Consider the following 53,270-nt stretch of genomic DNA (forward strand, 5'->3'; position numbering starts at 1 on the left):
TCTCGCTGCTCAAGGATTTGTGCCAGCATGAGGTCGGCCGTCGCCCCGGTGTTTTCATCCGCGCAGCGGCGTAAGAACGCTTCCCACTCGTCGATTTTCCCCAGCTGCTGGTAACAGGTTTGCAGCATCTCCAGGGTTTCACCGACCAGTTCTTTGTCTTGCTCAATTACCCGCTCCAGGCTCTCGACGGCTTTGACGTAGTCGCCCTTCTCCATCCACACCCGGCCCATCATGATGGAGACGCGAGCGCTGTTCTTGTCCGCAGCGGCGCCTTTTTTCAGTAGCGCCATGGCCTTATCCAGGTCATTGCCCGCCATTTGCTGCAGCGCCAGCTCGCACCAGAAGTTGGCGATTTCGCCGCGGTGCTTCTCTTTACCGAGCTTAACCAGGCGTTCCGCCACTTCAATCGCCGACTGCCAGTCGCTGGTTGACTGATAAATCTGCAGCAGCTGCTGTAATGCACCAAGGCGAAAATCCGTTTCATCCACCAGCTGTTTAAACATCCCCTCCGCCCGGTCATACAGCCCGGCTGCCATATAATCGCGCCCCAGCTGCTGAACCGCCAGCAGGCGCTGATCGTAAGTTAACGAGGCGCTTTCCATTAAGCTCTGGTGAATGCGGATAGCGCGGTCAACTTCGCCGCGCGAGCGAAACAGATTGCCCAGCGTAAGGTGGGCTTCGACGGTGCCGGTATCCTCTTTCAGCATATCGAGGAACAGATCGACGGCTTTATCCTGCTGATTGCTCAGCAGGAAGTTAACCCCTGTAACGTAGTCACGCGACAGACGGCTCGCATCGTCCTGTTTGGACTGTTGTGCACTTCTGCGCCCCATATACCAGCCATATGCTGCGGCAACGGGCAAAAGCAGAAACAACAACTCCAGCATAAATGATTATTCCTTCACCGCAGGAACACCGGCTTCAGCGGGCGCAGCGCCGGCTGGCGCAATCTGATGCTCCAGACGCTTAATTTTGCGCTCGGCGCGCGCCAGAGAGACGCGGACGCGCAGCCAGAAAAGGCCGCAAATCAGCCAACCGATGGCAAAACCGGCAGCAAAAAGCACGGCCAGCAGCGTTGAGATACGGAATTCACCCTGCGCGAGCAAATAGTTGAACGTGACCACCTGGTCATTCTGCGCTCCCAGCGTCACTGAAATGACGAAGATTGCTAACACCAATAAGAAAATTAGAAAATATTTCACATGACTTCCCGTTATGTGGGTTGCGCGTAAGAATCCCGCGTTCAGCCCTATAAAGTATCATTTTCGCCGCAGCGGTGAAATGGAAATGCATGACGCCAGTACAGGATATGCGGCCTGAAGCTGGCAATATCAACACTATTCCGGCGCTGCCGCCCTTTTTTTAATATCCTGCGCCTCTTCACCCGGCGGCGATAGCGGACCGCAGAACCGCTGAGCAAGCCAGGTCGCCAGGGTCACCAGCAGCCAGGAAATGAGCGTCGCGACGATCAGGTCCTGCGGCCAGTGCATGCCCAGCGCCAGGCGGCTCCCCATCACCGCTACGGCCCACGTCAGCAGCAGCGCCATGGTTACCCAACGACGCCGGGGCCACAGCAGACCTACGCCAAGCAGCGCCCAGCTGGCAGCAAACATGGTGTGACCAGAAGGGAAAGCGAAGCCGGTCTCTTTTTGCCAGTGCTTACGCAAAAAGTGCGGAATTTGCTGCTCCTGGGCCAGCTGCTCATGCACCAGTTTAGCGCGTTCTTTGCGTTTCAAGGTGTAGAATTGGGTGACCGGCACCTGCCGGGCCTGTTCCAGCCAGATGACAAAGGGGCGAGGCTCCTGAACGCGGTCTTTAATCCACGACTTCATACCCTGGCCCAGCAGGATCGCGGCGCCCAGAATCAGGAACAGGACTACCGCGGCGCGCAGACGAAATCGCAGGCACCACAGGAACCAGGCGCATAAAATAACGTGCGTGATGATGCCCCAGGGTTGCGTCACCGTCTCGGTCACCCAGTACAGCAGCTTCATCATGCCTGCCGACAGTTCCGGATGCCATTTCCAGCCGGAAATCCACACCACAGCAGGCATAATCAATAGCAGGGCCGCGCCAACGGCGGTTCGTCTGGCAATCAACAGCATTTCATCTCCTTATTCTTTGACCTCAATATCATAACGGAAAGTAGTTCGTTTGTGCGCTTTGCGCGCAGGTAACCGTACGCAATTAGGAGAACGTCGCGCCGTTGTGGCAAAATAGCGGCAAACAGAAGCACAGTCAGGTGCTGATAGAATCTGGAGAATCACATGCAGCTTAAACGTGTGGCAGAAGCCAAACTGCCAACCCCATGGGGCGATTTTCTCATGGTGGGTTTTGAAGAACTGGCAACCGGGCAGGATCACGTCGCGCTGGTTTTCGGCGATATTTCGGGGCAATCCCCGGTGCTGGCCCGCGTACACTCTGAGTGTCTCACGGGCGATGCCCTTTTTAGCCTGCGCTGTGATTGCGGATTTCAGCTGGAAGCGGCGCTGTCGCATATTGCCGAAGAGGGGCGCGGTATCCTGCTGTATCACCGACAGGAAGGGCGCAATATCGGCCTGCTGAATAAAATTCGCGCTTACGCTTTACAGGATCAAGGCTATGACACCGTCGAGGCTAATCATCAGCTGGGCTTTGCCGCCGATGAGCGTGATTTTACCCTGTGCGCGGATATGTTTAAGCTGCTCAACGTTGAACAGGTGCGTCTGTTGACCAACAATCCGAAGAAGGTTGAGATCCTTACCGAAGCCGGAATCAACATTGTCGAACGCGTGCCGCTGATCGTGGGCCGCAACCCGAAAAATGCCCACTATCTCGATACCAAGGCGGCGAAAATGGGCCACCTGCTGAGTAAATAATCCGCCGCATTAATAAGAAAAGGGCCAGAGCATATGCTGGCCCTTTTTATATCAGACGCAGGTTTAGAGCATATTGCGGATCACATAGTGCAAAATACCGTCGTTCTGATAGTAGGTCAGCTCAGTCGCGGTATCGATACGGCAGCGGCACTCAATGACCTCCTGACTACCGTCCGCGCGGGTGAGCTTGACCGGTACCGTCATACCTGGCTGTAGAGCCTGCAGGTTGCTGATATCAATCCGCTCCTCGCCGTTCAGCCCCAGCGTTTTGCGCGTTACCCCTTGCGGAAACTCCAGCGGCAGAATCCCCATACCAATCAGGTTGGAGCGGTGGATACGCTCGAATGACTCGGCAATCACCACCCTGACGCCCAGCAAACGCGGGCCTTTAGCCGCCCAGTCGCGGCTGGAGCCGGAACCGTACTCTTTGCCGGCAATGACCGCCAGCGGCGTGCCCTCCGCTTTATAGAGCATTGCAGCATCGTAGATAGCAATAGGCTGGCTATCCGGAAGATGGCGGGTCATTCCCCCTTCCACGCCGGGCACCATTTCGTTACGTATACGGATGTTGGCAAAGGTGCCGCGCATCATCACCTCATGGTTGCCGCGACGTGAGCCGTAGGAGTTAAAGTCGATGCGTTCGACGCCGTGATTCTGCAGATAACGCCCCGCAGGACTATCGGCTTTAATGCTGCCCGCCGGTGAGATGTGGTCGGTGGTAACCGAGTCGCCCAGCATAGCCAGAATGCGCGCTCCGTGAATATCCTCCACCGGTTCAGGTTCAACGCCCATTTCATCAAAGAAGGGCGACAGACGAATATAGGTCGAATCATCCTGCCAGTCGTAGGTATCAGAGCGATCCACTTTAATCGCCTTCCACTCGGCGGTCCCTTCAAATACTTCAGCGTACTCTTTGCGGAACATCTCCGTTGAGACCTGCTCAACCGCCTGGGCCACTTCGCTGCCGCTCGGCCAGATATCTTTCAGATACACCGGCTGACCCTCTTTACCGGTCCCTAATGGTTCACGCGTCAGATCAAGATTCATATTACCCGCCAGAGCGTAGGCGACCACCAGCGGCGGTGAAGCCAGCCAGTTAGTTTTTACCAGCGGATGAATACGTCCTTCAAAGTTGCGGTTGCCGGAAAGCACGGCCCCGACGGTCAGATCGCCCTGCTTGATTGCCCGCTCAATGGGATCCGGCAGCGGCCCAGAGTTACCGATACAGGTGGTACAGCCGTAACCGACCAGGTTAAATCCCAGCTCATCCAGATAGGGCGTCAGCTTTGCATGGGCCAGATAGTCGGAAACCACCTTCGATCCCGGCGCCAGCGATGCTTTAACCCACGGCTGCGGTTTGAGGCCCAGCTCGACAGCTTTCCTCGCCAGCAAGCCAGCGGCCATTAGCACGCTGGGGTTGGAAGTATTCGTACAGGAGGTGATCGCGGCAATCACCACCGCCCCGTCCGGTAGCGAGTACTGCTGCCCGTTTAAGGTATAGTCGATTGGTCGTTTATCTTTCTGCGCGTGATTCACCTCCAGTTCGGTGCTGGCAGCAAAGGCATGAGGCACATCGCCGAGAGCCACGCGATCCTGGGGACGCTTCGGCCCTGCCAGACTGGCTTCGACGCTACCCATATCCAGCGCCAGCGTACTGGTGAAGACCGGTTCATCTCCGGGCTGACGCCACATCCCCTGGGCTTTCGCATAGGCTTCCACCAGCGCCACCTGCTCTTCACTGCGCCCGGTCAGGCGCATATAGTCAAGCGTGACCGCATCAATCGGGAAGAAGCCACAGGTTGCGCCATACTCCGGCGACATATTAGCGATAGTCGCACGGTCCGCCAGCGGCAGGGAATCGAGGCCATCGCCGTAGAATTCAACAAACTTACCTACTACGCCATGTTTACGCAGCATCTGAGTGACCGTCAGGACCAGGTCCGTCGCGGTGATACCTTCACGTAGCTTGCCGGTCAGCTTAAAGCCGACGACGTCCGGTATCAGCATGGATACCGGCTGTCCAAGCATGGCGGCTTCCGCTTCGATACCGCCCACGCCCCAGCCGAGTACGCCTAAACCGTTAATCATTGTGGTATGTGAATCGGTACCGACCAGCGTGTCCGGGAAGGCTACCCACTCGCCGTTTTGCTGTTCGCCCCATACCGCCCGACCGAGATATTCCAGGTTAACCTGGTGGCAAATTCCGGTGCCCGGCGGCACCACGCTGAAGCGGCTGAAAGCCTGTTGTCCCCAACGTAAGAAGACATAGCGCTCATGGTTACGCTCCATCTCAAGCCGGACGTTTTCTTCAAAGGCATCATCATCGCCGAAACGGTCTACCGTAACCGAATGGTCAATGACCAGGTCGACAGGAGAAAGCGGGTTCACTTTGGCGGTGTCGCCTCCCAGGCGTTTTACCGCTTCGCGCATCGCCGCCAGATCGACGACGGCGGGAACACCGGTGAAGTCCTGCATCAGAACGCGCGCTGGACGATAGGCAATTTCCCGGTCGGCATGGGCATGCTGCAGCCATCCGGCAAGGGCATGAATATCTTCGGCGGTGACGGAATCACCGTCCTGCCAGCGCAACAGATTTTCCAGTAGCACTTTAAGTGATTTGGGCAAGCGCGAGAGATCGCCCAGTTCTTTGGCGGCCAGCGGTAAGCTGTAGTAATGCCAGGTTTTATCTTTAACCTGAAGCGTATCCTTGCTGGCTGCTCGTAGGGTTGACGACATAGCTCCTCCTTTACCTTAGGGATAGCATCCCCTGATCCTCCTCAGGGTCATTATTAAAGATAACACATCTTTGATGTAACACTTTGATAACAACTCAAATTGCTAAAATTGGTTAAGCGGATTAAGACAGGAAATTTGAATAATAGAGGGTGGTAATATTGAGAAGCATTGAAGAAGGTGCGTTTACTTCAACAACCGAGGTGTATTAGTACGCGAGTACAAAGAAGGACTAATCGCCATTATTTTGCCGATTAGTCCAATAGAGAAAATTTATTGAGCGAATCTAAAAAGAGAAAGATTATATCCTCCTTATTGCCGCTATTTTTATCAGATGGAAATTATTCTCAATATTTCACTTGTCATAAAACTGACACAACCATTTTGACTGGCAGGTGCTCTAGCTTAGAAACCAAACGTTGCAGATAACCAGAGCAATGACGCTCCAGAACATCGCAAGCCCAAGGATAACGGCGCTCCAGGCCTTACTTCTCAAAACCGGATCTATCTCAGTCTTGTCACGTTCCTGTGACATCGTAAACTTCATATAATCGATATCACTAATCATTTTTTCACCACCAATCGCTAAGAATTGCTAACCACAGATAAATCTTAATTATGGATGCGCTATTAATCCAGCGAATTCGCTTCCCGGCAGATATCTTTAATCATTATTTTGATCGCGACAGGTATATTTGCAAATCTGGTATGAGGAGTTAACGAAAATTGTGATTCAGACAACGTTTAGATATTCAAATTCAGGTCATTATAGGTTTTGGCATCCCCGTGAGGATGCCATCATTTTTTCTGCGGTTATTTTTCCGGTAACTTAATATCTTTGAACATGGCCTCAATATCTTCATTTGAGCGCAGAGCGACCGCGGTATCGACCACGTCTCGGGTCAGATGCGGTGCAAATCGTTGAATAAAATCATACATATAGCTTCGTAAGAAGGTGCTGCGCCGGAAGCCTATTTTGGTGGTGCTGTGGCTGAATATATCATTGGCGTCCAGCTTGACCAGGTCCGGATCGGAAACCGGGTCGACCGCCATACTGGCTATTACCCCTACCCCAAGCCCCAGGCGGACATAGGTTTTAATCACATCGGCGTCAGTCGCGGTAAACACGATGCGCGGCGTTAAACCGGCGCGATTAAAGGCGGTATCCAGTTCAGAACGACCGGTGAAACCGAAGGTGTAGGTCACCAATGGATACTGCGCCAGCTCTTCAATCGATACCGACTCTCGCGACGCCAGCGGATGTTCCGGCGTCACGACCACGGAACGGTTCCAGTGATAGCACGGCAGCATGACCAAATCATCATAGAGATGAAGCGCTTCCGTAGCGATAGCGAAGTCGGCATTGCCTTTCGACACCGCCTCGGCGATTTGCGTTGGCGAGCCCTGATGCATGTGCAGCGAGACGCGGGGATAGCGTTCGATAAAACCTTTGATAACCCCCGGCAGCGCGTAGCGCGCCTGGGTATGCGTGGTCGCCACGTACAGCGAACCTTTGTCAGGCCAGGTGTGCTCTCCGGCCACCGATTTAATCGCATCCACCTTCGACAGTACTTCGCGAGCGATGCGGATGATCTCCTGGCCCGCAGGAGTAACCTGGGTCAGATGTTTGCCGCTGCGGGCGAAAATCTGAATTCCCAGCTCATCTTCCAGCATGCGAACCTGCTTGCTGATGCCCGGCTGTGAGGTATACAGACCTTCGGCAGTAGAGGAGACGTTCAGATTATGGTTAACAACCTCAACGATATAGCGGAGCTGCTGTAGTTTCATGGCTGATATCCGATAGCGCGTAAAATGAACCCGCTTAATACATTTTACGTTCAGGCGACGATCCGGCTGGCAATCCAGTCTGGCTCTGCCTCTCTGCGACTCGCCATTTAGACGCCACAACGTATCCTGAAGACGATGATGTATAAGACGATTTGATAATAAAAAAGAGATTAGCTATAACCACTATATCATTTATATCTACTATGTATAGATACTAACAAAAAATAATAAGACAGTTATAAGGCGGGAGATAAAAAAGCAGATTAACGTGGGAGATCAGTCACCTGGGAAATGAATGAAGGGCCGCAACGCGGCCCTCAGGAGAGGTTATTTCTTCGCTTCGGTCCATTTACCGTCGATATAGAAGGCTGACCAGCCGGTCGCTTTACCCTCTTTCTCAGAAGCAACGTACTGCTGTTTAGTTTTGCGGCTAAAGCGCACCAGCGTTTTGTTGCCTTCCGGATCCTGCTGCGGCGCATCGGCCAGATAGCGCAGCTTCTCAGGCAGACGATCGCGGAAGCGGAACAGCTCTTCCACAAGCGGCGCGCGAGTTTCGCGGGATTTCGGGAAAGTATTGGCGGCAAGGAATACGCCCGCCGCGCCATCGCGCAGGACGAAATAGGCGTCTGACTTCTCGCACGGCAGTTCCGGCAGCGGAACCGGATCTTCTTTCGGCGGAGCCACTTCCCCATTACGCAGGATCTTACGGGTGTTTTTACACTCGTCGTTGGTGCAGGCCATGTACTTACCAAAACGCCCCATTTTCAGGTGCATTTCGGAGCCACATTTCTCACACTCAACGATCGGACCGTCATAGCCCTTGATGCGGAATTCGCCCTCTTCAATCTCGTAACCATCGCAGGTCGGGTTATTACCGCAGACGTGCAGCTTGCGCTTCGGATCGATAAGGTAGCTGTCCATTGCCGTGCCGCATTTTTTACAGCGACGTTTGGCGCGCAGTGCATTGGTTTCGGCGTCATCGCCTTCCAGCACGTTGAGAACTTCGTTTTCCGGCACCAGGTTAATGGTGGTTTTGCAGCGCTCTTTCGGCGACAGCGCATAGCCCGAGCAGCCAAGGAACACGCCGGTGCTGGCGGTCCTGATCCCCATCTTGCGCCCGCAGGTTGGGCAGTCAATGCTGGTCAGCACCATAGGGTTCGGCTGCATGCCGCCCTCTTCCGGATCTTTCTCTGCCGTTTGCAGCTGCGAAGTGAAGTCCCCGAAGAAGCTGTCGAGCACCTGCTTCCACTCGGCCTGATGGTTCGCCACCTGGTCAAGACGGTCTTCCATCTGCGCGGTGAAGTCGTAGTTCATCAGATCGCGGAAGTTCTCTTCCAGTCGATCGGTGACGATTTCGCCCATTTTTTCCGCATAGAAACGGCGGTTTTCCACTCGTACGTAGCCGCGATCCTGAATGGTCGAAATGATTGACGCATAGGTAGACGGACGACCGATGCCGCGTTTTTCGAGCTCTTTAACCAGCGAGGCTTCGCTAAAACGCGCCGGCGGCTTGGTAAAGTGCTGCGCTGGCGTCAGTTCGACCAGGCTCAGGCTGTCGCCCTTATTGACCAGCGGTAAAGTACGATCTTCATCGCCTTTACGCAGGGCTGGCATCACCTTAGTCCAACCGTCAAAGCGCAGCGTACGGCCGCGGGCTTTCAGTTTGAAATCGCCGGCTTTTACCGTCAACGTGGTGGAGTCGTACTGCGCAGGAGTCATCTGACAGGCGACAAACTGGCGCCAGATCAGCTGATACAGTTTCTGCGCATCAGATTCCATATCTTTTAAGGTTTCGGCCAGCACGTTGACGTCGGAAGGACGAATAGCTTCGTGCGCCTCCTGCGAGTTTTCTTTGCTGGCGTACTGATTCGCGCTCTCCGGCAGATACTTCTTGCCGAAGTTATCGCCAATGTAGCCGCGCACCATGCTCAGCGCATCCTGGCTCAGGTTCGTCGAGTCGGTACGCATATAGGTAATGTGTCCCGCTTCATAGAGTCGCTGGGCCATCATCATGGTTTTCTTCACGCCGAAGCCAAGACGCGTGCTGGCGGCCTGCTGCAGCGTGGAAGTGATAAACGGCGCGCCCGGCTTGCTGCTGGTCGGTTTGTCTTCACGCTCCAGCACGCTGTAGCTGGCTTTTTCAAGCAGCGCGACGGCCGCCATGGTTTCATCACGGCTTACCGGACGGAACGGCTTATCGCCGTTGTGCGTTACCTGCAGCGGCAATGCATCGCCGCCTGGGGTGGTGGTGCTGGCGTCAACTTCCCAGTACTCTTCCGGAACGAACGCTTTAATTTCGCGCTCGCGCTCGACCACCAGACGTACCGCAACCGACTGGACGCGGCCTGCGGACAGACCGCGGGCAATTTTTTTCCACAGCAGCGGAGAAACCATATAGCCCACCACGCGGTCCATAAAGCGACGCGCCTGCTGAGCGTTAACACGGTCAATATTCAGTTCGCCCGGCTTTTCGAAAGCCTGACGGATAGCATTCTTGGTAATCTCGTTGAACACAACGCGGCTATAGCGCTGTTCATCACCACCGATAACTTCCCGCAGGTGCCATGCAATGGCCTCCCCTTCGCGGTCAAGGTCGGTTGCGAGATAGATGTGGTCGGCTTTTTCCGCCAACTGTTTGAGTTCAGAAACGACCTTTTCTTTACCCGGGAGTATTTCATAGTGCGCATTCCAGTCATGCCATGGGTCCACGCCCATACGGTTGACCAGAGCGCCGCGTTCATCCTTCTTAGGCTTTTTAGCCCCTTTGGTGGAGGTAGAGTCGGCGCTCTTTTTAGATGCTGAGCCACTGGTCGGCAAATCGCGGATATGACCGACGCTGGACTTAACCACGTAGTCATTACCCAGATACTTATTGATCGTTTTGGCTTTTGCCGGGGACTCAACGATAACGAGAGCTTTACCCATATTCACCTTTACCTAATTTGATTCATCCAGGAATACATCGCACATTGATTCACCATCCACTGGCGACACGTCACAACCTATGTTGCGTCGTTGTCGATGGATATCAACCCTTTGCACCGGTTTCACATCCATAAAACCAGATAGCTGAGTTTGCTGGCTTTTTCTTGCCAGGCGACATAGCACGAATAATTTTTGGCCGAATGTCAAGCAAATCTGTTGCCAGATCGCTGAAAGCGTCACACTGTACCTGATAAAATTCGTTACGCAACTTTATTAGCATGCAAAAGCAAATCCCGCCACTAACTGATGTTTATTCGGCGCGTGCAATTACCCCTGTAAGATCAATGGAAAATTTGCCCCTCGCCGTCGTGCGGCGTAGACTACCCGCGAAGAATCACAGGAGGCATTTATGCAAGGTACAACCCAACCCATCGATCGCCAGACGCTTCTGGAAAAAGCCAACAAACTCATTCGCGAACATGAAGATACGTTAGCCGGGATCGAGGCCACCGACGTCGTGCAGCGTAACGGCGTGCTGGTGTTCAGCGGCGAGTTTTATCTTGATGAGCAAGGACTGCCCACGGCGAAAAGTACGGCGGTATTTAATATGTTTAAATACCTCGCGCACGAACTGTCTGATAAGTATCACCTGGCGGATTAACACTTCTGCCCGACCCTGACGAAAACGCGAGGCCGAAGCCTCGCGTTGTCTGGATTACATCAGCGGTTTTTGCCCGCGCTGCCACCAGCGCAGCAGGAGTTTATCAGCGCTTTCCGCGGCGCTACCGGTAAAACGATCGAGCATTTTCTTACGCTGCTGATAGCGCACGCCGATCACCTCGTGTTTATCCATCAGACCCAACAGTAGCTCATCGCTGGTTTCCACCGCATCCACAAGCCCCTTCTCCAGCGCCTGAACGCCGTACCAGTGTTCGCCAGTGGCTACCTGTTCAATATCGAGTTCGGGACGCATCTGGTGAACAAAATCTTTGAACAGTCGATGGGTATCGTTGAGGTCTTCGCGGAACTTCTGTCGCCCTTCTTCGGTATTTTCGCCCAGCATCGTCAGGGTACGTTTGTACTGTCCTGCCGTATGCAGCTCGATATCGATATCTTTGTTCTTCAGGAAGCGATGAAGGTTCGGGATTTGCGCGACGACGCCAATAGAGCCAAGGATAGCAAACGGCGCACAGACGATTCTGTTCGCCACGCAGGCCATCATATAACCGCCGCTGGCCGCGACTTTATCTACCGCCACCGTTAGCGGGATCTGTTTGTCGCGCAGACGCTGCAGCTGTGAAGCGGCAAGACCATAGCCGTGAACCACGCCGCCGGGGCTTTCGAGGCGAATGACCACCTGATCGCGCGCCTTTGCCGCCGCCAGGACCGCGGTGATCTCTTCGCGCAGACTGCTGACTTCATGCGCATCCATGCTGCCTTTAAAATCGATCACCCAGACGCGCGGTTTGGCGTCCGGCTCAGGCGTTCCCAGCTTCGCCCGCGCCTTAGACGCCTTAGCTTCCTGCTTAAGCTTTTTCTTTTGCGCTTTATGCCACAGCTTCTGCTGCGGCGCATCGAGCAACGAAACCGCCAGCTCTTCCTTCATCTCCTTATATTGCTCGCTAAGATTGGTTACCCGCAGCTCGCCGCGCTGTTTTTTGCGCTGAGTCAGGTTAACAATAATGGCGACGATAACCGCAATTGCGACAACGATGGTCGCGATTTTGGCCAAAAACAGGCCATATTGAGCAACTAATTCCACGTTTTCACCTTGTGTAAACCACTGACGTTGGCGCACAGTGTACATCAGCCGTCGGCGAGAAGTCTTTGTGCTTTGTGTCGCGTGCGAGGCGCCTTCCTGTTTTTTTCAGCGACGATGAAATCGTTGCAAGATATTAATTCCGCGAAGAGTTTCCGCTTCGCCGATTGCATTAGCGGGCGCTTTCAGGCATAAAGAGGCCGAATTTAGTTAAAAACTCATTATATACATGTGGTTACGAGAAATATTGTACATTTAATAGACTGCAATACATGACAATACACTACAAAATGGTTCACTATTTATCAATGCCTTAAGATAGTTTAGTGAACTCATGCAGAGCATTAGCGCAAGTTGACCAATCGCCAATTTGCGCTAATTTTTTGCCCCTTCACACAGGGCTATCATCCTGCCTCATATCGTTGATCACGTGCGTTGCAACTCCGAGCACTTCAACCTCATCCATGGCATCTCCTTCAATCGACTCCCCCTCTACCGTGATGAACGATCTACCCATTAGCTTTGCAAACTGAAGTTCGCCAGCAGAACGTATGAGCAGAATACTCCCCTGCTTAACCTTTAGAGACAAGTCCAGAACAACATACCCACGGTCGGTTGAGATAACTCGCGAGTTCGCTGTGATGTTGCACAGTGAATTCACTGTTAACGTACTTTCAATGTAATCCGCAGCCGGTGACGGGAACCCCATGATCTACCCCCCCCATAAATACTGTTTATGCATACAGTAGTTTTATTGAAAGGGAAGATCAAGAGAGAAAGCGGCTATCAGTGGATGCCGCCGGGTTACCATTTTGATTATTCAGCTGACCATGAGTTCACGGTGACAGCATCAGGTATTCCACCGCCGTACTTAATGTTGATCGCATTCAACTCAGCCAGAACAGCTTCCTTTATCGCGGCATCATTTCCTTCTGACTCAACCGACAGTGTTCCTGAGTAAATTACCTGCCCGTTTTTAGTTGCCTGATAATCGACAATATAGTTTGCCATGCTTCCTCCTTAAATAGTTTTACCTTTCAGCTGATAGTAGTTTTTGTAACAGGTGTAAATAGTTGCCATCTCCGCATTGGTAATTGACCTGGATACAATCAGGCATGCCCGCATGAAGATAGTGGCAGTAGTGGCACCCTCGACAGAACCGCCCAGCAGAATGTTTGACGAAGGTACAGCATAAGGAGTCGTCGCTGCGGTACCAGTTGCTGACTGTGATGTGCGTGGCAGATCAAGCTTAGTCAGCATTGATCCGCTACCGTTGTCTCGCACAAACCGACTGACTGCCATTTCGCCATCAGTTGCGGCAGTAGACGGGATGAGGTCGGCCTGTTGTGCTGCACCTGCTGCTGTCAACCATTTAGCTCTCCACGCTGTAGCCGTAGTTTGTGTGCCACGAGTACGCTGTGGCGCGTTCATTTGCACCCGGCCCACAACAGCACCAATTACCCCTGGGTGGACGGCTATTGTCACCATTGTCAGATCGCTGCCGTTATATGCTGCTATGTCGATGTTCGTATCAAGGTGGTTAGCCTCAGTAAGGCTGACTCCGTAATCACCCAGAGCAGGAGAGCCAACAACGGACATGGCAGCCCCAACCCGGTTTCGGGTTAATGATGCAGTGTCGTTTACGTCAAAATCAGCCTGCAGGATAATTCCCGGTATTAGCGCCGGAAGTTGGGTGATGTCGTTCGGATACGGGTAAGTGTCCAGGTAACGCGTGGCTGTCACGCCGTTATCAACATAAAAGCGGGTAGTCATGATTTACAGTCCTTTAAAGCTGGATGGAGAAAACGCAAAGGTCGTTATAGAGAGGCAGGCCGGATAGTGATGCTCCAGGCTGAGAGTCACGAATGCACCCCCGCGAACCAGTAACGGGCCCAGGGTTTTGTCCCGCAATCCCCTGGCTTGCATAAGATATCGCTGTCGCAGCGGTAGAATCGGTCTTGGTGATAACTATTTTTGCTGCTGTTCCGCTGCCGCTGACGGTTACCGAAGAAATAGTGGCCCCAGCCAGGACAAAACCATAGTTTCCGGGGTCGGTAACCCTCTCAGTGTCAATGACCAGGTTACCTACACAGCCCGCCACAGGAATAGTGATTGTGGTGCCGGACTGCACAACACCAGACTCTATCGGCACAAGCGAGGATTTTGTGCTGTCATTCAGCCACCCACCAACCACCGCGCCAATAACTTCACCTTCTGTCCGATATCCTGCGCTTGTCAGATGCTCCCCGTCTGAATACGGGCGGGCATATTGTGCGCTGGCGAGATGGATTAACGCGTTATCACGGGCCTCCTGGTACTGCGCGATGCCAATGTTATTTGTTTTGGTCGTGCCGGCAGTGCCACCATATGGGATCGTGTTGGATAGCTGGCCGACAAACATATGCAGGGACTGCGTTTCGCCTGTTGCGGCGTTAATGACTGATTCATACTGCGCGCGGAGAGTCTCCATTGCTGTGCGATAACTGGATATCGATGTTCCTGCTGCTGCATTCTGGTTGCCGTGGATAAGCACCATTACGGGAACATACTGCATACCCAGCTTTTCAGCCATGGCTACAGCTGACTGAATCATTTTCGTTGCACCGGTAAAAGTCGCTGAACCGGATGAAATGTCGGCAATTGCAGTACCGGATGAGCACGCATCGGAAACCAGAACCGTATGCCCGGTGAGATCATGAATTTTAAACGCCATACCGCTTGATGGCGACTCCTGTCCAGGCCGCGTCCCAGCATTCTCCCGGCATGGGATGACAGCCTCAAGGAGCGATTCATTCAGCGTGTCATACTTAAAATCTACTTTCGGGCCGGTCTCAAACGAGAGTATGCCGTAATCCGCCTGCGCTGTTGTCGTTACAGGGCTTTGTGCTTGCGTTGAACCGCCTGCAGCAAGAGACTGACCAGTTATGATCAGGTGAACAAGAAAGCGCAATGACTCTCGCGCCCGGTAATTCCCGTCATACGTGGATCGATAAGTGATGTAGTTGCCGCTGACATTCGACAAATAACGCAAAAATTCCGCATATGCCACTGGCGCAATATTTGAAACTCCGGAGTCGTTCGTGATCTGAGTTACATCGCTGCCATCTACCGCAATGATATTTCCATCAACTGAAGCAACCATTGGGAATTCAGAGGCCTCATCATCAGGTGTGTCATCGCCCACCTGCTCCACGGTACCATCCGTGCGAACTCTTCGAAAAATTCTCCCCTGTCCGTCCATATGTATTTCAGCATAGTCACTGACACTGTCATCATCAGCAAACCACGTTGTCTGGCTGCCATGTGTCAGGTTCCCCAATGCCGAAATATTAAATATCTCTTCTCCGGTGGCGCGCATCTGGCAGACAAATCCTCCGCCCGCCATTTGCACAAGTTCAATCCCTGAACCAATCATCAGTGCCGGAAACTGGCTCGTGCCATCAGCGTAACGGCGATAAACAGCGTTCCCTACACTATCAAGAATCAGTTCAGCAATATCCGGATAAGCATCAGTTGTCTGAGCAGCACCGAAAGCCATAATCTTCGCCAGTTCGGTAGTAACTAAATCCCTCAGCGCGTCAACATATCCAGCTGAAATCATCCTGCGCCCGGTAGCCTCTAACGTCCCCCCGTTATTGATGTATTCATCTGCCAGAGCGCTATCGTCAGTACTTCTCACATATGTCGCAGAGCCATCAGGAATATTAGCAATATCCGCCTGAGCATCAGCTAACGTCATATACTGGCGACTAAGTGGGATGAGATTCTGTCGCGTTTCCTCAACGACCTTATCCCCTTCAGCCTTAATTCCGTCTACGGTGTAGTGCTCGCCGCCGAGACGATCGGTGTACGTCAGATCAGTGCTGGTGACAACCTTATCCAGCATAGCACCGGCGTAAACAGCGTCCCTGATATCTGTGCTAGGCACGTCATTATCGGTCGGGGTTGGTAGTGGTACTTGTGCCATTGTGCATGTCGCCCTATAAAAGGCGCACGAAGCCCTCAGAAGCAAATCTGATGGTGTGCGCGAAGGTTGGTAATTACTGCTGTGTGTTACGGATAAATCGAGTCTGAATACTCAGTGAGTGAGAGGGTTTGAGTATCGTCACCGTTGGGTTTGGCGCTATCGACGCGCCAGATTGTGGAGTTCAGTTCCGAGTCAGTAGCGATGAAATACCGGCTGGGGTTTTGTACCGTGCTGCGGTCATAAATGTTGAGGTCGAAGGTATCAGCTGCAGCCTGGAATGCTTTGGGCTTGCCGCTTACAGGATAGGCTCGCCAGCGACCGTGATAATTCCCCAAACTGTCGGTCATCACCACCCACATATCCCCGAATGAGAAATCGATACGCTCTGACGTCGAGAACACGTCACCGGATCGCCCGGTGATGTATCCGGTCTGCTGCGCGTTGTCGTACATGTCCGGACACTGAACCACCGTACCTCGCACTACCTGCGTTTCTTCCAGCACTTTCACCGTCATTGTGAGGCGCGAGTAGAGGAGCTTTCTCGCTTCGAGCCAGGCCCGGTCCGTCGCCTGAGCGGAGTTGCGACAACCGTCAAGGCTGATTTGCATCGCGTTAACGGTAGCATCTTCAACCTCAGTGATTCCGCTGCTGTCGATCTGCAGGTAGACGTAAGCCTTCTTGTTCGTCAGAGGGTCAACGTAGTCCAGCGCTACGCCGTCATAACCACCGGGGAGAGACATTTGCCATGCGACTTTGTACTCGTCCCAGAACATGTTTGAGCGCGCAAATACCGCATCGGGATTTGTCACTTTCTCATCACGCCAGAACGTCAGAACATCGCCGATGTTGTTGCCGTCAACGCGGGCCACATTGGCGATCGTCGCTATGCGCTCACCCAGCGGCTGTTTCTCATCAGAAAAGGTGTAATCGAAATACCTAAGTTGAGCATCTGGCAGCGAATCGGCAATGGCATACAGAGCCGCGACATCAATACTTGCCTCGTCCTGCTTACTTACGACAACCCACTCATGCAGGATAGCGTCGGCAAACGACCGACTCGGCCGCAGCGTATAATCGACCGCGCCGGTTGCCCGGTCATAGCTGATGGTATGGCGCTGCGCCAGCATGTTGTACTTCTGCTCTCTGTTGCTGTTGCTATCGTTCGACCCCTTAATCGTGATGCGTGCAATAGTGTCCTCAGGATAAACGACGTTTTCGCGCACGTTCACCGCATGAATAGCCATCAGCGTTACGACGTTGGCATCGTTGCTGTTATCGAGGCGCTCAATGGTTACCGCATAGCGCCCCGCCCCTGCGGTCGGGGTGAATTTATGCGTCGTACGGAAATATCTGGTCGTCACCTGGAAATCGTTGTCGAAGAAATAATCGTACTGCTCAGACGTCCCCGGCACCTGATTGTTATCGTCATCAACCTTCCAGAATTTAATCCGGTATTGCGTTGTGCCGGCAGTCGCGCCTAGCTGAACCAGCACATGCACCCAGACCTGCGTCGAGACGATTGGCGACACTGATGGTCCGATAACAAGCGGCGTCTGGTCATTAAGCGTGAAAAGCGTCGGGTTGATAACCGCGTCACCCGGCAGCGACGTAATTTCTCCCGACAGTTCGCCGATATAAAACGTCGTGTACGAAAGCGTATCTTCGCCGATGAAGCTCTCTGATGAGATGATATTCCCGGCGCCGGTGACGTTCCGAGTAACGCTTGTGCCGCCGTCGTTCCATGTGGCGTTGATGACGAACGTAACCGGGTGCGGTACCGCCAGCGCAGCAAAGTAGGCAAAATTATCGTCGTTTGACAGGACGATGGCTTTGAGCTGATTACTCTCGATCGCCACCGATGTCGGCGCCGTTGTGGTCGCGGTCTGAGCCGGAAAATCCTCGCTTTCATTCAGACCCGGCACAGTCTCGTTATCGACATCATCGAACTGATAGCCGACTTCTATCGTGCCAATCACGTCACCCGGGTTATAAATCGCAGAACTGGCTCCCGCAAGGCTGCCGAGATTCGATTCTGAGTAGCGGATCGAGGAGATGGTGTACCGGCCGTAACCGACCTCGAACCACTCCGTAAGCTGTTTGTTGTTGTCGACGAACTCAAACAGCGCCTCTTGAATCAGATCGGGAAATACGCGGCACTGGCCGTAAATGTTCGGGCGCCCCTTGTAGAGTCGCGCGCGGTTCGTCTGGCCGGTTAAGTCGTTATTTGGGGATTCGCCAGTCGCCACCGATACCGAAGCGCTCGGCTTATTTGACAGGCCGAACACCTTCAGCGCGCCGGAAAGGATTTTCGAGACCGGACGCAATATTGTTGTGACCAGTTTTCCGACTCCGCCCTCCGGCTGGTCGAACACAGTTACGACATCACCGGCACTCAGTGGCCGACCGATATCGTAGTCGTCCGGCAGCGCGCGACCATTCAGTTTAACGACCACATCGCGGTGCAGTTGCAGAGAATCCAGTAGGCTCATTAGTGCGGTTCCTGGCTCTACCGTTCCTGACTGCTTCGGCGCGCCGGGAAGTCGCTGTAATTCATATCGAACCATGCACCATGTACTCCACTTTGCTGTAAACCTTCAGTAATGCCAGCGGGCTGTCGCAGCGTACGAAACCAAATTCGCCGCGGGCGTGCAGGCACTTAACCGGACTGGTCATCACACCGATATGCGCCGGCACGTCGCCGCGGTAAAAAACGGCGATGCATCCGGTGGCCGCCACCGGCACAATCCGCCAGTGGGCGTGCTCCTGTTCGTAGCAGGTGATGAAATCCGCCCCCGATTCGTAGCCGGCGATGTGATGTAGCTCCAGACCCAGCACATGCCGGTAATACAAAACGACGAGCCCCCAGCAGTCCATCTGCTCAAAACTGCAGGCGCGGTTAGCCCAAGGCTTGCCGTTAACAAGCCCGATAAATTCACTCTGTGTCATACAGTGATCAGCCCGGGATAGTCTTTCGTGGTGTAAATGATGGAGTTGGCCAGCGTTAGCGGGTTAGTTTTTCCGGCGGTCACGGTGACGTTGCTAGCGTCGGCGGAAATGTCGTTCACATACAGCGTCCAGTCTTTCAGCGATGATGCGTCACCGATCGCATTCCACTGCTGATACAGGCATTTTATCGGCGTCATGCGCGCAGCCCCACGCCAGCTTTTAAGCGTCTGTCTGACGTGCTCCGTCGCGGCGACAAACGTTATGGTCATTGATATAACTGCCGTTCCGTCCTGCGCTGGCTCGGTCACACTGAATCGCGCTGGCTCGAAGGAGTTTCCACCGAACGTCGCCGGGCGGAACAGGTTATTGACCACCCGGTAATAACCAAACGCAGGATGGTAAAACTCCACAGTCTGCTTGATATCACTGGCCGGCCGCCGCTCCTTCCATTCTCTCAATGTCGGCATCAGTCGGCCCTCGGCATAACTTCGGTCACCAGATAATCCAGCCAGTAGCCATAACCCGGCTGCGCTTCGACAATCCAGTCGTCGTAGTCCTCGGTCATATCCTCGATACCGTTGCTGATAACCGTCGCCGTCCAGGTTACAACGCTGCCATTTTTGCTGGTCTGCACCGGCATACTGACGAAGTGAAGCGTCTGTTGCTGCACGCCTTGTGTATCCCCAAGGTCGATCGGCATCTGGAACCAGTTGCGCCCACGGTCGCAATAGGTCGGTGACCGCAGCCATGACTTAAACCGCTCGGCCTGCGCCAGCGTGAATATCCACTGCAGCGTCCAGGTCGCTTTCAGGTCGGTGGTGATCGGGGTAAATATCGCAGGGCCGACAGCCGTCTGCGTCGTCTGCCAGGCTGTATCCTGCGTCATGTTCTGATCGGCGCGCTGGGGAAGCGGCAGAAACGGAGGGTATTGAACTGTAGCCACGTGTCCTCCGGGCGTTAAAAAAGCCGCGGCTGCGGCACTGTTCGAATATCAGGATATAAAGTATCCCCGAGCCAGGTTAGGCTGATAAAACCACTACAACATAGGAGGTTTTATGTCTGGTTTGATTAACCCTAAAGACTCCCCTGAAGAGTCAGCCTACGCACTAATCATCGAGCTGGTTAGGGCTCAACGTGTTCCGGTTTACTCATCAAATATTTCTGGACTGCTGTCGCTCTATGATGAAGCTGTCGAGCATTTCAAAGACGAAGAGAAGAAGAGCTAATCATCGGCACATAATACAATAAAGCTTTCACGAACGGATTTGGCGATCGTCTTCGCTTTTTCCGTTCTCTCTTCGTCCTTCCACGCAACAATCCCCTGCAGTTCATCAGAAAGCCTCTCTGCCGCCTGTTCCTGTATCCGCTCTGGTAATTCGCAAAATTTCATAATTTATATCCATAAAAAAACCCGCCGGAGCGGGATATTCGTTAATCAACCGCAAAAGGTTTGTCAGGTATGTCGTGATAATTAATTGAAAAATTAACGATATCACCACCAACAGGCGTTACCATAAATTCAGAATTTGCAGGAATATCACCCTCTACTACTGTTCCGTTGATCATCTCAATACGAAATCGAGCAATGCGATTAAGTAGAATTTTCGTAGTTTGCCCTTCTTTAAGAGCAATGCTTCCAACATTTTTACCTTCCATCAAAATGCTCCATTTGCTTTACGAGATAACCCAAGCGTCGATTGTAGCGTACTGATGTAAGGACCATTACGTTCCGCATCAGAAATCAGGAATTCCAGCACATAATTGCCGTCACTCTGAGTTGCTCCCATATATTGTGGCTCAGCGTTGGATGCCTGATTGTTAATGACCACCTGAACATTCAGCCCGCCGCCGCCATTCATATCCTTATTGCTGATTACCTTCCCGTTATCGCCGGGGATCATGTACTGCTTGCCTGTACTGGCCTGGTAAATCTCCGGCTTACCTTTCTCGCCGACCTGATACAGGCCGCCGGCAGATACCGGCCCGCCATTATAGCGTGCGCCCGCCAGAGCAAGACCGCTCGCAAGCCCTACAGTTGAAGTGATGCCTGCAGATGCCGGCGCGGCGTTTGCTCCCAACGTTGCGAGTGATGCCAGTGCAGCAGCAGGCGCCCATGCCGAAGCCGTCGTTGCCGCCATTCCAACAGAAGAAGCAACAGAAGCCGCGCCGAGAGTCTGGCCGAGGATGTAATTTTTCAGCGCTTCGACGCCAACCTGGACAATGCTATTGATCACGCTGTTCAGGATGGTATTCCCGAGTGACCGCATCGCCTCCTGAGCTGACATTGTGCCAGTAAGCAGTCCAGTAATTGCGTTTGAGGCATTCCCGCTAAATGCGTCCACTGCACTTGTCAGCATGTTGTAGCCGAGGCTCTGCTGGCTGAGTAGCTGCCATTGGGCCTCTGTCATCTGTTGGTTATATTGATTCTCCTGCGCCGTTCTCAGCGCCAGATACTGAGCATCCGTGGCTGATTTGGCAGCGATGAACTGGTCGTAACTGATTTTCCCCTGCTGATAACTCTGCTGGAGTATTGCCTGTTCCTGCTGCTGGTACTGCTGCATCAGGGCTAACTTCTGGTTATTCTCGTTCACCAGTTGCTGCACAGGGTCAACTTCGGCGCGGGCCGTAGCTATCGGGTTTAGCGTTTTCTGCGCGTTAATTTTGGCGAGGTTGTTCTGGTGCTCCAGCGCCATTTTCTCGGTAGCGGCGTTGTACTTCTGAAGGTCAATCTTCCCGGCGTTCAGCGCGGCTTTCAGGTTCTGCATGGATTCTGCGTAGGATTTATTCTCCGCCTGCTCCGGTATGGCCTTGAGCGCTTCGGTTACGCCTCTAGCCGCTGCGGCCGCATCAATGGCGGCTGCCTTATACTCTCTGGCTTGACGTTTTTGCTCATCCGTAGCATGCGCGCCAAGGGATTGCTCAGCCCTGAGTAATTGCTGCTCTCTTGTTAGCCCCTCTGTCGAATCAGCTGCAAGCACCGATTCCTGTCGAAGTTGCTCAAGCTTCTGCGCGATAGATTCAGCTGTTGAAGCTGACTGCTTGCCTGCTTTGTCGCTTTCCTTCCGCGCCTCTGTAACCCGGTAGGTTTCGGCGTATTCATCCTGCAGGGCCTTTACTCGTTTTGGGTCATTTACTCCTGCATCGGCTGCATCATATTGCGCCTGAAGTCGTGCCCTCGCCTCTCCCTCCAGTTTTGCTAAGGCGAGTCTTCGCTCAGATATTTTGATGAGGTTGTCTTGTTTGGGGTTAGCTGCGTTTACGCCTCCAAACCCCTTTTGTGAATTTGAGGCATCCTCAGAAGCTTTACCTACCGCATTAAGGTCTCCTGCAAGGGTAGCGGCCTTAGTGCTTAGCACTGAAAGCGCCTTATTCTGTTGAGACCAACCATCAAGCCCAAGCCATGACCATGTCCTGGCCCTTTTGCTGTACATTTCGGCAGTAGATGTTAAATCAGCAATTTTTTGCGCTGCCGTCTCGGTTCGTCCACTCAATCTATCAATGGCCGCGCTTATAGAGTCGATGATGGCCACCATTGTTGTACTCGCGCCGGTAGCTTCGTTCATTTTACCTACAAGCAAGGAAAGAGAGACGGTAAGGCTATTGCTGGCCTGCTCCATTGTCCTTGGTAGCTTATTAAACTCCTGATTAACAACTCCAGATTGTTTTGCTATTGCGTTAAGGGCGGCCTCGGCTGTGATTTTTCCATCAAGCATTGCTTGTCGAAGTTGTCCCATAGACAACCCAAGACCCGCTGCCATCTGTCGTGCTAGTTCTGGCATGCTTTCAACTACAGAATTGAACTCTTCTGCTCTAACTATCCCACCGTCGATGGACTGCCCGAATTGACGCAGAGCTGTAGCCATTTCCTCTGCAGAACTCCCACCGACACGCCCTATTTTTTGAAGTGTATCTGTCAGAAATAGGATTTGGCTATTCGTAGCGCCAGTTCCTTTTAATGAGGATGTCAACTTCTCCCAAAGATTTTGGGTATTCTGTAGGCTCGCACCTGTGTTAGATGCAATTTGCGCTAAAGCTGAGAACGTAACTTTAGCCTCGGCCGTTCCTGAGGATAGCCTTGCAATTCTTGACTGTAATTGCGTTACATTGTCAGCCACCTCAAGGAACGCCTTGCCGTAATCAATAATTAGCGAGACTGTAATAGCACTAGCTACACCGGATAAAGCGGCCTTAAGAACCCCCATTGAAGCCGATGCTTTTTGTCCGGAGTTTTCTAACTTATCAACTCCTGCGCTTGCGCTTCTGGCGCTTTTATTCATTTCCCCGAGAACATCTGCTGCCTTTCTACTACCAGTAATTAACTTCGCCGTTTCCATATCAACGTCGTAGTAAAGATCACCAACTTTTTCAGCCATAGAATTCTCCGGACATAAAAAAACCCGCCGAAGCGGGTTTTAGAGAGTTATGATTCACTTTCGACAAAACTTATAATCATGTCCGCATAGTTCAATGGAGTGTTTCCCATCATCGGACCAGAGTGAAAGCTGTTTAATGTACGTTTCACCTGTTTTGGCGTCGAAGTCGTAGACAACCATTCCTGCATCTACGTTCACAGCCCTTGATTCCTGTGCATCACCATTAGCTTTTATAGTTTTGAAGGTGACAGTAACTTGGTTGGCATTATCATTTCTTCGATCGGCGATATGCGCCTTCCCGCCACTTACATCTACGCAACTGTTAGTTTTGTCGCCGCAGACTGCCATCAACACTTCTTTTTTAGCCGTATCGATCGCCTCTTGCTCAGATGGCGCTGTCTTATAGCAGCCTGTTAACGCCAGAGAAAGCAATGCCACTGCCGTAATACGTTTCATATCCCTATCCCCTCGGTAAATGATGCGGCAATCGTAGCAGAGGGGAAGCGATACGACAAAACCACCTGATCGTTTATCAGGATGTTCGGCGGTGAGCTTCCAGGGTAGGTTAATGCTTCTTCTGCGTGCATCTGATGCACCTTAAGAACGAAGCACTCGATGTTCTCAAATCGAACCATAGGAAGGCAAAATGAGCGATCAACCACCAAAGCAAGATACCACTCAACCACCGCAACAGCAGACCACACAACCCCCACAGGAAGGTAGGCCCACAACCGACTTCTCGTTAGGTCGTCGATTTGTTGGGAATTCTGCGGACAAAGTCAGAAAAAAAGATAGCCCACAGTAGAAATAGCTAATGCACAAACCGGAGTGAGGATTGTTGCGATCCTCGCTCTATCCAGCCTTGTTCTGATGCGCTCATTTATCTCACACAACTCTTCAGCCGTATCATGGAGATTAGCCAGTCTTATTCGCCGGATAACTGAAATTGGTGTTCTCTCTGCCCGAAATCCCTTCTGAGCCAACTCCTCGTAATGCGCTGGTTCCAATGACTTGTAAAGTTCAGTGTAAAGGTCTGCTGGGGCTGAGTTAAGTAGCGCGCGTACCTGTACAGACAGCACGCCTGAAACCAGGTAAATTGCGCAAGCGGCCCAGTACAACATGAAAATACCGATACCCAACGTCATAAAATAAGGTTGGTTATTTTGCGTCAGCAATAAAAACGAAGACCCGACGCCAACAATGAGGATGCCGAGCAGTTTATAACCGTTCTCTTTGTTTATTGCATTTGATTGCTCAATTTCTTTTATGCATTCCTCGCCTTGCTTTTCGAGAAAGTCGACGAGGTCATCATCGGCACCAAGGAAATATTCATAGGGGAGGTTTGTCATTATGCATCCCTTCACGGAGTTGGTTGTGGTCGATTTTAGCTGATTTCTGATTCATTCATAAAGCAGAAGCCCACCTGAGTGGGCCATTCAAAAAACACGGCACTGTGGGTTTCATGATCTGGTAAGCACGCCTGGAAAGCCTGGCAATGCCAACTGACCTTGCTTGTCCAGATGCTCAATGCGTGAAAGTAACTGCGGTTTCTTCTCTTTCCCCCACCGGCGTAACAGGCGACCAGACATACTGGCAACATCCTTCTCTTTCAGGAACTCCAGCATCACGGCGTTACGCTCCTCTTCAAACTGGCGCCGCCCAACCTGAAGCATCGCGTACATCCAGTTGAAGGCGTTAATGTAGGCGATCTTGATACGCATCGCCTCTTTCTTGGTATAGGACATAACCAGAAGCATCAACCCATCTTTGCGGAGCCGATAGAACTTCTGCGGCTTACCGTTCTGCAACTCATTGTTTTTATAGCAAAGCTCAAAATTGAGTTTTGTATCAAACTCCGGCGGGCAGGCATCGATAGTTCGCTCAATGTCGCGAATTACGTTTTTAGGCAACTTTCCAAATGCCTTCGCCACCATAAAAGAGTCTGTGACCGGATCGTTGTCAGCAACAAAAATGAGGTCACGAAAATCAAGTCCGTTAATTACTGTTGGGTATGACATAGCGGTATTTCCTTTAGAAAGATGAGCCTGTTCGCACAGAAACGCCGCCCCGAGAAGGTCCGCACCTATACGGCGTTCCTCAGGCTCAGCTTTCTGAAAGACTCGGGTTTTGTATGCGCTGCGACGCGCGGGAGGTTTGTTGCGGGTATAAAAAAGCCCGGCGATGCCGAGGCTGTTTTATTGGTTGGCTTTAGCCTGTCTGCGCTTACGGCGCGCAAAGTAGTCATCAGCTGCGTGATCGTACTCTTCGCGGGTGTACCCTTTTTGCTCAGGGTATTTAGCGATGAGCATTAGCTGAAACTCGGTCATCGTCAGTTGGCCAGCCTCTTCCTTGCTGATACCGAAGTGGTTACGTGCTGCGATGATGTAATCTGATGCCCGGAATTCAGATGTGGTATCGCTGGATTCGTGCCGCTGGAGCTTCCTAACCTTTGCCTTGCCGATAATGCCGTGCATCATCAGGCTTTGGGCGACTATGACCATGTTATGCGGTGGCATGCTTCCCTGGCGCCATACGAAACTGCGCTTTCTGCCTTTACCTGGCTTCATCCATCCTATCAACTCGCCGATATCGTCAGCACAGCAGGCTGTCAATACGGTATGGGCAGCCATAATCGACTTGCGGCTCAATAGACCGCTCTGAATATACTGCAACACGCAATCAGGCAGCCGGTCGTACTCATTGTGGATGTAGGATTCAGCAGCCCGCCTTAACAGAGGGGTCACTTCATCATTGCAGAGGTCGTAGAACGTCTGAACAATTTCAGCAGGTTCGCCAATTCGCGACATGGCCAGCAGTGACGGCCGGAAGAAATAATCCCTGTCTCCGGCAGTAATCAGGCATTCGCCAAACTCTTTAACTGGTGTCATCTTTCCCCCATAAACAAAATCAAGGGCAGGATTCCTGCCCTTTGTTTTGCTTACACGGTGACGGTTACTGTGTGAGTGGCTGTGAATTCGCCATCCACGGTCTTAACTGTGATTACCGCAGTGCCGGCCGTTGCACCAGACGGGGCAGAGACAGTTACGGTATTACCGGTGAAGGCCACGGTCGCGCGCGACGGCACAGAAGAAGTAACAGTGAACAGTTTATTGTCAGCATCATCCGGAGCTACATTGACAGTGAACGTGGTACTTGAACCTGCCGCTACAGTACTGGTAGTCGGAGCGACGGTGACGCCTGTTACCGGAATGCCATCATCAGCTTCGGTGATCTGGAAGGTGTTACCGTCAGCCAGTTTGAACTCAAAGCTGTATGTCACGATTTCCTTCACACCACCGCCATCACTGGCGCCTGTCGGAACCATGTAGCCAATGTGATAGAAATCGCCCCAATGGAAACGCATCCATACCGCAGGCTGTCGTCGGGCTCGGACTTCATCGGCGATATACTTCACGAACTGCTGAATGCCGAATTCATCAGTACGGTCCTGAACGCGCACTTCTCCCTCAATGGAATAGGTCGGGTCCAGGCTGGCAATCAGGTTCGAACTGAATCCGCCATTGTCTGCATCAGACGTCAGCGCCTCCGGGCTCATATCCCACGTTGCAGAAGTCGGCAGACCCATGAGTTTCCAGTCGCCTTCTGCCGGCATCTGGTCAGAACAGCCGTAAGCCAATTCCAGCGTCTTCGCGCGACCGATAAGTTGTTCGTTATTGGAGCAGCCTTGCATCGTTGCTTACCTCACTTCAGATAATAAAAAAGGCCGCTCCAGGCGACCTTGTGTGATTTGATTTGGTGTTACCCACCGAAGAGGCAGGCGAACTGCAGGCGCCACACCATGCGCCCTTCCTCAGTCATTACCGGTGACGGTATCCCGCCAAGGTTTGATATCTGTCCAAGGCAGGGATTCGTCATCGGGTTCTGCTTCACATAATCGATGATGGCCTGCACATCAGCCTCTGATTTGGCATAGTCACCGGCAGATTTACCAGTTATCACATCGACCAGGACGTAATAATCAGCAGCCATATCGCGGTCTACTGCCGTACCACCGTTGGGCCGGAATACGATGAATCGCTCCGCCAGTTTTCCGGTATCGGTCCATGTCAGTGACTGAACGGTGTAGCCGGAGGTTAAGCCGGCATCAACGAGGAAGTTACGAACGCGCTTATGCATCGGAGGGTTCACAGGGCTAGCTCCTTTTTGATTGCGGCATCAACGGCATTACGCGTTTCATCGCCTGCTTTCTTCAGGAACTGAGGCTCTCCTGCCGGGTCCCAGTAATTACCCCCGCCCTGTGATGCTGGGCGGGGTTTGCCCTTGAGCGTTCCTTTAGCTTCATGGACGTATACCGCGTAATTAGCCGAATACCCCACTCTTCCAGTAATGCGGGTGCCATTTACCATCATTTCCTGAAACTGCGAGTTAATCAGGTTAGATGTGGCGGCTACAGGTGTCATCCTTGCGGCCTCTGGCGCGACGATTAACAAGGCTGATTTGATAGCCCTGACTACCTTCCTACCCTGAATATCTCCAATGATACGGTCGAGATTTCGCTTTGCTTGTTCGATGCCGCGGATCTTAACGCCCATGCTCAGACTCCCGTGATGATTGCCCAGTCATCTTCCTGTCCATAAAGCGTGTCATTCCAGCGGGTAGATGCGCGGATTTCATCGGCTTTGGTATTTAAAGGGTTAGGTTCAGTGGTGGAACCGATGAGGATGTAATCACCCTCCTCAGCAAGAGCGAAAGCTGTAAAAAAAGTATTTTTTACAACCACCTCTTTTCCCATCTGGCCTAGTTTCGCGGACATTCCACCAATGTAATCGCACATAATGATGACTGGTGGTTCATATCCCAAAGGATCGCCATATTCATCAATCCCTAGACTCTTCCAGAATGTGCACGGCTTGTTGTAAGACCACCTGGCTACAGATGACATATCCTATTCCCTCCATCGCAGCACAGCGGCGCCTGTGGCCCGTATGCGGGCGCAGTTAATGAACCACTCCCCGTCGCTTTTCACGTATGCCGTCGTTTGCTGGCCGGTATCGGTCATCACCCACACCCGGGAGAACCTCCGCGGAAGTCGTTGCTGAACTGAAATCCACGTCATTACTTATCCCCACACATGCAACCGCCTCGACCTATCCAGATCCCAGCAAATGCTGTGTTGGTTGGGTCGGGAGGAATAAGTGACGTCGCGCATCCGTATTTGTCCAGACCGCGCAGGAGATTGAGTGTGCCTTTCCACCGGTCAGCGAATGACTGATAGCGGAACGACTCAGAAGCGCCACTAGGCGCCGTATGGCTGGATATATATTTGTCACCCTGCCCCAGCGCCATAAGCCCCAGCAGATAAGACTGAATCAGTAATGCAGTTGCCGGTGAGTAATGCGCATCCAGACACTCCTGAATGCTGTTCACCTGTTCAACCAGTGCCGCGAGAATGAAATCAGGCAGCTTGATACCGACTGAGTCCAGATATTCCTTAGCCTGTTCTGTGGTAATCATGCGAGCCTCTGAAAGGCCCTCCGAAGAGGGCATAAAAAAACCGCCTTAGCGGCGGCCGTTATTCAGCAGGGAAAAGCTTTTCGAGTACGCCATCCGGCAACAGTTCACCAAGCTTTTCAGCCCCCAGGTTGCCTTTAAACTCAATGCCAAGTTCCGTCAGACGCTCCTGGATAATCTCTTTTCGAGATTTTGTATCAGTTCCAGCTTCAGGAGTGGCCGGAGTGAGTTCTCCACCCGATTCGCCGCGCATCAGACGAACGTTTGACTTTAGAGCCGGATGAAGATTTTCAATCTCAACAGTCTGCCCCAACGCCACGCCGTTCCACGGGCGTACTACTTCGTATTTAGCCATGCAGTTTCCTTACGCCAGGTTAGCGCCGTAGACAACGCCAGACAGCCCCTGATCGTCAGCAGTGATTTGCAGACCTTCAGCAGACATGATCTGGAAGTTGTAGTTAACGTTAGGCAGCGGGCGAGGAAGCGGAACTACTCCAACGGCCATGCCTACCAGCGGAGAAATAACATCCTGCCGGCGAACATAGGCAATGAACTCATTGCCTGACAGGGCGAAGGTTGGGCGGATTTCGCGAACCGGAGCAAATGGCAGTACCGCATTAAGCACGTTGCCACTAACCACGCCGTTCACTACATATGGTTGAGCTAAGTTAGCCCAGATTTCCGGAGAAACCCACATGACATCATAGGCTGCGACTTTGTTAGCACGTGCCAGCGTGCCAAAAGCACCCTTACCAAAGAACTCAAACAACTGAGTCATGGTGGCGGTGGTTAAGTCAATATTCGCACCGCCGGCACCAGAGCCAAGATTAAGCTTTTTGGTGTTGCGGTGGTTCTTAATACCTTGCGCTGGGTAGGACTGAACCTGGATATTCGGATTACCGTTAAGATAGTAATTGACGCGTTCCTTATTAAATTTGCGCATCTTCGCCATCTGCGAATCCAGAACCAGGTCAATCCCAACAGTGTTGAGTCCTGCAGCATGACGCCAGTTAACGCCGTAACCGGCAGTAAACACCGGGATCGGGTCACCATCGCTTGCATACTCGGTGTGGTCGAAGGAGAACGGAGCCTGACCATCAATACTGACAGAAACATCATCAGCGATATCGCCGATAACGTTATACAGTTTTGCAGTTTTTCCTACAGAAAGGATGGTCTGCACGCCTGCCAGGTCGTTGACGATTTCAATGCCCACTTCCTGATCGCGAAGCTGAAGCACCTGGCGGTCAATCTCAGCCCAGAAGTCGCGAGTGAATCCACCGACGGCATTCACCGCCAACCATTCAGGCGTCATATTTGAACGGTTGGCGGCGATCATCGCATTATGGTGAGTGTTCCACATATTGCGGTTAGCCCACAATTCATTCCAGTGACCACCCAGACGGGAGTTAGTCGCCAGCGTCTCTTTGGAAAAATACATATCTGGTTATCCTTTTGTTATGCGCCAGCGGCAACGGTACCAACGCGCATACGCACGCGGATGTAATCTGTGGTACTTGCAGCGATGGTGTATTCGTCCTGGCTGTAGCCGATCACTGAGTCAGTGTCAGATGTCGCCAGGGTGAATTGACCAGCAGTGCCAAGCTTGATCGGGCTGTCTTTTTTGTACGCTCCGGGAAGGCAGCGCAGAGCCAGCTCGCGGCCTTCTTCGACATAGTTTCCGACTGCTGAATCTCCCGCCGGAATAGCTTCGGTAATAGTCAGCCCCTGGTGATAGCCAACATCAATGATGTACAGGCGGCCAGTTAGTGCGGTGGCCTGGGCAAACTTATCTGAAGAATTGATCGTTGCCGCGGTGCCAGGGAGAAGATCTGCTGCCGTGGTGCGGGTTTCGGTCTTGTACAGAGACTGACCGTCAATATTAACGCGACGATAACGTGCCATTATCCCTGCTCCTTATTTGAAGTATTCAGATGCGGCAGGTGCGCCGGATTCTTGCTGAGTCTGTGCTGAGTTGGTGCCCAACGGCGCAGATTCACCAAGCGATTTGAACATCGCATCCAGCGCCTCACCTGCCAGCGCATTAGCTACGATCTCGCCGTGAACCTTCGCCACAGCTTCACGCTTCGATTTCTCCTCAGCGCGAGAGTTGGCGGTCAGGGTTTCTGCAAGCCGCTGTTGGTTAGTCTGGATTGCTGCAATGCTTTCGCTCAGTGGCTTGATGGTCACGTCGTTATTAGCGGCGATGGCCTCACCTACGATTTTGCGAAGCAGCTCTGTATCTTCAGTGGTTAAAGGCATGTCGCCCTCCGTGTTTTGGTTTGTTGCAGGCTGTTCCTGCGGAGTGAATAAAGATTTGAATTTGTTAGCGGCGATGGTCACCCAGGACTCTTGCCGTGCAACAGCCGTTCCTGAGTCATCGAATGTGATTTTCCCGCCGTCTCTGGAATAGCCGTATACCTCAGCCTTACCACCGTTACGGACGATCACTACCTGGGTGTCGGTAAAATCAGCAACCCAGGCATATTCTTCCGGGCCGGATGCAAATTTGTCTCGCACGGCACGCTCAAGACGGCTTTCACGCTCGCGGTAAGACTCGCCAATCAGCGCTCCGCTGTTAGGCTGCAGAGATATTGCCTGATCTGCGTTTACCATCAGGCCCACCCCCTTTTCTGGTCCGGCTGCCGGTGGTTCGTCGAGCAGGATGGCGTCATGATCAATCGAGTGAATCTTTACCACCCAATCAGCACCTTGCCTTTTGAGTTCTTCGGGAGCCGGGATCTGTTCTCGATATACAGCGACACTTGACCAGATAGGCTCTGATGACTCACCACTCTCCAGCGCAGAAATCCGCTCCATCAGACGCTGACCGCCAGGCGACTCCATCGCTCGCTCAACATCCACCCATTTTTCTGAATAGACGCGATTTCCTTTCAGGCTGACATTGCGATTCCATGCGCCGATGAAGCCGGTACACAGCCCTTCAGGTGAGAATGCAGACACATGCTGACCATCAACCGTTGGATGACCAAGGGGTGCTATCGTCCCTTCCATGCTTTGGTAGTTCGCAGTAATCTCAGCCTCTGGGTAGAACTCCCTGTTCATAATCACGTTGGCCGGAAGCGTGTAACTTGGAATGACGACATGCTCTCGCCCGTTATAAGTTTCCCGGCGGATTGTCTGGCTATTCACCTTTGTGTTGACGTTAATCTGCATAGGCATAGTTATTTCTCCGCCCAGGCGTAACCGCGCGCCTGCATCGTTTTGTATTCCTGTTTAAGTTTGGTGATGGTGTCCGGATAGAGCGGCTTGCCCTGCTCATCGACCAGAATCGACTGCTGAGTGCACTTGCAGTTAATGCTGTTGGCATCCTTGGCATACCAGTCGCGCACCTCCTCGTTTGTGTAGAGGTGTGCGTGCCTGGCAGCATGTGTGTGCCTGGTTGTCGGCGACAACGCAGAGATGTGAACCAGAAGCGTTTTGAGGCCGTAAAGATCGCCGGCCTCCTGGTCCTCTTCCCATTTAGCACGGCGAAGAGCTGTAGTGATTTCTGTTCTAGCTATGCGATTAGCACGTCGCTTATCTATGCCGGTCTGCTCCGTGAGATTGCGGGATACTTCACGCGGATTGAGTCCTCTACCGATGCCCTCAGTAAGCACCCTTGCCATATCACGCTTAACCTCAGCAGACAGGCCTTTCATCTCTTCGAACATTCGCGCGTTAACCAAGGCCATTCTGCGTTGATATGGCTCGCTAATAAGGATTGCAGATAGTGATTCTCTACCAGCCGCGTACACCGGCGATTGCTGACTCAGGTTTGCGTATGCCTGACCAGTTCCTTTCTCAGCTGCTAAGTCAACATACTCATAAAACCACAGGTCATAATCGCCACCCTCAAGCAGCACCTGATCCACCAGGTAACTGGCGTCATTCAGGATGATGGAAAGGATTGTCGGATTTAGCTGGTATTCGTATCTGGCGTTTACAGCGAGGGAGGAAGGTATTTTGTCGAGCGCTGATTTGTACGCTTTGCCAATCTTATTCATCCGCCTAGCGAAGTCTTTCATTGCCCGGCGCTCAAGCGCATCTGCTCCGGTAGGGTCCTGATAGTTACGCGGTAGAATCGGCGGCTTCGTCTTCTTCGTTGCCATCCTCTTCTCCTAACGGTTCTTCCTCATCGTTGTCATAACCAGCTGCAGTGCGAATTTCTTCACGACTAAACGCGGGATTTTCGCCGCTGCCCTGCATGGTCTGGTTAATCTCACCCATGGTTTTGGCGTTTGTGAGTCTCTCAGTGCCGGTCTGTTCGTTCAGGTCATCCCAGATAACAGTCTTCTGGCTGACCGAGTCGACGATCTGCAATTCGATAAGCTTGTCGCAAAAGTCCTCTATTTCGAAAGAGAGGTCGCTGCGCCGCGTCTGACAGCGGGAATTCATGTACTTCTGGTCTTCGGTGCTTGAGCGTTCTGCCTGCTGGTTACCAACCAGGATTCGCGTTGGGATATCAACGCCGGCTGCAGCTGTCTGTAGGTTTACGTCATACGTTCCTGAGGGGTCTGCTACCGAAGTCACTAGCGGTGTAACTGATGCGCCCTGGGTCGTCATCAGTACGTCATTGCCGCGGTTAATCTCCCCGGCAACTTCGTTGAACTTATCCTGCAACTCTGTAACCGTGACGCCGTAGAGCGAAGCCAGATTGTTAAAGTCGATTTCTTTATCGAAATTAACATTGAGCTGACGAGCGGCATTCTTCAGGAATGACTCACCGGAACCTCCTTCAACCTTCTCCAGGCTGACAAACGCGTTATAGGCTGGCTCAAGAAAGCCAATTGCGTCGTCGGTATAGTCACCAAGGATGAAAACGCGATCGGGATGAATGTCCACTCGGCGTGTTGAGCCATTAGGCAACCGCTCAGTGTACTGCCACATCTTCGGCTGGCCGTAGGTCTTAGAGTTCAGCCCTGTATCCCATTCACTGACAGTTAGCGAGCCAGCCCAGGCAACGGTCACCTTTTCCAGGCCACGTCCTTTAGTCGCCTCAAGGTTCCATGCTTTGTTATCGCGGATGTGCAACAAAATACCTGCATACCGGCCTACTAAACGGCGGCGGTCAGCATCGAAGAACGAGCGCCAAAGGCGATTAGTGAAAACTTGCTTAGTCTTTTTCTCCCACGCCGTTTCCTGGCGCGTTTCGTTAGAAGCATCCCCTTCGATTATCTCAGGGTTTGTCTGCCAGCATTTCCCGGCAATCTTCTCTACAGCGCCGTGAGCAATCCCCCCGCGGCGATAGAGCTTATAGAGATCATCAAAGGTTAATTCTTCTTTGAATCCGTATTCACACCATGCAGCGTTGCGTTTGTTATCCAGGCCCATAGTCGGCGCCAACAACCCCATACGGGCGCGCGCCATCCGCGCATCGTTCAACGCATGGTTGACGGCGAGAGTTAATTTGTCAGTCATGGTTTGTCCGTTATGGTCGCTTAGGTGGTGGAGCAATTTTTCCAGCAGGATAATTTGTGGCGCATGGCTGATAACCCTGCCAACCTTTTCTTTTGCGTTCGCAACCCGGGCATTTGCATTTTTTAGTCATGCTTACCTCCCTTGCAGGCGTTTAGGAATCATCATCCCAACTGGCTGGGCGCCATTGAGTTCCGTCAGTGCGTAAACCATCGCGTCAAGTCGGTCTGGTGATTTCTTCGCGGTTGCCGGTATGTACTCCATCAGCTGATTCTCCAATACATAGAGATTGCCATGGTTTGCCACGCGCCCCTGTTCATAGAGCGCAGAGATTGGTTCAGCGCGGGCATACTTTCCTTTACTGGCATGGACACGAATGATGCGACCTTTGAACCCGGCGTTGCGGAGTGTCTCCTCCGCCATATCGCCGCCCTGGTTGGTTTCGATAACAATCGCGTCGGCCTGATGATGCTCATAAGCCCATATGGCCTTTTTTGCCCACCCAGCAGGGGAATATTTCCCGCTGTAATCGCCATCAACCGAGAATTGCTTCTTATCTCCTGCACCATAAGCACTGGCAGCAATAATCCCCGTTTCATCGCTTTCGTCACTATTTGTCGCTTGCGGGTCAATAGCGATGACTGTCCGCACCTTATCAGCGTTAATTTGCAGGTCATGCGCAGCGCTTATCATCGACTCAGTCCATAGGGCGCCTTCAGCGTTAAACCTGCGAGGCTTTTGCATATACTGAGCTTCGGCAGTGCGCCGGTGCGAGAACAGCGATACGCGGTGCGATTCGTTGTGCTTAAACGGCCACAGCCATCCATCAGGCAGGCCGTGGTCAATCGGTATAGCGTGGGTGTTTTCAGGGTACTGTGCAGCGTATGCCTGACTATTGTCGATTATCACCGGCAGATTCAGGTGATGCCATTTCTCGCCACTACCGCCCCGCAGCAGATAACCGCTCAGGTCGTGGTAATGGATCCGCTGCATGATGACAATCATCGGCGTCGTCTCGATCGCCAGTCGTGATTTTATTGTCTCGTTAAAGCGGTTGTTGACGCCATTTCGCACAGTATCCGAGTAGGCATCGTCTGGCTTAACCGGGTCATCAATAATAAGCGCGCCCTGCCAGCCCGGTTCCATGTGACCGGCGCGGAAGCCGGTAACCTGTCCTGCAGCCGATGACGCATAGACACCGCCGCCGTGTTCAGTCCACCACATAGCCTTGCTGTCTGCGTCATCGCGCAGCGCCATCGGCCACATTGACTGGTATGCCTGCGACTTAATCATGCCGCGCGCGGTTGAGGAGTTCAGCAGCGCCAGGTTGTGCGAATAGGACAGGTGCATGAAGCGGGCCCGGCAGTTAAGCGCCAGTCCGCGGCCCATCATGTTGATGGTCGCCAACTCCGTCTTCGTGTAGCCAGGAGGGACGTTGATAATCAGACGCTGAATCTCACCGTCGATAACACGATCCAGGGTTTTCTGAATCACCTTGTGGTGAGGTGCGACAATCATCTTGCCGCCGGTGCGCTGTTTGAAGAAATAGCGAGCGTAATAGAGACCGTCCTCTTCACACTCTATCTTACGGACATAGGTTTTTTGCTCAGCAGTCGTCATCCTCCAACATCTCCCGCCGCGCTGCTTTGTATTCTTCTTTAGTCAGCGTTGCCATTTCAATGGGGCCGCCGTTCTTGCCTGTATGCTCATGGGTGGACTGCTCTTTGAAAGCCATCACATCTATGTGCTTCCCGAGCAGCTCAAGGTTTTTCACTTTATCCGGCCACTTAATTTTCTTAAGCAGCCCGACCATCTCACGCTCTTCTCCGCGGCCTTCGAACATCTCAGCCACATCGAAGCCACTAAGATATCTCCGCCAGGATGAAGGCCACTCGCTTACTGGCTTCAGGCTCATGTCGTCTTTGAGGATGTCGAGCACGTCCATCTGGTCTATCTCAACGAGACGATTGAGGACGTATGTCGAATTTATGCCTACCAGATCATTGCGTTGCGCTTTGAGTTCGGCAATTCTTGACTGGATGTCAGGTTTTGACATGTTTTCGGACGCGGTGCGGTTTGCTGTCTTAGCGCTGTACCCCGCCCGAATAGCCGCTTGCGTGGCGTTTAAGTCGATGAGGTACTCGCGACAGAACATTTCTTGCTTGTCGGTGAGTGCCATTATTTATCCCTGAGGTATATATGGAAAAATGTCCCGTTTGTAATTCAGAACTGAAAGCCCATCCAAAGGAGTACAACAAAAACCCCCATGGAGAATTTTTGGTAGCAAAGCTTTACGAATGCCCTAAAGATGGCTTGTTTGCACTTCGCCTTGGCGCCGAAGAAATATTGAAATCAAATGAGCTTGCCAAAATTAAGGCTAAACAATACCTCAATCCCTCTGATGGAAAGCTGAGAGTGCTGGGTATTTGGTGTGAGGATGATGGTTTACTGCATGTAACATGTATTAACTACGATGTTTGAACCACGATAGATTTTGCTTCCTAAATGAACGTTCCATTCAAGGGCTTATAAAGTATTTGCCGCATAGCGTTATCGGGCCATGGTCAAGGCAATGCCCTATTTCAGGCACTGCGTGCGGATATATTCCTGCAGGTAGCTCACTTGCCCGGTAATAGTGGTAATCCGCCCTCTGAGGGTGAAATAATCCCGTTCAGCGGAGTCAGTAAGTCGGGGGCCGGAAGCATTGACCATGCCGCCGGTTGCGGTCGCTCCGTTCGCGGGACATCTGGCGTTGAGCTGCAGCCGACGTTTGCCAGAAGCAACATCACGTTCAAGCTGATCGATAGTGGCTTTAGCATCTGCCAGTTCTCCAGTGTATTTGGCATCCAGAGCAGCAACGTCACGCTGTCGCACCTGCATGTCGGTGATGGTGGCGTTCGCCAAGCTAAGTTGTTCAGTGGCTTTATCGCGCTGCTCTTTGAACTCGGTGGCGTTGTCGTGGTAGTGATTGGCCAGCCAGCCGAGGCTGACTATCAGGAAGATAATCACAGCGCTAACGATGGCCGCTATCCGACTCATGACAGGAACACATCACGTTCAGCCTTGCGGCGTTTCGTGAGCCCCGGCATTTCTTTACCGCCTGCTTTGTTCCAACGCAGGAACTCATCAGCTGCACCTTTGATATCGCCAGAGTTGAGCTTTTTCAGCAGAGTGGAGGTTGAAAGCGCGCGAGAGCCGACGTTGTAGGCGAACGATACCAGAGCATCGAATTGGTTCTGAGTCAGCTTCACTTTAACGAGCTTCAGAACATCGTTTTCGTAGCTCACCAGTCCTGTTTTAAGTAGTCGGTCAGCGGTAGCCTGGTCAATCTTCATTCCTGGCTTGATCGGCTTCCCGTCAACGGGATATGTCCAGCCATAACCAATTGTCCATGGAGCACCACCAGTTCCCGGATCGGGGTATGCGGTCAGCCTGCAGCCTTCAAACCCTTTTATCAGTGCAATTCCTTCAGGACTGGTTTGCATCATCTACTCCTGCCTTTCTGGCGGCGAACTTCTTAATCAGGTTGCCGATCGAGTCCGTACCGATGTAGCCAATGAACACGCTGGCGATGTAAGCGAGATTGCTGCTCAATCCGGTAAAGTCGAGAAGGTCTCGAACGAACCAGGCAATCATTGCGCACATCAGTGCATCAATTAATGTCTTCGTCATGGCGCCGCCGTTATAACGACCTCGTAGGTACGCCATCATGAAGGCAAGTATTGCGCCAATGCCCTGCTCTTTGGCTGCCAGCAGAGCGGCGATGAAATCCTGTTTATAGGGCATACGCATATCTCTCACCTCGCATAATTGGCGGGTGCTGTTCGTGTAGTAAAGGGTGCGCCTCATCCAGTGCAAATTAGAGGGTAAGTGGTTAGCTGTCTGGATGGGCGCGAATAAAAAAGTCAGCGCAATGGCTGACAATGAGGGTAAGGCGTTGGCTCTATGGCCTGATTTCCCAGCTGGCGGGATTGGGCTGTGGTGACCGGTGCTGATCTCCGGCATACCGTCAAGCTGTTTGACCGCGCTATTTATAATCCATGCCGTATGGATGGCTCATCAGCCTGAGCATTCACCACAATCTAGTCAGGACTCTCGCGTATGAGCTTCAACGTGTAGTGCGGCACGTATTCACCCAAGAGTCCTGACGAGATTGCAGAAACGAAAAAGCCCCAGCATTTCTGCCAGGGCTCAATTTTATGAGGCGCTACCAACACCTCTGACTGCTGCCACTACCACGTGTATATGCAGACCTCTCAGCCCGCGATGGTTGGAGTTCCAGCCCTAAGGCGAAGTGACCAACTAGGCGGAATCGGTGGTGAGAGCCGCCTCTTAAATCTCACCACCCGCTCTTCGCTTTACGCTCCCGAGCATACATAAAAATATACACTTTCATTTCGTGAAAGCAAGCTTTTATGGAATTATTTTTTAACTATGCTGCAATTAATGGAAACTCCTTCTCAATTTCGCGCCTCATAGCGTAAAAGATCTCCGCATCGAGGACATTCTCACACCACACAACCCTTCTCCTGGCCGCCTGGACATCGATGCCGGTTATTTGAGATATCAACCTGGCAATGTCTTGCGTGCAGTTGCGTCCGCAGTATCGTTTAATCGCTACATCACGAACCGGGCTTTCACGGTGAAATGTTTTAATCATTACCTTTTCAACAAAAGCAGCATCATCTGATTCTTTGGCGAGAGCGATGATGTTGCTTACTGAGGTTTGAGGCATGATGATTTCCCTGGCTTTTCGATATAACTCCTCTCCTCTCAGTCCACTCTCATCATGAAGCATGTTTACTACCTTCTGGATCTGGATAGCCTTATCCTCGCTCCAGTAACTTCTAATCATCAGGCGACCAATTACGTTTACAGCCCCACATGGAGAATCATCCCCTCTGTTTGCCCTTCCCCACACAGAAAGCATGTAATGAACCCAGGCCCTCTGACCGGTGGTTATGGTCTTCTTAGGATGCTTCCAGACTCTGCGAAAATGAGCGTCATCGACGAAGTTAACCATGCCGAAAACTGGTGTTAATCTGCTCATGCATTACCCCCGTAAATACGGTAAAACTGACGAAGAAGGATGTAGTTGTCTGGAAAGGTTCTGCCGCGGCGGAATAGCTGGAGGCGAGTCCATCTGATGCGGAGTGCTTCGATGATTTCCTGTTTCATGCTGCCTCACCACTTAATCTCTGCAGGTCTTTAAGCTTCTGCTGATACTCTGACTTAATCGCTTTGCACTCTTCGATAGTCCAGCGGTGGCGTTTATGGTCAGATTCGATTTCGTCTACAGCAGCCTGCCCTATCCGCGCAATAAGGTTCACCCGGTACGGGACAAGATTCCCGCTCTTGTGCTGATTGCATACGACGCATTGTTTATGGATATTGCGCTCATCAAATCGGAGTTGAGGTGCCGCAGCAGTTGTCCGGTAATGGCCAGCATCCCACTGAGCAGACGTGAACGTTCCGCACGAGATACAGGGTAAGTCGCGGTCTCTTTCTCTGACGAAGGCGTTTACTGCTTGTTGGGCTTGTTTAATCCAGTAACTGCGGGGTTTTAATGCGAGCTTTCGAATCTTGAGTTTGTCTTTCTGCTGCTGCTCCTCCCTTCGTCGTTTCTTATCTGCGGACTTCTCTGCCTTTTCGCGCTCCTTGCTTCGTCGCTCAAGCGCTATCTTCGTTCCGCATTCCGGAGAGCACCACCATACATTTGAATGCTGAGGATGGAACCACTCTCTGCACTCTTCGTTTTTGCATCTTCGCCGCGGCTGTTTAGCCATAAATACCTCTCAGAAAAATGACTGTAATCGGTTGAGGATTGCCGGGTCAGTTGTGCCGGCGAACACGTTCTTGATGGCGGCGTTTATCAGCGATGAATAACATCGCTCAAACTCCTCCTGGTCCATTGATGCGAATGCCAGGCTCTTAGCCCTCACCTTTGTCTCCCCGCGTATCGTCGTCACCACGTCATAGAATCCGGCGAGAATGGTTAGATTCTTCCGGAACTCTTCTTTCTGCGTGTGTTCGTCTGAGCATTCATATCCAGCGTGTTCCGCTGACCAGTGGTCAAAGCAGAACTGGAAGAATGCAAAGGCTTTACGGTGATGCGCGGGGTTTCTGGTGAGCTTGATTTCGGCTACGTAGGTTTCGCCGTTTCTGAATCGCTGGAGTCGTTCGAGGTCTGTTTCATTTGCTGGAGAGAATACGCCGCCTGGGTGTTTAACCAGGTCGATTTGCAATAACTACCTCCTGTGCGGCTTTGCGTTCTGCTGAGGACTTAGCCACTGATAGCACCCCACGCCAGGTTGATTAATGACTCCCAGGCAATATAAACCCGGATACCAGCAGCCAGGCCGAATCCAGTCACCATTGCGTAAGTCAGAACTTCACACTTGGACATCACTTCACCTCCTGCGGGGCTGCTGGCAGCGGCATCCAGTGGGTTATGTCTACTTCGAAGCGCAGGTCATATCCTTCAGCATGAACGTAGAGCTCTGCTTCGCCCCTGTCTCTGAAATTAGATGAACTAACAATTCCGCAATCTATCAGGCCATCACCCTGGCAGAAATAGAGTATTTCAGCGCCTATATCAGGCATCCGCTCGCTTACCGGAATCCATCCCGGAATTACCGGAGAGTTGCTTGACGGGTGTTTGATTTCAGTACCTGTTGCTGCGCCAGTGTTGAGCTGAATGCTTGATGGATGGTTGAGCATGGCGGCGTTCCAGGCTTCAAATTGACCATCAATGCCATCATCACAATAACCGTCATTTGTCCGTAACGAATCCCAGCCATCAAGGGGCGCTCCGTTCTGTGATTCCCACCATTTTTCAAATATGGAGCGGTCAGGCACTACCGGCGCTGGCTGCGGCAGCATGGCTTTAAATTCTTCGATTCCAGCATCATATTCAGCCCGCTCCTCTGGCGTCATAGCCTCAAGTTCGGCGTAATGCTCGGCCCTGCGCTGAATGGTATCCAGTACCAGTTTGGTTTTAACGCCTTTCTCGAAGCGCAGGCCAGGCTCCAGCAATACGGGACATGGTAATGTTTCGGGATAATCAGGCACTACCAGCTGCTGCGTGTGGCGAGAGAGCGGGGTGGCAGTCCAGCCGCATTCAATCGCGTCGGCGGCATCGTCATCGTCATCTGGCGGTGTCAACGACACATCCCGCTCATCATCCCGAGACCAGAGCCAAGCCACCGGCTCGCTGTCCTTCTCAGCCTTGCGGCGTTCCTGTAGCTCTCGCAGCGCTCTTACTATCTGGCAGCATTCAATAACCTCAGCCTCTGAAGCGGATTCAGCCAAAACCTCAGAGTGTGTTTTCATTGCCTGGTAAAGTAGCTCTAACTCTTCATGCGTTAAGCGTTCATTAATCATCAATACTTCTCCACTCAATACCGGCATCAGTCATGGCTTTCTCGTAAACAGCCGCAGTTTGGGCGGCAGTATAATGCTTCCAGATAGTAGGGATTACGACCATGCGTGCTGCTGACGCTGGCTGCTCTTTGAACTCATCGGCGTATCGAATAACACGGTCAATCAGCCGTTGAATCCATCGCTCTATCTGGAAGTTAAACTCTTCCTTTGATTCAGGGAGGGCTACGCCAACAACGCCGAGAGCTTTATCCAGATTTTTAGGGATGAACTCGCTTTCTACTACCGGCTGCTGCGCTGGGATGCGCCCAAGTAGTTTGTTCACCTCCATCGCCATCGCGCCGTATTTATCAAAATGACGAGTGGCTTCCAGACAAATTCGATGCATCTGGTCAGCGTTAAAGCGCTTAACTGGCTCGCATTCCGGCGCTGACTGCGTGTTTTGTCCCTGCACTGCGTCATCCAGTTGTTGCAGTAGAATATCGACCACGGCAGCGGCGTTTTGCGGAGTAACCTCTCCGCCCCCGTATTCGTATCCACTGGCGTTCAGGCGTTCAACAATCGCAGCCATTTCAGGCGCTGGCTGTGGGGCGGAGTTTAGTATCCGGCGCTGGCTGCGACGCTCTGAGTCGTATTGCTCATAAAAATCCTTGTTCACGTCTTCCCAGTGCCACTGGAGTTCGCCGGATGCGTCAGCGTGACAGAATTCACACTGATACACCGGCTCGCTGTCCATTGCGGCTAGCAGCTGGCGCATTCCTGAAAGCGCCATATCGAGGTAAACAGACTGAATTCCGCTACTGATTAACCCCTCCAGACCTTCAATCGTATCTTCTGCCTGCTCTCTGGTTATGGTTGATTTGGTCATGGTTGGCTCCAGTTATCTTCAATCGCCACGCCTAAGCGGTGCAGCCAGTCGGCGAGTTTCAGCATCGACTCGCGGTCGCTAAGGCCTTCCGGGAAGTCTTTCAGTTCGATAGTCGGCATAAAGCGACCGAAGCTATCGCGCTCTACCGTCAGGAATTGCTCCAGAACAGTCTGCTGGGTGCGGCTGCTATGCCGCACCAGATAAACGGACTTGGAGTCTTTGGCTTTAGGGTCGTAGCGATACTCGGTCAGTATCATCTGGCTTCTGGTGCGATCGGTTCCTCTCCACATCACTCAGCCTCCACCTTGATGCCAGCGGCAGACGAGAACACCTCAAATGCAGCCCGCCACGCATCTTCGCAATAAGCAATTGTCATGGTTCCTGCTGTCGCTGGGAGTTTCCCGTTTGACCATTTTCCAAATCCGTATGCTTGACCATCTTCATCATCCGGCAGTTTCACGGTGCGGGACTCCAGCTTTGCAAGCTTTGCCTGCTGATTTAATAACGTTTTGTGAGCTATCAATAATTGCCCTCTCACGTTCGCCGCCTGCTCTATTTCGTCGTTCAGTACTGCCGCCAACTTATCCGCACGAAATCGCTCGTTATCAAAGCTGGTGCGCCAGTTTTCCCGCTCCTGCTGCGCCTTCTCCAGCGCCTCTACCAGCGTGAGGATGTTTTCCGGCGTTACAGTTCTTTCCCAGATTTCAGAAGTTTCGGCGCCATCTCGGCAAATCATCTCTCTATCTGCTGCCGCTTTCAGGCTCTGCGCCAGTTCGGTGATATCAGTTGTCATGCTGCACGCTCCTGTTTTGACTTACGCAGCGCTTCTTTGTAGCTGGCTTTGGCTGCTTTCATCGTTGGTTTCCATTCGCCTCGAACGTCATAATATGAATCCCAATAGGCTCGTGAACGGCGGATCATTCGGTATTCGTATTTGTACCTGCCTATCTCGCGTTCCTCATAGACAGGTAACTCTATCCCCAGCCACTCCGCGAATGATTCGCAAACCTCAGAATGCAAATATTCATCGTAACGCGTGCGCTTTTTCGGCTCTGGCAGCGCAGTAATTGCTAATTCTTCGCCTTTACCTGTGACGTGATAGAGCGTTCCACCGCCAACAAAATCAGGCGCTGGCCGGGAGGTAGCGAAGCCATCAGAAACCAGTTTTTTCCACGTCTCGTTGTCCGTATGGCCGTCGCCAGCGAGGAAGTAATTGCGGTACGGCGTCCTGTTACGCTCATTGATACCCAGCGCGTGCTGCATGAGTTCTATTCCGGTGCTCATTTTGCCCCCTCGCGCAGCTCAGAGGAGTGGACACGCAACACGTTGATGGCATCGCTCACTCCCGGAGCCTGGTGATTCAACATTGTGATGATGGTTTCAATTCCAGAGTCCACCCCATCAGCCTTAATCCCGGCTACGATGCGATCGGTGGCGGGGGTTGCGTTCAGAACCTCAGCGATAAGCTTCTCCCATTTGTTGAAATAAACCCCGCCAGGGCGAGCAACGATTAACTGGTGCAGAACATCATGCATCTGCCAGTTTTCTGGGATTAAAGCCTTCAGCGCCACATTCTCCGCAGCCACATCCAGATAAGCCTTAGCCAGCGCCATAACCTTTGTCTCTTTGATCGACAGCTCACCCGCCGACTCCAGCGACTTAATGAGCTCGTTTACTGTTTCGATGTTCATTTTCTTACCCTCATAAAAAAGGCCCGCTAGATGCGAGCCTGTTAATCGTTGTTAACTAAATTAATTTCTCCGTACCACCACCCATCATCATGATAAATCATTGGTATTTTTAGTTTCTTTTCGCCAGGAGTTACAAGTGTGCGGCATAGGGATTTTGGAACTGAAAAACACACACCAACACGACCTACTAATTTCCGTTCAAGGTCGCTACCTGTTTGCAATCTGATTTTTTTTGCTTTCAAAATCGATCTCCACTCTTATTGTCTTATTGACTCCTGCCATCTTCTTCGTGATATAGCACGTTCCGCTTTCCCTGATGGTTAAAGCCGGTTCCCTATCAGGTGAATTGGAGAATTCGAAAATCGATACAAATGCCATTACAGTTTCCTCCGGGCATAAAAAAGGCCGATTATCGCAATCAGCCCCGTTAGTGATTCAGCAATGTAGATTTCTGTCATCCCATCCTCCCGTATACTGCCATCAGCCTCTGACGGGCCGGGCTTTTCATGTACTCCTCAACCACGCCGTTGCGGGCAGGATTGAACAATACGAATCCACCTCTCTTGCCATGACGCTGGACAATGGCTACCGGCTCAGGTGTGACGCCCTCAACAAGCGAATATTTCCTGGCGAATCTTTTTCCGTCGTGAGTGATGCAACCGATGCGAATCAGAAAGGAAATTGTTCCTGATGCAGATTTTGTTGGTATGCCTGTTGCGTCAGATATCTGGCCGAGTGTTAGAGGTTTTGGTGAGTTCTTCAGACAACTCATCACAATGCACTTCAAACTACCTTCACGTGCTCTCCATGGCTCCTCTCTGCGTGTTTTCAGGCTTGCTTCTGAACCAGCCCTGCCCCGCTGAGAAAGCATTTCCCTGCCACCGTCATCCATCCACTTGCTGAAACTCTGCTGATTGTAAAAAACACCCAGGCCGCCGCGACTGAACAGCAAACCCTGCTCGCGTAGAGGAGCGACAATTACATAGAATTTATTCCGGTAAACTCCGGTGTGCTTAACAATTTCAGCAATGCTTACTGGTTCATTTTCACGCACGTAGTCGATGATTTTCTGTTGAAGATTATCCATGATGCCCCTCAATATTTGCGCCGCTCTGCCAGAAGAAAAAACAGCTATCCACGAACGGATTTTCATAGCCGGTGAATGTTCTGGAGATGGGATATTTGTTGCGGAAGATACTCAGGAAAAGGGATTCGAAGCGCTCTCTTTCACGTTCCATGCCCTTTGCTCCTCAGGCCATGCTTAGCTCTAAGCTCTGCAATTTTCTGCAATCCTTTCTCGTTGGTAAGCGGGATGTGCAGGTGTGGCAGCTGAGCCCGAGGTGGTGGTATTTCTTCTCCGGATTCAATCCTTCGAGCCATCTTTCTGAGCTCATCGCCGCAGCGCTTCCGACACTCGCCGTCAGTCAGGTTGAATGACCGCATCTGGTTGTAGACCGCCGTCACCATGTGGAAACAGGCATTGCTTTTCCAGGGGTAGTTTTCAGCACAGTCATACAGTCCTCGATCACGGCAGAATAGCCGGAACATTTCATGTAGCGCTTCTGCATCCGGCAGTCCGGCACCGTGAAACTCTCCAGCCCTACACCACTCAATGAATTGTCCAGGCGAAGGCCAGAACGGTGATGCACTGGCTCGGGCGTGTTGCATGCCAGCCTTAAGCTGCTCTCGGGTGTTAATTCCGTTTTCGGCAAAAGCGGCTATCCACTGTCGCTTTGCAGCTGCTTCATCGTTCGGGTCTTTCAATGCCGTGGACATTGAAGCCGGGAAGAGCTGTTTCAGGTTGTTAAACAGAATATCGACAAGGCGCTCGTCACCCTGATTTACCCCGCGCTCTGCAGGTACAGGGCCATCGCCAGCCATCCGGGCCAGTGCGCCACCGTCATGGTTTTGTATTGCCTGAACAAGATTTCTCACAGGAATTCCTCCCTCCAGGACTGACTATCATTCCAGTGGCGTGCTGTTGGCACCTCCGCGGCTGGCTGATTTTTCCCGGGCTGGTTCATCTGGATTTTTAGCGTTTCCCATTTGTCCCTAAGCTTTGCCGGGCTGAGTATGTTTGACTGCCAGAACCGATCTTTGTTGGCCCAACTGAATGTCTGGCAAATGTCCTGATGGGTCACCTCAAGGGCGTTTCTCATCAGGCGAATATCGTTGGCCCATGACGCCCAGGATGGTTGTTTGCTTGACGGAGCAACAATGCAAACTTTCGAGTAAATCCATTCGGCAGCTTTCAGGTCGTCAGCGGTTCCCCACTTATCGCCTTTTGGCGTTTGCACTGCGGCACCATCCCGGACAACTGGAAGGCGTTTTGGTAGCGAGTCTGAGGATTCGTAAGAATTCTCGGACGAAGTGTTTTTAATACTGTTCTTGTTCTTGTATTGGGTGTCTACCGTTTTCGGGAACCTTTTACCCGTTTTCGGGAAGGATTTTCCCGTTTTCGGGAATTTTCTTCCCGTTTCCGGTTTTTCTAAAATCCAGGCAGAAATATCAGTATTCACCCCTACAATTTTCATCATCCCTTGCTTCTGGCTGAAGATGATTTTTCGCTCAGCCAGAGACTTGATAGCGTCAGAAACATGCGTGTCGCTGAGCCCCGTCATGTCAGCAATCACTGTGTTCGTTACCCTATCCTGTTTTTTATTCCATCCATAGGTGAGCCATATCACCGCTTCAAAACATTGCCACTCCCTTCCTGAAAGTCTCAGGCGAGGTTTTAGCTTCTGGATCTCATTGGCGACCTTGGTGTACCCGTTGGACAGGTCGGCCATGTGACCTCCTGCATTGTCAGGTAATGGGGTTTTGTTGGTGAAATCAACTCTGCAAACATTATTCATCAGAAACCTGCCAGCTCTCTTGGTCCAAACACGCCAGTGTTTATCTCTCGCTCATGAATCTCTTCTAGATAGGCGAGATAGCTTTGGTGAGATTCACTCATGACGCCCCTCATTTGCTCGTTCTCAATGATGATGGAAATCCCGTCGCGATTGATGTCATCAAGTCTTGAGCAACCTAATTCGAAGATAATTTTCGCGACGTTCACTGAGCAGCCTATGTGAGGGATGCAGAACTCTTCAAACCACTGGTTAAGATCTAACTTGATTGGTTTATCAACACAGATCGCCACGTAGTCATTGGCAATTTCTTCAAGTGTCGATTCCGTTTCGCACAGACAGTAAGATCTGCAAGCTTCATGTGCTTGAGCTATTGAACACTGAAAAAACTCGCGGCCATTGTTGACGCGATACTCAGATAAGGCTTTGTGTATTTTTGATTCATCACCTCTCGGATCTTCAGAAAAGTAAGAAGCCTCGACGACAAACCTTGCCGGAACACCCGTCCCAGCGGATAACTCTCTCGCCCTAGCTTCTGGTGAGGTTGTTGTCATGCCTACCTTTAAAAGTCCAGGCATAAAAGGATTGGATAAGATATACACCCAACCCTTTGAGTTGATTGTTTCTGGAATTGGTCCACCAATCTCAATTGGCATGGAGTATTTCTTTTCCAGGCGCAATACTTCATCTCGAATGAATGAATAAGGCGTGCTGTTTACAAGCTCAAGTTGTCCTGGCATAATTACACCTGTGAATTGATCCAGTTAAAATTCCATATTGATTTGCTCTGAACGCTCCGCTGCAACGGGGCGTTTTTTCTTTGTAAGAACCGCTGCAACTTCCTTAGCCAGTCTTGCGATATCGTCATCAACGACACCCCACTCCAGCACCGCAAGCAGCATCGCCATCTTCGGCAGCCAGCTTTCTTTCCATCTGGTGATCTGCGCTTTATCGACGCCAATCTCTTTTGCTACGTTGTTCCCGCCTTTAAGCGCGATTCGGTTGAGCAACCAGGACTCAATGCGCCGGGCATTGACCTTGTTGCGGTTAATTGAGTTTTCCATTTGTTAAATTCCTTTGGTGTTGAAAATTAGTTAGATATACGCATTCGGTGATGCGTCTTTTGTTTTGGGTTCGTCAGATTCTGACGGCTGGATTGTTAAAGAGCGGTAATCCTTAACTGGGATTAGGCGGCATTTTTGGGATGCGGAAACAAGTCAGGAAGATCGGGGCGAATTTCGTAAGCCTTAACCATTCCTCCAGTGGCTAAAACGATGGCGTTTACCTTCTCAGGGGATACGCAGCCTCCGTTGAGCCATTTATGGACTGCTGGCTGACTTACGCCGCAGATCTCTGCTAGACGCTTCTGGCTGCCAACAATCTTTAAAGCCTTTTTGATAACTTTATTCATGGATTTTACCTATCCGTACTTAGGATGAAGTAAAGATAACTCAAGTTATGCTTATTGTCCATAACCAATGTTATTTTACTTTCCATAACCGTGGTTATAGATTCTTTTTATGAAAACATTCGCAGAACGTCTTGTGTCAGCAATGGCAGAATCGGGTATTTCTCAGGGTCAGCTTGCTGAGCTTGTAGGTATTTCCCAGCCAGCCATTCAAAAAATGACATCGGGGAAAACGGCAGGTAGCCGTAAGATGGTTGAGATTTCCCGTGCGCTGGGGGTCAATCCTGAATGGCTTTCCTCAGGGAGCGGGCCGATGAGATCGGACGGTCAGGAGCCGGTGCAATTCCAGAGAAATGATAATTATCGCGTTGAGGTTCTGGACTTGAAGGTCAGCGCTGGGCCGGGAACATACATGCTTTCAGAAGCGGTAGAAGTGCTGTCTGCAATCGAGTTCACCAACGATCACGCCAGGTCTCTCTTTGGCAGCCGTAGAGCGAAAGACATCAAGGTGATGACCGTAGACGGCGACAGCATGTATCCGACAATAAAGTCGGGCGACAGACTTTTTTTTGATGTGGCTGTGCGTGAGTTCACAACAGATGGGGTCTATGCGTTTGTCTTCGGGAAAACGTTCCATGTTAAACGACTGCAAATGCAAGGGCTTGAACTGGCTGTACTATCCGACAACCCGGCATATAAAGACTGGATTATCAGCGAAGAGAATTGCGATCAGCTTTACGTAATGGGTAAAGCCCTACTTCATGAATCAATCCAGTATGGGAAGCTGTAAAGGGACAAAAACTCAAGGGAGCAAGACAAGAGATGAAGGAACATTTCTTCAATGGACTGGTAGCGCTGATCTCGGTTATGGCTATCTCACTGCTGATTTTTCACTGGTAACGGACTGAAAGGAGAACTCATGAGGTCGCTTATCTTTGTGCTAGCACTGATAGTCATAGTGGCGGGCATATGTGTGTTTATGCTTCAGGACAATGCCCTAAAGGGATTCTCAGCATGGTGAGAAAGTATCTGGTTGTCATCATAGCTGCCGTTCTAGTCGCGCTGATTGTGTGGCAATGGGTTCTGGACTTGGGTTGATAGGGTGCTTGGATGATGAGAGGTCGCAGAAATGCGGCCTTTTTATTGGATGATTTAAACCTTAGCATATCTATAAACTAGCGCACGATGGATGCTTATTCCTATTTTTGCTAAAATAAAAAAAATTATTATCCCAATAATAACAGTGACTTATCAAGAAAGATCCAAAAAATAGCTAACAACGAATTTAGCATAGCATTGCTGCTTATTAAGTAATTAGCTAATATATGTTCGTACCCTAACCGTAAGGATAAGATATGGACAAAAAAGAACGTTCCAAAAAAGCAGCAGCCATCTCAGCCGTAGTTAGATCTGCGCCAAAGCCCACCCATACAGGTTTAATGTCAACCGGGGTTTCCTGTGCGGTTCTTCCAGATGGAAGGCGTGTTGTTTCAATGCAGGGTAATAACGGGCTTGCTGAAACATTTGGTGTGTCTGTAGGTTCAAAAATGCCAAGGTGGGTTCCTGGTGGTGGAACTGGGCAGCTTCCATATGTTTTGCAGGCAACTGAATTGCAGCCATACATTTCTGATGAGTTACGTGCGGCCATTTCTGAGCCAATTGTTTTCAAGAATGCCTCTGGAGTTGGTGCGGCGTATGGTCTTGATGCTACTCTGCTTCCAGAATTATGCGAGGTCTGGTTAGCAGCAGAGAAAGACGGAGCATTAAAACAAAGACACCACCTCAACACCGCAAGAAAGGCTGAAGCGCTATATAAAGCTCTTGCTCGCGTTGGCGCAGTTGCCCTTGTCGATGAAGCTACTGGTTATCAGAAAGAGCGTGAACGTGATGAGCTTGCCAAACTTCTTGAACAGTTCATCGCCAAAGAAATGCGCCCTTGGGTTAGGGTGTACCCGCCAGAATTTTTCGAAGAGTTATGCCGACTTCGAGGGGTTCCATTTAAGGCTAATATGAGAAAACCTCAGTATTTTGGCCATCTTGTAAATAACATCACCTATGACAGAATGGCTCCAGATCTCAAGGCTATTCTGAAAGAAGAGCGAGCAAAAGCCAACAAGCAAGGAGCAAAAATGCATCAGTTCCTTTCTGAGGGGGTAGGAAACGAAATGCTTCAAAAGAGGTTTGCTGGTATCGTTACATTGATGAAAGTTTGCGATAACTACGATGATTTCATTGAGCTTCTTGAGAGGGTGCATCCAGTTCTTAAAGGCGCCGATCTTGATGCTATAGATATTGCCGAATAACCCCCCCAACCCGGCCCCCGCGCCGGGTTTTTACTGCCCTACTCCTTCCCATACGATATCAATCGCTTTATAGCCTCCATCTTACCGGTCTGTCTGCGCATCTCCAGCAGTCTCAGAGCCTCGAACGCCTCCAGTCCTACTAGCTGCTGCTCTGCCAGCATCTCCATATCCTGCATCAGTAACTCGACTTCTTCCTTTGTGATCGGCGGTCTCATGTAGTCTCCTGTGTTTTTTGTGAGCATAGCATGTGGCAATTACGAAACTAAATTCCTTTTGTTATCAATAAAATATAACTTTTACCACAATGATTATAAATTAAGTTATTGCTCGACAACATAACTTAGGTTATCTTTCTTTCATCGCAACAAAACAGCGATGTGGCAACAAGAGTTATCAGCCGCGCCAGACAGGAAGTCAGGCTGCTCATTAACAATATGCTCCTCAGAATCTGAGGCCAAAGAGAGTTCTTTGGTGGTGTGGTGAAGCTCAATGGCGAGCTAGCAGATAGGCGACTGTGAAAATACTAGTCATGTAGCGGAACGCTGCGCGTACTGCAATCGGCATCGCACCGATGGGAGCTGGTTCGATTCCAGCCACCACACCACCAAAGAACTCACAGGAGACAATCTAATGAATCGTAACCAAGCTCGTAGGCTGGCAGCCTTCAATGCAAAGAAAGCTGCCGAGAAGCGTTTAGAGAATCGAATTGGTGGAATCCTTGGCGGGTGCGTGTCACGAGTAGAGCGGGCTACCTCATTGGGTAGCCTCCGCGATAAACCAGCTCAGGAAGAGATTGCAGAGCGTAAAAACCGCATCTGGTACAAACAGCCTGGCGAGCGCGGCATTACTTGCAGCGGTCGGCAGAAGATGAAAGGAAAGTCTATTCCGTTGATATGATAACCCTTTAAAATGCGTCCATTACCTTAACGGAGTGGCGGTGAAGCATGGGTGCATCAGCTTTTGACTTTTACGACTTGGGTTCGAAAATTATTGTTGGCATTGTTAGTGGCGGCTTTGCTGCATGGGTAGCGTCGAAATTAGCCTTACGAAAGTTTTATAGGGAGAAATGGTGGGATAAGAATTATGAGACATATATTTCTCTGATTGACGACCTTATTTATATGCGTGACTCATATGCAAATCTCTATGCCTTTGAAGAAGACAAACACCATGGATATGCAAGGGAAGATGACAGTCCAGAGATAGATTGGGACAAAATGGCTTTGATTGGGAAGCGTATGGAAAGGCATTTATACACGGCTGCGTTGACTCTCAGCAGAACCACGAGCGAATCAATAGAAGAGTTTACTCATAAAACGAAACTAATCGATAAGCAAGTTGAGGAAGGCAGTAAGCATGTTTTTATTGCCTACGACGAGTTGAGTTTTATTGCTGATGATTTACTTAAAAAAGTAGTTAATGATGCAAGAGAAAACCTCGGGCTGATAAGTTTAAAAGAAAAAATAGAGTCAATGGAAAGAATTTGATAACCCAAGAATCAATGACCGCCTCCGGGCGGTTTTTTATTACCTCAGGAGTTAACAATGAGCAGAAACGGCTGGCGCTCTATGAGCTATGTAGCAATGTTTGGTGCTGTTGTGTGGGCTGCTGTCATCTATCTGATGCTGACTATTACATGGTGGTGAACATGAAGATTAATCACACGTTATTGCGGTTAGCTCAAATCAAGGCGCGTATCGCCAGAAAGAATGGTGATGGTGCTAAGTGGATGGAAGCTAACGAAGAGATGAAAGCTGCGGCTGGTATGCCGTGGTACCGGAGGGGAAATGCAAGAGTTTAAAGGTACGCCAGGGCCTTGGTCGGCTGTCCAACAATATGTAGATGAAGTTTCAGTGATTGATGGGAAAGGCTTCAAAGTCGTTACAGCAGAGAGAACGGCAATTCTCATGGATTGGGACAAAAAAGGGTTTGAGCATTGGGGAGATGAAGGAGGCAATAGGCATTTATCAGGCCCTGAGCAGTTTGCCAATGCTTACCTTATAGCAGCTGCGCCGGAGTTGCTGGAAGCGTTGCAATTAATGCTGAATTCTCAAGTGTTGCCGGTTTGGCATCAATCAATCGCACGCGCAGCCATTAATAAAGCTCTCGGAAAATAACCCTCCCCCACAAACCGAATAAACTAACCAACTTAACCATGTCGGCTATTACAGCTACGGGCTTCGTGCATTCTGAACAGGAGGCGATATGAACGCATATTACGTGCAGGACAGGATTGATGCACAACAGGAGTCTGCGTATCAGGCTCGCATTCAGCGTGAACAATGGATTGATAATCGCGCAAAGGAAATTACAGAGCTTGCTCCTGGTGAGCCGCTGGAGTTTACAGCTGGCTCAGTAAGCAAGGTTCTTCGCCTCGCTATTCAGTCAGAAAAATGCCGCGAAGCTTACAACGACTTTATTACCGCGATCGCTTACGACCAGGCTGAGCGAGAGTGGGAAGAACAATATGGATGGGCCACAGAATGACCTCAATTGTTGAATTTGTCAGACAACAGGAGCCGCTGTTCT

The 53,270-nt window shown here is 51.4% G+C and carries 69 protein-coding genes and 1 pseudogene (2 of these 70 cut by a window edge); 12 read left to right on the forward strand and 58 right to left on the reverse strand.

All coding sequences use genetic code 11. The features are described from left to right. The 3 genes from lapB to pgpB form a co-directional block, all read right to left on the reverse strand. On the reverse strand, positions 1 to 887 hold the 5' portion of the coding sequence (gene lapB, locus ABLV12_RS19810) for a lipopolysaccharide assembly protein LapB (protein WP_016808525.1). The gene continues 283 nt to the left of window position 1, outside the view; the window shows 887 of its 1,170 coding nt (coding positions 1-887); its start codon is at positions 885 to 887; its stop codon lies beyond the left edge, outside the window. A gap of 6 nt (positions 888 to 893) precedes the next feature. Then, on the reverse strand, positions 894 to 1,202 hold the full coding sequence (locus ABLV12_RS19815; RefSeq protein ID WP_004101395.1) for a LapA family protein: 309 nt from the start codon (positions 1,200 to 1,202) through the stop codon (positions 894 to 896). A gap of 135 nt (positions 1,203 to 1,337) precedes the next feature. Next, positions 1,338 to 2,105, reverse strand: a complete 768-nt coding sequence (gene pgpB, locus ABLV12_RS19820) for a phosphatidylglycerophosphatase B (protein ID WP_004101394.1) — start codon at positions 2,103 to 2,105, stop codon at positions 1,338 to 1,340. A 162-nt stretch (positions 2,106 to 2,267) separates the two neighbouring features. Here pgpB and ribA point away from each other — a divergent pair, with 162 nt between their 5' ends. After that, entirely contained in the window at positions 2,268 to 2,858 is a 591-nt protein-coding gene (gene ribA, locus ABLV12_RS19825) for a GTP cyclohydrolase II (RefSeq protein WP_004101393.1), read from the forward strand. Between the two features lie 63 nt (positions 2,859 to 2,921). On the opposite strand, the gene acnA is transcribed toward ribA, so the two are convergent. The 4 genes from acnA to topA all read right to left on the reverse strand — a co-directional run bounded on the left by acnA (position 2,922) and on the right by topA (position 10,304). Further along, positions 2,922 to 5,594 carry an aconitate hydratase AcnA gene (gene acnA, locus ABLV12_RS19830; protein WP_016808523.1) on the reverse strand — a complete coding sequence of 891 codons (2,673 nt, stop codon included), beginning with the start codon at positions 5,592 to 5,594 and terminating at the stop codon, positions 2,922 to 2,924. A gap of 397 nt (positions 5,595 to 5,991) precedes the next feature. Continuing rightward, positions 5,992 to 6,159, reverse strand: a complete 168-nt coding sequence (locus ABLV12_RS19835; protein ID WP_004101391.1) for a YmiA family putative membrane protein — start codon at positions 6,157 to 6,159, stop codon at positions 5,992 to 5,994. Between the two features lie 245 nt (positions 6,160 to 6,404). Continuing rightward, positions 6,405 to 7,379, reverse strand: coding sequence for an HTH-type transcriptional regulator CysB (gene cysB / locus ABLV12_RS19840; RefSeq protein ID WP_004101390.1), 975 nt, complete (start codon positions 7,377 to 7,379; stop codon positions 6,405 to 6,407). A gap of 327 nt (positions 7,380 to 7,706) precedes the next feature. After that, complete coding sequence (topA, locus tag ABLV12_RS19845; protein ID WP_004101389.1) at positions 7,707 to 10,304, reverse strand: type I DNA topoisomerase; 2,598 nt, start codon at positions 10,302 to 10,304, stop codon at positions 7,707 to 7,709. Positions 10,305 to 10,713: 409 nt separating this feature from the next. Here topA and ABLV12_RS19850 point away from each other — a divergent pair, with 409 nt between their 5' ends. Then, complete coding sequence (locus ABLV12_RS19850; RefSeq protein WP_004101388.1) at positions 10,714 to 10,965, forward strand: YciN family protein; 252 nt, start codon at positions 10,714 to 10,716, stop codon at positions 10,963 to 10,965. Between the two features lie 54 nt (positions 10,966 to 11,019). On the opposite strand, the gene sohB is transcribed toward ABLV12_RS19850, so the two are convergent. The 9 genes from sohB to ABLV12_RS19895 form a co-directional block, all read right to left on the reverse strand. After that, complete coding sequence (gene sohB, locus ABLV12_RS19855) at positions 11,020 to 12,066, reverse strand: protease SohB (protein ID WP_016808521.1); 1,047 nt, start codon at positions 12,064 to 12,066, stop codon at positions 11,020 to 11,022. A gap of 388 nt (positions 12,067 to 12,454) precedes the next feature. Then, positions 12,455 to 12,772 (reverse strand): hypothetical protein, encoded by a 318-nt coding sequence (locus ABLV12_RS19860; protein WP_302121227.1) that lies wholly within the window; start codon positions 12,770 to 12,772, stop codon positions 12,455 to 12,457. Between the two features lie 107 nt (positions 12,773 to 12,879). Continuing rightward, complete coding sequence (locus ABLV12_RS19865) at positions 12,880 to 13,074, reverse strand: hypothetical protein (RefSeq protein ID WP_087802308.1); 195 nt, start codon at positions 13,072 to 13,074, stop codon at positions 12,880 to 12,882. 9 nt (positions 13,075 to 13,083) lie between these two features. Then, on the reverse strand, positions 13,084 to 13,836 hold the full coding sequence (locus tag ABLV12_RS19870) for a hypothetical protein (RefSeq protein ID WP_348867248.1): 753 nt from the start codon (positions 13,834 to 13,836) through the stop codon (positions 13,084 to 13,086). A gap of 13 nt (positions 13,837 to 13,849) precedes the next feature. Further along, a complete protein-coding gene (locus ABLV12_RS19875) occupies positions 13,850 to 16,030 on the reverse strand; it encodes a hypothetical protein (RefSeq protein ID WP_348867249.1) in 2,181 nt (726 codons plus the stop codon). 86 nt (positions 16,031 to 16,116) lie between these two features. Then, the gene (locus ABLV12_RS19880; RefSeq protein ID WP_348867250.1) at positions 16,117 to 18,594 is read right to left on the reverse strand and encodes a host specificity factor TipJ family phage tail protein; all 2,478 of its coding nucleotides are present in this window, start codon (positions 18,592 to 18,594) and stop codon (positions 16,117 to 16,119) included. Further along, positions 18,581 to 18,976 carry an NlpC/P60 family protein gene (locus ABLV12_RS19885; protein WP_133497381.1) on the reverse strand — a complete coding sequence of 132 codons (396 nt, stop codon included), beginning with the start codon at positions 18,974 to 18,976 and terminating at the stop codon, positions 18,581 to 18,583. Before ABLV12_RS19885 ends, ABLV12_RS19880 begins: the two co-directional genes overlap by 14 nt. Continuing rightward, entirely contained in the window at positions 18,973 to 19,443 is a 471-nt protein-coding gene (locus ABLV12_RS19890; protein ID WP_032419293.1) for a hypothetical protein, read from the reverse strand. The genes ABLV12_RS19885 and ABLV12_RS19890 overlap by 4 nt, the downstream gene beginning before the upstream one ends. Next, positions 19,443 to 19,919 (reverse strand): hypothetical protein, encoded by a 477-nt coding sequence (locus tag ABLV12_RS19895; RefSeq protein WP_049101993.1) that lies wholly within the window; start codon positions 19,917 to 19,919, stop codon positions 19,443 to 19,445. The genes ABLV12_RS19890 and ABLV12_RS19895 overlap by 1 nt, the downstream gene beginning before the upstream one ends. Positions 19,920 to 20,031: 112 nt before the next feature. Here ABLV12_RS19895 and ABLV12_RS19900 point away from each other — a divergent pair, with 112 nt between their 5' ends. Then, complete coding sequence (locus ABLV12_RS19900; RefSeq protein ID WP_156529854.1) at positions 20,032 to 20,202, forward strand: ATP-NAD kinase; 171 nt, start codon at positions 20,032 to 20,034, stop codon at positions 20,200 to 20,202. Here ABLV12_RS19900 and ABLV12_RS19905 read toward each other — a convergent pair. From ABLV12_RS19905 to ABLV12_RS20000, 20 genes are all read right to left on the reverse strand, one after another. After that, positions 20,199 to 20,366, reverse strand: coding sequence for a hypothetical protein (locus ABLV12_RS19905; RefSeq protein WP_348867251.1), 168 nt, complete (start codon positions 20,364 to 20,366; stop codon positions 20,199 to 20,201). The genes ABLV12_RS19900 and ABLV12_RS19905 overlap by 4 nt on opposite strands. 41 nt (positions 20,367 to 20,407) lie before the next feature. After that, positions 20,408 to 20,632, reverse strand: a complete 225-nt coding sequence (locus ABLV12_RS19910) for a hypothetical protein (protein WP_224299579.1) — start codon at positions 20,630 to 20,632, stop codon at positions 20,408 to 20,410. Next, positions 20,632 to 23,349 (reverse strand): tape measure protein, encoded by a 2,718-nt coding sequence (locus tag ABLV12_RS19915; RefSeq protein ID WP_348867252.1) that lies wholly within the window; start codon positions 23,347 to 23,349, stop codon positions 20,632 to 20,634. The genes ABLV12_RS19910 and ABLV12_RS19915 overlap by 1 nt, the downstream gene beginning before the upstream one ends. Positions 23,350 to 23,403: 54 nt before the next feature. Next, a complete protein-coding gene (locus tag ABLV12_RS19920) occupies positions 23,404 to 23,805 on the reverse strand; it encodes a hypothetical protein (RefSeq protein WP_348867253.1) in 402 nt (133 codons plus the stop codon). Positions 23,806 to 24,128: 323 nt separating this feature from the next. Beyond that, positions 24,129 to 24,698 carry a hypothetical protein gene (locus ABLV12_RS19925; RefSeq protein ID WP_232391389.1) on the reverse strand — a complete coding sequence of 190 codons (570 nt, stop codon included), beginning with the start codon at positions 24,696 to 24,698 and terminating at the stop codon, positions 24,129 to 24,131. Between the two features lie 111 nt (positions 24,699 to 24,809). Then, on the reverse strand, positions 24,810 to 25,367 hold the full coding sequence (locus ABLV12_RS19930) for a Rha family transcriptional regulator (RefSeq protein ID WP_348867254.1): 558 nt from the start codon (positions 25,365 to 25,367) through the stop codon (positions 24,810 to 24,812). A 177-nt stretch (positions 25,368 to 25,544) separates the two neighbouring features. Continuing rightward, a complete protein-coding gene (locus ABLV12_RS19935; RefSeq protein WP_142475187.1) occupies positions 25,545 to 26,237 on the reverse strand; it encodes a DUF6246 family protein in 693 nt (230 codons plus the stop codon). Positions 26,238 to 26,287: 50 nt separating this feature from the next. Then, a complete protein-coding gene (locus ABLV12_RS19940) occupies positions 26,288 to 27,040 on the reverse strand; it encodes an Ig-like domain-containing protein (RefSeq protein ID WP_088168800.1) in 753 nt (250 codons plus the stop codon). A 68-nt stretch (positions 27,041 to 27,108) separates the two neighbouring features. Next, positions 27,109 to 27,498, reverse strand: a complete 390-nt coding sequence (locus ABLV12_RS19945) for a hypothetical protein (protein ID WP_116944738.1) — start codon at positions 27,496 to 27,498, stop codon at positions 27,109 to 27,111. Then, on the reverse strand, positions 27,495 to 27,902 hold the full coding sequence (locus ABLV12_RS19950) for an HK97 gp10 family phage protein (RefSeq protein ID WP_348867255.1): 408 nt from the start codon (positions 27,900 to 27,902) through the stop codon (positions 27,495 to 27,497). Before ABLV12_RS19950 ends, ABLV12_RS19945 begins: the two co-directional genes overlap by 4 nt. 2 nt (positions 27,903 to 27,904) lie before the next feature. Next, positions 27,905 to 28,252, reverse strand: a complete 348-nt coding sequence (locus ABLV12_RS19955; protein WP_142430961.1) for a hypothetical protein — start codon at positions 28,250 to 28,252, stop codon at positions 27,905 to 27,907. 173 nt (positions 28,253 to 28,425) lie between these two features. Then, entirely contained in the window at positions 28,426 to 28,824 is a 399-nt protein-coding gene (locus ABLV12_RS19960) for a hypothetical protein (RefSeq protein WP_348867256.1), read from the reverse strand. 58 nt (positions 28,825 to 28,882) lie between these two features. Then, on the reverse strand, positions 28,883 to 29,176 hold the full coding sequence (locus tag ABLV12_RS19965) for a hypothetical protein (RefSeq protein ID WP_348867257.1): 294 nt from the start codon (positions 29,174 to 29,176) through the stop codon (positions 28,883 to 28,885). Between the two features lie 9 nt (positions 29,177 to 29,185). Then, a complete protein-coding gene (locus ABLV12_RS19970; RefSeq protein ID WP_348867258.1) occupies positions 29,186 to 30,262 on the reverse strand; it encodes a major capsid protein in 1,077 nt (358 codons plus the stop codon). A 17-nt stretch (positions 30,263 to 30,279) separates the two neighbouring features. Further along, complete coding sequence (locus ABLV12_RS19975) at positions 30,280 to 30,726, reverse strand: hypothetical protein (protein ID WP_348867259.1); 447 nt, start codon at positions 30,724 to 30,726, stop codon at positions 30,280 to 30,282. Positions 30,727 to 30,738: 12 nt separating this feature from the next. Continuing rightward, complete coding sequence (locus ABLV12_RS19980; protein ID WP_348867260.1) at positions 30,739 to 32,004, reverse strand: hypothetical protein; 1,266 nt, start codon at positions 32,002 to 32,004, stop codon at positions 30,739 to 30,741. 2 nt (positions 32,005 to 32,006) lie between these two features. Continuing rightward, the gene (locus tag ABLV12_RS19985) at positions 32,007 to 32,933 is read right to left on the reverse strand and encodes a phage minor head protein (RefSeq protein ID WP_348867261.1); all 927 of its coding nucleotides are present in this window, start codon (positions 32,931 to 32,933) and stop codon (positions 32,007 to 32,009) included. Beyond that, on the reverse strand, positions 32,893 to 34,242 hold the full coding sequence (locus ABLV12_RS19990) for a phage portal protein (protein ID WP_348867262.1): 1,350 nt from the start codon (positions 34,240 to 34,242) through the stop codon (positions 32,893 to 32,895). The genes ABLV12_RS19985 and ABLV12_RS19990 overlap by 41 nt, the downstream gene beginning before the upstream one ends. 132 nt (positions 34,243 to 34,374) lie before the next feature. Beyond that, entirely contained in the window at positions 34,375 to 35,859 is a 1,485-nt protein-coding gene (locus ABLV12_RS19995; protein ID WP_325912566.1) for a DNA-packaging protein, read from the reverse strand. Further along, a complete protein-coding gene (locus tag ABLV12_RS20000; RefSeq protein WP_348867263.1) occupies positions 35,846 to 36,418 on the reverse strand; it encodes a terminase small subunit in 573 nt (190 codons plus the stop codon). Before ABLV12_RS20000 ends, ABLV12_RS19995 begins: the two co-directional genes overlap by 14 nt. 20 nt (positions 36,419 to 36,438) lie before the next feature. Here ABLV12_RS20000 and ABLV12_RS20005 point away from each other — a divergent pair, with 20 nt between their 5' ends. Then, positions 36,439 to 36,720 (forward strand): hypothetical protein, encoded by a 282-nt coding sequence (locus ABLV12_RS20005; protein WP_348867264.1) that lies wholly within the window; start codon positions 36,439 to 36,441, stop codon positions 36,718 to 36,720. Positions 36,721 to 36,816: 96 nt separating this feature from the next. On the opposite strand, the gene ABLV12_RS20010 is transcribed toward ABLV12_RS20005, so the two are convergent. The 21 genes and pseudogenes from ABLV12_RS20010 to ABLV12_RS20110 all read right to left on the reverse strand — a co-directional run bounded on the left by ABLV12_RS20010 (position 36,817) and on the right by ABLV12_RS20110 (position 48,441). Further along, complete coding sequence (locus ABLV12_RS20010; protein ID WP_348867265.1) at positions 36,817 to 37,278, reverse strand: lysis protein; 462 nt, start codon at positions 37,276 to 37,278, stop codon at positions 36,817 to 36,819. Then, complete coding sequence (locus ABLV12_RS20015; RefSeq protein WP_348867266.1) at positions 37,275 to 37,727, reverse strand: lysozyme; 453 nt, start codon at positions 37,725 to 37,727, stop codon at positions 37,275 to 37,277. Before ABLV12_RS20015 ends, ABLV12_RS20010 begins: the two co-directional genes overlap by 4 nt. Then, positions 37,708 to 38,031: a phage holin, lambda family gene (locus tag ABLV12_RS20020; protein ID WP_196090039.1), complete on the reverse strand. Its 324-nt coding sequence runs from the start codon at positions 38,029 to 38,031 to the stop codon at positions 37,708 to 37,710. Before ABLV12_RS20020 ends, ABLV12_RS20015 begins: the two co-directional genes overlap by 20 nt. 640 nt (positions 38,032 to 38,671) lie before the next feature. Next, positions 38,672 to 39,289 (reverse strand): hypothetical protein, encoded by a 618-nt coding sequence (locus ABLV12_RS20025; RefSeq protein WP_348867267.1) that lies wholly within the window; start codon positions 39,287 to 39,289, stop codon positions 38,672 to 38,674. Positions 39,290 to 39,413: 124 nt separating this feature from the next. Next, positions 39,414 to 40,025, reverse strand: a complete 612-nt coding sequence (locus ABLV12_RS20030; RefSeq protein WP_348867268.1) for a recombination protein NinG — start codon at positions 40,023 to 40,025, stop codon at positions 39,414 to 39,416. 9 nt (positions 40,026 to 40,034) lie between these two features. Continuing rightward, the gene (locus ABLV12_RS20035) at positions 40,035 to 40,484 is read right to left on the reverse strand and encodes a DUF1367 family protein (RefSeq protein WP_200781140.1); all 450 of its coding nucleotides are present in this window, start codon (positions 40,482 to 40,484) and stop codon (positions 40,035 to 40,037) included. A gap of 38 nt (positions 40,485 to 40,522) precedes the next feature. Further along, on the reverse strand, positions 40,523 to 40,645 hold the full coding sequence (locus ABLV12_RS20040; RefSeq protein WP_348867269.1) for a hypothetical protein: 123 nt from the start codon (positions 40,643 to 40,645) through the stop codon (positions 40,523 to 40,525). Next, positions 40,645 to 41,622, reverse strand: a complete 978-nt coding sequence (locus ABLV12_RS20045; RefSeq protein WP_348867270.1) for a DUF551 domain-containing protein — start codon at positions 41,620 to 41,622, stop codon at positions 40,645 to 40,647. Before ABLV12_RS20045 ends, ABLV12_RS20040 begins: the two co-directional genes overlap by 1 nt. A gap of 118 nt (positions 41,623 to 41,740) precedes the next feature. Next, positions 41,741 to 42,043 (reverse strand): annotated as a pseudogene (locus tag ABLV12_RS20050) (hypothetical protein); the annotation flags it as partial. 440 nt (positions 42,044 to 42,483) lie between these two features. Then, positions 42,484 to 42,777 carry a hypothetical protein gene (locus ABLV12_RS20055; RefSeq protein ID WP_348867298.1) on the reverse strand — a complete coding sequence of 98 codons (294 nt, stop codon included), beginning with the start codon at positions 42,775 to 42,777 and terminating at the stop codon, positions 42,484 to 42,486. Further along, entirely contained in the window at positions 42,777 to 43,280 is a 504-nt protein-coding gene (locus ABLV12_RS20060; RefSeq protein WP_348867271.1) for a hypothetical protein, read from the reverse strand. The genes ABLV12_RS20055 and ABLV12_RS20060 overlap by 1 nt, the downstream gene beginning before the upstream one ends. Beyond that, on the reverse strand, positions 43,277 to 43,771 hold the full coding sequence (locus ABLV12_RS20065; protein WP_348867272.1) for a hypothetical protein: 495 nt from the start codon (positions 43,769 to 43,771) through the stop codon (positions 43,277 to 43,279). Before ABLV12_RS20065 ends, ABLV12_RS20060 begins: the two co-directional genes overlap by 4 nt. Then, the gene (locus tag ABLV12_RS20070; RefSeq protein ID WP_348867273.1) at positions 43,768 to 44,178 is read right to left on the reverse strand and encodes a hypothetical protein; all 411 of its coding nucleotides are present in this window, start codon (positions 44,176 to 44,178) and stop codon (positions 43,768 to 43,770) included. The genes ABLV12_RS20065 and ABLV12_RS20070 overlap by 4 nt, the downstream gene beginning before the upstream one ends. 41 nt (positions 44,179 to 44,219) lie before the next feature. Continuing rightward, the gene (locus ABLV12_RS20075) at positions 44,220 to 44,420 is read right to left on the reverse strand and encodes a hypothetical protein (RefSeq protein ID WP_348867274.1); all 201 of its coding nucleotides are present in this window, start codon (positions 44,418 to 44,420) and stop codon (positions 44,220 to 44,222) included. Positions 44,421 to 44,632: 212 nt separating this feature from the next. Beyond that, entirely contained in the window at positions 44,633 to 45,265 is a 633-nt protein-coding gene (locus ABLV12_RS20080) for a DUF977 family protein (protein ID WP_348867275.1), read from the reverse strand. Continuing rightward, positions 45,258 to 45,416, reverse strand: a complete 159-nt coding sequence (locus tag ABLV12_RS20085; RefSeq protein ID WP_177954316.1) for a hypothetical protein — start codon at positions 45,414 to 45,416, stop codon at positions 45,258 to 45,260. Before ABLV12_RS20085 ends, ABLV12_RS20080 begins: the two co-directional genes overlap by 8 nt. Then, positions 45,406 to 46,113, reverse strand: coding sequence for a replication protein P (locus ABLV12_RS20090; protein ID WP_348867276.1), 708 nt, complete (start codon positions 46,111 to 46,113; stop codon positions 45,406 to 45,408). The genes ABLV12_RS20085 and ABLV12_RS20090 overlap by 11 nt, the downstream gene beginning before the upstream one ends. Next, positions 46,110 to 47,033: a replication protein gene (locus ABLV12_RS20095; RefSeq protein ID WP_348867277.1), complete on the reverse strand. Its 924-nt coding sequence runs from the start codon at positions 47,031 to 47,033 to the stop codon at positions 46,110 to 46,112. The genes ABLV12_RS20090 and ABLV12_RS20095 overlap by 4 nt, the downstream gene beginning before the upstream one ends. Next, positions 47,033 to 47,770 carry a GIY-YIG nuclease family protein gene (locus ABLV12_RS20100; protein WP_348867278.1) on the reverse strand — a complete coding sequence of 246 codons (738 nt, stop codon included), beginning with the start codon at positions 47,768 to 47,770 and terminating at the stop codon, positions 47,033 to 47,035. The genes ABLV12_RS20095 and ABLV12_RS20100 overlap by 1 nt, the downstream gene beginning before the upstream one ends. A 24-nt stretch (positions 47,771 to 47,794) precedes the next feature. Continuing rightward, on the reverse strand, positions 47,795 to 48,094 hold the full coding sequence (locus ABLV12_RS20105; protein WP_348867279.1) for a CII family transcriptional regulator: 300 nt from the start codon (positions 48,092 to 48,094) through the stop codon (positions 47,795 to 47,797). Between the two features lie 122 nt (positions 48,095 to 48,216). After that, complete coding sequence (locus ABLV12_RS20110) at positions 48,217 to 48,441, reverse strand: helix-turn-helix domain-containing protein (RefSeq protein ID WP_348867280.1); 225 nt, start codon at positions 48,439 to 48,441, stop codon at positions 48,217 to 48,219. Positions 48,442 to 48,550: 109 nt separating this feature from the next. Here ABLV12_RS20110 and ABLV12_RS20115 point away from each other — a divergent pair, with 109 nt between their 5' ends. Together ABLV12_RS20115 and ABLV12_RS20120 are read left to right on the forward strand one after the other, a co-directional pair. Next, a complete protein-coding gene (locus ABLV12_RS20115) occupies positions 48,551 to 49,228 on the forward strand; it encodes a helix-turn-helix transcriptional regulator (RefSeq protein WP_302121356.1) in 678 nt (225 codons plus the stop codon). A 565-nt stretch (positions 49,229 to 49,793) separates the two neighbouring features. Beyond that, the gene (locus ABLV12_RS20120; protein WP_348867281.1) at positions 49,794 to 50,741 is read left to right on the forward strand and encodes a P63C domain-containing protein; all 948 of its coding nucleotides are present in this window, start codon (positions 49,794 to 49,796) and stop codon (positions 50,739 to 50,741) included. Between the two features lie 38 nt (positions 50,742 to 50,779). On the opposite strand, the gene ABLV12_RS20125 is transcribed toward ABLV12_RS20120, so the two are convergent. Then, positions 50,780 to 50,956 carry a hypothetical protein gene (locus ABLV12_RS20125; RefSeq protein ID WP_187416072.1) on the reverse strand — a complete coding sequence of 59 codons (177 nt, stop codon included), beginning with the start codon at positions 50,954 to 50,956 and terminating at the stop codon, positions 50,780 to 50,782. Between the two features lie 415 nt (positions 50,957 to 51,371). On the opposite strand from ABLV12_RS20125, the gene ABLV12_RS20130 reads away from it, so the two are divergent. The 6 genes from ABLV12_RS20130 to ABLV12_RS20155 form a co-directional block, all read left to right on the forward strand. Next, complete coding sequence (locus tag ABLV12_RS20130; RefSeq protein WP_348867282.1) at positions 51,372 to 51,638, forward strand: transcriptional regulator; 267 nt, start codon at positions 51,372 to 51,374, stop codon at positions 51,636 to 51,638. A gap of 47 nt (positions 51,639 to 51,685) precedes the next feature. Next, on the forward strand, positions 51,686 to 52,228 hold the full coding sequence (locus tag ABLV12_RS20135) for a hypothetical protein (RefSeq protein WP_348867283.1): 543 nt from the start codon (positions 51,686 to 51,688) through the stop codon (positions 52,226 to 52,228). A 149-nt stretch (positions 52,229 to 52,377) separates the two neighbouring features. Further along, entirely contained in the window at positions 52,378 to 52,542 is a 165-nt protein-coding gene (locus ABLV12_RS20140) for a host cell division inhibitory peptide Kil (protein ID WP_348867299.1), read from the forward strand. Then, complete coding sequence (locus ABLV12_RS20145) at positions 52,529 to 52,858, forward strand: hypothetical protein (protein WP_348867284.1); 330 nt, start codon at positions 52,529 to 52,531, stop codon at positions 52,856 to 52,858. The genes ABLV12_RS20140 and ABLV12_RS20145 overlap by 14 nt, the downstream gene beginning before the upstream one ends. A gap of 88 nt (positions 52,859 to 52,946) precedes the next feature. After that, positions 52,947 to 53,228, forward strand: coding sequence for a host nuclease inhibitor GamL (gamL, locus tag ABLV12_RS20150; protein ID WP_348867285.1), 282 nt, complete (start codon positions 52,947 to 52,949; stop codon positions 53,226 to 53,228). Continuing rightward, positions 53,225 to 53,270 carry the 5' portion of a recombinase RecT gene (locus tag ABLV12_RS20155; protein ID WP_348867286.1) on the forward strand. It continues 866 nt past the right edge of the window, so only the first 46 of its 912 coding nucleotides appear in the window; the start codon lies at positions 53,225 to 53,227; its stop codon lies beyond the right edge, outside the window. Before gamL ends, ABLV12_RS20155 begins: the two co-directional genes overlap by 4 nt.

The sequence above is a fragment of the Klebsiella sp. CN_Kp100 genome (genome assembly GCF_040065315.1).
Lineage (GTDB): Bacteria > Pseudomonadota > Gammaproteobacteria > Enterobacterales > Enterobacteriaceae > Klebsiella > Klebsiella oxytoca.

Coding starts and splice junctions, on each gene's coding strand:
- ABLV12_RS19900 (WP_156529854.1), top strand. CDS start 20,032: ATGTCTGGTTTGATTAACCCTAAAGACTCCCCTGAAGAGTCAGCCTAC.
- pgpB (WP_004101394.1), bottom strand. CDS start 2,105: ATGCTGTTGATTGCCAGACGAACCGCCGTTGGCGCGGCCCTGCTATTG.
- ABLV12_RS20125 (WP_187416072.1), bottom strand. CDS start 50,956: ATGAGACCGCCGATCACAAAGGAAGAAGTCGAGTTACTGATGCAGGAT.
- ABLV12_RS19960 (WP_348867256.1), bottom strand. CDS start 28,824: ATGATTACCACAGAACAGGCTAAGGAATATCTGGACTCAGTCGGTATC.
- ABLV12_RS20100 (WP_348867278.1), bottom strand. CDS start 47,770: ATGCCAGGACAACTTGAGCTTGTAAACAGCACGCCTTATTCATTCATT.
- ABLV12_RS20010 (WP_348867265.1), bottom strand. CDS start 37,278: ATGAGTCGGATAGCGGCCATCGTTAGCGCTGTGATTATCTTCCTGATA.
- ABLV12_RS19935 (WP_142475187.1), bottom strand. CDS start 26,237: ATGACACCAGTTAAAGAGTTTGGCGAATGCCTGATTACTGCCGGAGAC.
- ABLV12_RS19940 (WP_088168800.1), bottom strand. CDS start 27,040: ATGCAAGGCTGCTCCAATAACGAACAACTTATCGGTCGCGCGAAGACG.
- ABLV12_RS20005 (WP_348867264.1), top strand. CDS start 36,439: ATGGAAAAATGTCCCGTTTGTAATTCAGAACTGAAAGCCCATCCAAAG.
- ABLV12_RS20065 (WP_348867272.1), bottom strand. CDS start 43,771: ATGAGCACCGGAATAGAACTCATGCAGCACGCGCTGGGTATCAATGAG.
- ABLV12_RS20045 (WP_348867270.1), bottom strand. CDS start 41,622: ATGATTAATGAACGCTTAACGCATGAAGAGTTAGAGCTACTTTACCAG.
- ABLV12_RS19905 (WP_348867251.1), bottom strand. CDS start 20,366: ATGAAATTTTGCGAATTACCAGAGCGGATACAGGAACAGGCGGCAGAG.
- ABLV12_RS19965 (WP_348867257.1), bottom strand. CDS start 29,176: ATGGCTAAATACGAAGTAGTACGCCCGTGGAACGGCGTGGCGTTGGGG.
- ABLV12_RS20130 (WP_348867282.1), top strand. CDS start 51,372: ATGAATCGTAACCAAGCTCGTAGGCTGGCAGCCTTCAATGCAAAGAAA.
- ABLV12_RS20095 (WP_348867277.1), bottom strand. CDS start 47,033: ATGAATAATGTTTGCAGAGTTGATTTCACCAACAAAACCCCATTACCT.
- ABLV12_RS20020 (WP_196090039.1), bottom strand. CDS start 38,031: ATGCGTATGCCCTATAAACAGGATTTCATCGCCGCTCTGCTGGCAGCC.
- ABLV12_RS19865 (WP_087802308.1), bottom strand. CDS start 13,074: ATGGCAAACTATATTGTCGATTATCAGGCAACTAAAAACGGGCAGGTA.
- ABLV12_RS20000 (WP_348867263.1), bottom strand. CDS start 36,418: ATGGCACTCACCGACAAGCAAGAAATGTTCTGTCGCGAGTACCTCATC.
- ABLV12_RS19860 (WP_302121227.1), bottom strand. CDS start 12,772: ATGGGGTTCCCGTCACCGGCTGCGGATTACATTGAAAGTACGTTAACA.
- ABLV12_RS20055 (WP_348867298.1), bottom strand. CDS start 42,777: ATGTGGAGAGGAACCGATCGCACCAGAAGCCAGATGATACTGACCGAG.
- ABLV12_RS19910 (WP_224299579.1), bottom strand. CDS start 20,632: ATGGAAGGTAAAAATGTTGGAAGCATTGCTCTTAAAGAAGGGCAAACT.
- ABLV12_RS19835 (WP_004101391.1), bottom strand. CDS start 6,159: ATGATTAGTGATATCGATTATATGAAGTTTACGATGTCACAGGAACGT.
- ribA (WP_004101393.1), top strand. CDS start 2,268: ATGCAGCTTAAACGTGTGGCAGAAGCCAAACTGCCAACCCCATGGGGC.
- topA (WP_004101389.1), bottom strand. CDS start 10,304: ATGGGTAAAGCTCTCGTTATCGTTGAGTCCCCGGCAAAAGCCAAAACG.
- ABLV12_RS20140 (WP_348867299.1), top strand. CDS start 52,378: ATGGTGGTGAACATGAAGATTAATCACACGTTATTGCGGTTAGCTCAA.
- ABLV12_RS19875 (WP_348867249.1), bottom strand. CDS start 16,030: ATGGCACAAGTACCACTACCAACCCCGACCGATAATGACGTGCCTAGC.
- ABLV12_RS19985 (WP_348867261.1), bottom strand. CDS start 32,933: ATGGCAACGAAGAAGACGAAGCCGCCGATTCTACCGCGTAACTATCAG.
- ABLV12_RS19925 (WP_232391389.1), bottom strand. CDS start 24,698: ATGACAAACCTCCCCTATGAATATTTCCTTGGTGCCGATGATGACCTC.
- ABLV12_RS19885 (WP_133497381.1), bottom strand. CDS start 18,976: ATGACACAGAGTGAATTTATCGGGCTTGTTAACGGCAAGCCTTGGGCT.
- ABLV12_RS19995 (WP_325912566.1), bottom strand. CDS start 35,859: ATGACGACTGCTGAGCAAAAAACCTATGTCCGTAAGATAGAGTGTGAA.
- ABLV12_RS20030 (WP_348867268.1), bottom strand. CDS start 40,025: ATGGCTAAACAGCCGCGGCGAAGATGCAAAAACGAAGAGTGCAGAGAG.
- ABLV12_RS19990 (WP_348867262.1), bottom strand. CDS start 34,242: ATGACTGACAAATTAACTCTCGCCGTCAACCATGCGTTGAACGATGCG.
- ABLV12_RS20135 (WP_348867283.1), top strand. CDS start 51,686: ATGGGTGCATCAGCTTTTGACTTTTACGACTTGGGTTCGAAAATTATT.
- ABLV12_RS20120 (WP_348867281.1), top strand. CDS start 49,794: ATGGACAAAAAAGAACGTTCCAAAAAAGCAGCAGCCATCTCAGCCGTA.
- ABLV12_RS19850 (WP_004101388.1), top strand. CDS start 10,714: ATGCAAGGTACAACCCAACCCATCGATCGCCAGACGCTTCTGGAAAAA.
- ABLV12_RS19950 (WP_348867255.1), bottom strand. CDS start 27,902: ATGGGCGTTAAGATCCGCGGCATCGAACAAGCAAAGCGAAATCTCGAC.
- cysB (WP_004101390.1), bottom strand. CDS start 7,379: ATGAAACTACAGCAGCTCCGCTATATCGTTGAGGTTGTTAACCATAAT.
- ABLV12_RS19970 (WP_348867258.1), bottom strand. CDS start 30,262: ATGTATTTTTCCAAAGAGACGCTGGCGACTAACTCCCGTCTGGGTGGT.
- ABLV12_RS19880 (WP_348867250.1), bottom strand. CDS start 18,594: ATGGTTCGATATGAATTACAGCGACTTCCCGGCGCGCCGAAGCAGTCA.
- ABLV12_RS20070 (WP_348867273.1), bottom strand. CDS start 44,178: ATGAACATCGAAACAGTAAACGAGCTCATTAAGTCGCTGGAGTCGGCG.
- ABLV12_RS20060 (WP_348867271.1), bottom strand. CDS start 43,280: ATGACAACTGATATCACCGAACTGGCGCAGAGCCTGAAAGCGGCAGCA.
- ABLV12_RS20105 (WP_348867279.1), bottom strand. CDS start 48,094: ATGGAAAACTCAATTAACCGCAACAAGGTCAATGCCCGGCGCATTGAG.
- gamL (WP_348867285.1), top strand. CDS start 52,947: ATGAACGCATATTACGTGCAGGACAGGATTGATGCACAACAGGAGTCT.
- ABLV12_RS19955 (WP_142430961.1), bottom strand. CDS start 28,252: ATGTCATCTGTAGCCAGGTGGTCTTACAACAAGCCGTGCACATTCTGG.
- ABLV12_RS19915 (WP_348867252.1), bottom strand. CDS start 23,349: ATGGCTGAAAAAGTTGGTGATCTTTACTACGACGTTGATATGGAAACG.
- ABLV12_RS19890 (WP_032419293.1), bottom strand. CDS start 19,443: ATGCCGACATTGAGAGAATGGAAGGAGCGGCGGCCGGCCAGTGATATC.
- ABLV12_RS20080 (WP_348867275.1), bottom strand. CDS start 45,265: ATGGATAATCTTCAACAGAAAATCATCGACTACGTGCGTGAAAATGAA.
- ABLV12_RS19920 (WP_348867253.1), bottom strand. CDS start 23,805: ATGAAACGTATTACGGCAGTGGCATTGCTTTCTCTGGCGTTAACAGGC.
- ABLV12_RS20145 (WP_348867284.1), top strand. CDS start 52,529: ATGCAAGAGTTTAAAGGTACGCCAGGGCCTTGGTCGGCTGTCCAACAA.
- ABLV12_RS20115 (WP_302121356.1), top strand. CDS start 48,551: ATGAAAACATTCGCAGAACGTCTTGTGTCAGCAATGGCAGAATCGGGT.
- ABLV12_RS20040 (WP_348867269.1), bottom strand. CDS start 40,645: ATGTCCAAGTGTGAAGTTCTGACTTACGCAATGGTGACTGGATTCGGC.
- acnA (WP_016808523.1), bottom strand. CDS start 5,594: ATGTCGTCAACCCTACGAGCAGCCAGCAAGGATACGCTTCAGGTTAAA.
- ABLV12_RS19870 (WP_348867248.1), bottom strand. CDS start 13,836: ATGACTACCCGCTTTTATGTTGATAACGGCGTGACAGCCACGCGTTAC.
- ABLV12_RS20110 (WP_348867280.1), bottom strand. CDS start 48,441: ATGAATAAAGTTATCAAAAAGGCTTTAAAGATTGTTGGCAGCCAGAAG.
- ABLV12_RS20025 (WP_348867267.1), bottom strand. CDS start 39,289: ATGAGCAGATTAACACCAGTTTTCGGCATGGTTAACTTCGTCGATGAC.
- ABLV12_RS19930 (WP_348867254.1), bottom strand. CDS start 25,367: ATGTCATACCCAACAGTAATTAACGGACTTGATTTTCGTGACCTCATT.
- ABLV12_RS20085 (WP_177954316.1), bottom strand. CDS start 45,416: ATGGAACGTGAAAGAGAGCGCTTCGAATCCCTTTTCCTGAGTATCTTC.
- ABLV12_RS19975 (WP_348867259.1), bottom strand. CDS start 30,726: ATGGCACGTTATCGTCGCGTTAATATTGACGGTCAGTCTCTGTACAAG.
- ABLV12_RS19980 (WP_348867260.1), bottom strand. CDS start 32,004: ATGCCTATGCAGATTAACGTCAACACAAAGGTGAATAGCCAGACAATC.
- ABLV12_RS20015 (WP_348867266.1), bottom strand. CDS start 37,727: ATGATGCAAACCAGTCCTGAAGGAATTGCACTGATAAAAGGGTTTGAA.